At 38.6% G+C, this 57,671-nt stretch carries 48 protein-coding genes, 1 riboswitch and 2 other annotated features (1 of these 51 running past the window's edge); of the genes, 40 read left to right on the forward strand and 8 right to left on the reverse strand.

Annotated features, from left to right (window positions below; genetic code table 11):
* Positions 1-205: 205 nt before the first annotated feature.
* The 7 genes from M3206_RS12865 to M3206_RS12895 all read left to right on the forward strand — a co-directional run bounded on the left by M3206_RS12865 (position 206) and on the right by M3206_RS12895 (position 4,982).
* Positions 206-526 (forward strand): hypothetical protein, encoded by a 321-nt coding sequence (locus M3206_RS12865; protein WP_251312934.1) that lies wholly within the window; start codon positions 206-208, stop codon positions 524-526.
* Complete coding sequence (locus M3206_RS12870) at positions 513-890, forward strand: kinase-associated lipoprotein B (protein WP_251312935.1); 378 nt, start codon at positions 513-515, stop codon at positions 888-890. Before M3206_RS12865 ends, M3206_RS12870 begins: the two co-directional genes overlap by 14 nt.
* A gap of 61 nt (positions 891-951) precedes the next feature.
* Positions 952-1,767: an ammonia-dependent NAD(+) synthetase gene (gene nadE, locus M3206_RS12875; RefSeq protein WP_251313007.1), complete on the forward strand. Its 816-nt coding sequence runs from the start codon at positions 952-954 to the stop codon at positions 1,765-1,767.
* A 93-nt stretch (positions 1,768-1,860) separates the two neighbouring features.
* Entirely contained in the window at positions 1,861-2,112 is a 252-nt protein-coding gene (locus M3206_RS12880) for a hypothetical protein (RefSeq protein ID WP_251312936.1), read from the forward strand.
* Between the two features lie 115 nt (positions 2,113-2,227).
* The gene (gene dat, locus M3206_RS12885) at positions 2,228-3,097 is read left to right on the forward strand and encodes a D-amino-acid transaminase (protein ID WP_251312937.1); all 870 of its coding nucleotides are present in this window, start codon (positions 2,228-2,230) and stop codon (positions 3,095-3,097) included.
* Between the two features lie 12 nt (positions 3,098-3,109).
* Positions 3,110-3,682 (forward strand): DUF502 domain-containing protein, encoded by a 573-nt coding sequence (locus M3206_RS12890; RefSeq protein ID WP_251312938.1) that lies wholly within the window; start codon positions 3,110-3,112, stop codon positions 3,680-3,682.
* A 166-nt stretch (positions 3,683-3,848) separates the two neighbouring features.
* Positions 3,849-4,982, forward strand: a complete 1,134-nt coding sequence (locus M3206_RS12895) for a DUF2515 family protein (protein ID WP_251313008.1) — start codon at positions 3,849-3,851, stop codon at positions 4,980-4,982.
* A gap of 7 nt (positions 4,983-4,989) precedes the next feature.
* Here M3206_RS12895 and M3206_RS12900 read toward each other — a convergent pair whose 3' ends face one another.
* Complete coding sequence (locus tag M3206_RS12900) at positions 4,990-5,376, reverse strand: hypothetical protein (RefSeq protein ID WP_251312939.1); 387 nt, start codon at positions 5,374-5,376, stop codon at positions 4,990-4,992.
* Between the two features lie 304 nt (positions 5,377-5,680).
* The gene (proC, locus tag M3206_RS12905) at positions 5,681-6,520 is read right to left on the reverse strand and encodes a pyrroline-5-carboxylate reductase (protein ID WP_251312940.1); all 840 of its coding nucleotides are present in this window, start codon (positions 6,518-6,520) and stop codon (positions 5,681-5,683) included.
* Between the two features lie 141 nt (positions 6,521-6,661).
* On the opposite strand from proC, the gene M3206_RS12910 reads away from it, so the two are divergent.
* Both M3206_RS12910 and M3206_RS12915 read left to right on the forward strand, forming a co-directional pair.
* Complete coding sequence (locus tag M3206_RS12910; RefSeq protein WP_251312941.1) at positions 6,662-6,838, forward strand: hypothetical protein; 177 nt, start codon at positions 6,662-6,664, stop codon at positions 6,836-6,838.
* A gap of 9 nt (positions 6,839-6,847) precedes the next feature.
* Entirely contained in the window at positions 6,848-7,057 is a 210-nt protein-coding gene (locus M3206_RS12915; RefSeq protein WP_251312942.1) for a hypothetical protein, read from the forward strand.
* On the opposite strand, the gene M3206_RS12920 is transcribed toward M3206_RS12915, so the two are convergent.
* The gene (locus M3206_RS12920; protein WP_251312943.1) at positions 7,051-7,875 is read right to left on the reverse strand and encodes a GDSL-type esterase/lipase family protein; all 825 of its coding nucleotides are present in this window, start codon (positions 7,873-7,875) and stop codon (positions 7,051-7,053) included. The two genes, M3206_RS12915 and M3206_RS12920, sit on opposite strands and share 7 nt — an antisense overlap.
* A 77-nt stretch (positions 7,876-7,952) precedes the next feature.
* Between M3206_RS12920 and M3206_RS12925 the strand changes: the two genes are divergently transcribed.
* Together M3206_RS12925 and msrA are read left to right on the forward strand one after the other, a co-directional pair.
* Positions 7,953-8,897 (forward strand): DMT family transporter, encoded by a 945-nt coding sequence (locus M3206_RS12925; RefSeq protein WP_251312944.1) that lies wholly within the window; start codon positions 7,953-7,955, stop codon positions 8,895-8,897.
* Between the two features lie 76 nt (positions 8,898-8,973).
* Complete coding sequence (gene msrA / locus M3206_RS12930; RefSeq protein ID WP_251312945.1) at positions 8,974-9,936, forward strand: peptide-methionine (S)-S-oxide reductase MsrA; 963 nt, start codon at positions 8,974-8,976, stop codon at positions 9,934-9,936.
* 18 nt (positions 9,937-9,954) lie between these two features.
* Here the strand turns inward: msrA and M3206_RS12935 are convergent, their stop codons facing one another.
* A complete protein-coding gene (locus M3206_RS12935) occupies positions 9,955-11,316 on the reverse strand; it encodes an MATE family efflux transporter (RefSeq protein ID WP_251312946.1) in 1,362 nt (453 codons plus the stop codon).
* Between the two features lie 87 nt (positions 11,317-11,403).
* Between M3206_RS12935 and M3206_RS12940 the strand changes: the two genes are divergently transcribed.
* From M3206_RS12940 to M3206_RS12965, 6 genes are all read left to right on the forward strand, one after another.
* On the forward strand, positions 11,404-11,691 hold the full coding sequence (locus M3206_RS12940) for a hypothetical protein (RefSeq protein WP_251312947.1): 288 nt from the start codon (positions 11,404-11,406) through the stop codon (positions 11,689-11,691).
* A gap of 42 nt (positions 11,692-11,733) precedes the next feature.
* Positions 11,734-11,937 (forward strand) — a binding site (T-box leader).
* 42 nt (positions 11,938-11,979) lie between these two features.
* A complete protein-coding gene (gene argS / locus M3206_RS12945; protein WP_251312948.1) occupies positions 11,980-13,665 on the forward strand; it encodes an arginine--tRNA ligase in 1,686 nt (561 codons plus the stop codon).
* A 140-nt stretch (positions 13,666-13,805) separates the two neighbouring features.
* The gene (gene rarD / locus M3206_RS12950; protein WP_251312949.1) at positions 13,806-14,744 is read left to right on the forward strand and encodes an EamA family transporter RarD; all 939 of its coding nucleotides are present in this window, start codon (positions 13,806-13,808) and stop codon (positions 14,742-14,744) included.
* Positions 14,745-14,914: 170 nt separating this feature from the next.
* The gene (locus tag M3206_RS12955) at positions 14,915-17,773 is read left to right on the forward strand and encodes a 2-oxoglutarate dehydrogenase E1 component (protein WP_251312950.1); all 2,859 of its coding nucleotides are present in this window, start codon (positions 14,915-14,917) and stop codon (positions 17,771-17,773) included.
* A complete protein-coding gene (gene odhB / locus M3206_RS12960; protein WP_251312951.1) occupies positions 17,766-19,043 on the forward strand; it encodes a 2-oxoglutarate dehydrogenase complex dihydrolipoyllysine-residue succinyltransferase in 1,278 nt (425 codons plus the stop codon). The genes M3206_RS12955 and odhB overlap by 8 nt, the downstream gene beginning before the upstream one ends.
* 527 nt (positions 19,044-19,570) lie before the next feature.
* Positions 19,571-19,771 (forward strand): DUF6501 family protein, encoded by a 201-nt coding sequence (locus M3206_RS12965; RefSeq protein WP_251312952.1) that lies wholly within the window; start codon positions 19,571-19,573, stop codon positions 19,769-19,771.
* 57 nt (positions 19,772-19,828) lie between these two features.
* Here M3206_RS12965 and M3206_RS12970 read toward each other — a convergent pair whose 3' ends face one another.
* Positions 19,829-20,908 carry a bifunctional 3-deoxy-7-phosphoheptulonate synthase/chorismate mutase gene (locus M3206_RS12970; protein WP_251312953.1) on the reverse strand — a complete coding sequence of 360 codons (1,080 nt, stop codon included), beginning with the start codon at positions 20,906-20,908 and terminating at the stop codon, positions 19,829-19,831.
* Between the two features lie 316 nt (positions 20,909-21,224).
* Positions 21,225-21,424, forward strand: a binding site (T-box leader).
* 61 nt (positions 21,425-21,485) lie between these two features.
* Between M3206_RS12970 and aroC the strand changes: the two genes are divergently transcribed.
* The 5 genes from aroC (at position 21,486) to katA (ending at position 27,817) form a co-directional block, all read left to right on the forward strand.
* The gene (aroC, locus tag M3206_RS12975) at positions 21,486-22,655 is read left to right on the forward strand and encodes a chorismate synthase (protein WP_251312954.1); all 1,170 of its coding nucleotides are present in this window, start codon (positions 21,486-21,488) and stop codon (positions 22,653-22,655) included.
* A complete protein-coding gene (gene aroB, locus M3206_RS12980; RefSeq protein ID WP_251312955.1) occupies positions 22,656-23,729 on the forward strand; it encodes a 3-dehydroquinate synthase in 1,074 nt (357 codons plus the stop codon). It abuts the gene before it with no gap.
* An 18-nt stretch (positions 23,730-23,747) separates the two neighbouring features.
* The gene (locus tag M3206_RS12985; protein ID WP_251312956.1) at positions 23,748-24,845 is read left to right on the forward strand and encodes a prephenate dehydrogenase; all 1,098 of its coding nucleotides are present in this window, start codon (positions 23,748-23,750) and stop codon (positions 24,843-24,845) included.
* Between the two features lie 13 nt (positions 24,846-24,858).
* Positions 24,859-26,145 (forward strand): 3-phosphoshikimate 1-carboxyvinyltransferase, encoded by a 1,287-nt coding sequence (gene aroA / locus M3206_RS12990; RefSeq protein WP_251312957.1) that lies wholly within the window; start codon positions 24,859-24,861, stop codon positions 26,143-26,145.
* Between the two features lie 211 nt (positions 26,146-26,356).
* A complete protein-coding gene (katA, locus tag M3206_RS12995) occupies positions 26,357-27,817 on the forward strand; it encodes a catalase KatA (RefSeq protein ID WP_285876962.1) in 1,461 nt (486 codons plus the stop codon).
* Positions 27,818-27,871: 54 nt separating this feature from the next.
* Here katA and cbpA read toward each other — a convergent pair whose 3' ends face one another.
* Positions 27,872-28,519, reverse strand: coding sequence for a cyclic di-AMP binding protein CbpA (cbpA, locus tag M3206_RS13000; RefSeq protein ID WP_251312958.1), 648 nt, complete (start codon positions 28,517-28,519; stop codon positions 27,872-27,874).
* 428 nt (positions 28,520-28,947) lie between these two features.
* Here cbpA and abc-f point away from each other — a divergent pair, with 428 nt between their 5' ends.
* The 6 genes from abc-f (at position 28,948) to M3206_RS13030 (ending at position 37,344) form a co-directional block, all read left to right on the forward strand.
* Positions 28,948-30,567, forward strand: a complete 1,620-nt coding sequence (gene abc-f / locus M3206_RS13005) for a ribosomal protection-like ABC-F family protein (protein WP_251312959.1) — start codon at positions 28,948-28,950, stop codon at positions 30,565-30,567.
* Positions 30,568-30,675: 108 nt separating this feature from the next.
* A complete protein-coding gene (locus M3206_RS13010) occupies positions 30,676-32,217 on the forward strand; it encodes an FAD-dependent oxidoreductase (RefSeq protein WP_251312960.1) in 1,542 nt (513 codons plus the stop codon).
* A 260-nt stretch (positions 32,218-32,477) separates the two neighbouring features.
* Positions 32,478-34,217, forward strand: a complete 1,740-nt coding sequence (locus tag M3206_RS13015) for an ABC transporter ATP-binding protein (RefSeq protein ID WP_251312961.1) — start codon at positions 32,478-32,480, stop codon at positions 34,215-34,217.
* Positions 34,214-35,992 (forward strand): ABC transporter ATP-binding protein, encoded by a 1,779-nt coding sequence (locus M3206_RS13020; protein ID WP_251312962.1) that lies wholly within the window; start codon positions 34,214-34,216, stop codon positions 35,990-35,992. Before M3206_RS13015 ends, M3206_RS13020 begins: the two co-directional genes overlap by 4 nt.
* A 106-nt stretch (positions 35,993-36,098) precedes the next feature.
* Positions 36,099-36,857: a TspO/MBR family protein gene (locus M3206_RS13025; protein ID WP_251312963.1), complete on the forward strand. Its 759-nt coding sequence runs from the start codon at positions 36,099-36,101 to the stop codon at positions 36,855-36,857.
* A gap of 22 nt (positions 36,858-36,879) precedes the next feature.
* Complete coding sequence (locus M3206_RS13030; RefSeq protein WP_251312964.1) at positions 36,880-37,344, forward strand: hypothetical protein; 465 nt, start codon at positions 36,880-36,882, stop codon at positions 37,342-37,344.
* Positions 37,345-37,364: 20 nt separating this feature from the next.
* Here M3206_RS13030 and M3206_RS13035 read toward each other — a convergent pair whose 3' ends face one another.
* A complete protein-coding gene (locus M3206_RS13035; protein ID WP_251312965.1) occupies positions 37,365-38,693 on the reverse strand; it encodes an oligosaccharide flippase family protein in 1,329 nt (442 codons plus the stop codon).
* A gap of 132 nt (positions 38,694-38,825) precedes the next feature.
* Here M3206_RS13035 and M3206_RS19100 point away from each other — a divergent pair, with 132 nt between their 5' ends.
* The 6 genes from M3206_RS19100 (at position 38,826) to M3206_RS13065 (ending at position 46,500) form a co-directional block, all read left to right on the forward strand.
* The gene (locus M3206_RS19100) at positions 38,826-40,097 is read left to right on the forward strand and encodes a M24 family metallopeptidase (protein WP_251312966.1); all 1,272 of its coding nucleotides are present in this window, start codon (positions 38,826-38,828) and stop codon (positions 40,095-40,097) included.
* Between the two features lie 96 nt (positions 40,098-40,193).
* Entirely contained in the window at positions 40,194-40,691 is a 498-nt protein-coding gene (locus M3206_RS13045; protein WP_251312967.1) for a hypothetical protein, read from the forward strand.
* Between the two features lie 95 nt (positions 40,692-40,786).
* Positions 40,787-41,527 carry a CBS domain-containing protein gene (locus tag M3206_RS13050; protein WP_251312968.1) on the forward strand — a complete coding sequence of 247 codons (741 nt, stop codon included), beginning with the start codon at positions 40,787-40,789 and terminating at the stop codon, positions 41,525-41,527.
* 199 nt (positions 41,528-41,726) lie between these two features.
* Positions 41,727-44,681 carry a formate dehydrogenase subunit alpha gene (gene fdhF, locus M3206_RS13055; protein ID WP_285876964.1) on the forward strand — a complete coding sequence of 985 codons (2,955 nt, stop codon included), beginning with the start codon at positions 41,727-41,729 and terminating at the stop codon, positions 44,679-44,681.
* A complete protein-coding gene (locus M3206_RS13060) occupies positions 44,674-45,237 on the forward strand; it encodes a DUF1641 domain-containing protein (RefSeq protein WP_251312969.1) in 564 nt (187 codons plus the stop codon). Before fdhF ends, M3206_RS13060 begins: the two co-directional genes overlap by 8 nt.
* A 3-nt stretch (positions 45,238-45,240) precedes the next feature.
* The gene (locus M3206_RS13065) at positions 45,241-46,500 is read left to right on the forward strand and encodes an L-lactate MFS transporter (RefSeq protein ID WP_251312970.1); all 1,260 of its coding nucleotides are present in this window, start codon (positions 45,241-45,243) and stop codon (positions 46,498-46,500) included.
* Positions 46,501-46,770: 270 nt separating this feature from the next.
* On the opposite strand, the gene M3206_RS13070 is transcribed toward M3206_RS13065, so the two are convergent.
* Positions 46,771-47,673 carry a LysR family transcriptional regulator gene (locus M3206_RS13070; RefSeq protein ID WP_251312971.1) on the reverse strand — a complete coding sequence of 301 codons (903 nt, stop codon included), beginning with the start codon at positions 47,671-47,673 and terminating at the stop codon, positions 46,771-46,773.
* A gap of 138 nt (positions 47,674-47,811) precedes the next feature.
* Between M3206_RS13070 and gltB the strand changes: the two genes are divergently transcribed.
* The 6 genes from gltB to M3206_RS13100 form a co-directional block, all read left to right on the forward strand.
* Positions 47,812-52,368 (forward strand): glutamate synthase large subunit, encoded by a 4,557-nt coding sequence (gene gltB, locus M3206_RS13075; protein ID WP_251312972.1) that lies wholly within the window; start codon positions 47,812-47,814, stop codon positions 52,366-52,368.
* A 30-nt stretch (positions 52,369-52,398) separates the two neighbouring features.
* Positions 52,399-53,877: a glutamate synthase subunit beta gene (locus M3206_RS13080; protein WP_251312973.1), complete on the forward strand. Its 1,479-nt coding sequence runs from the start codon at positions 52,399-52,401 to the stop codon at positions 53,875-53,877.
* A gap of 106 nt (positions 53,878-53,983) precedes the next feature.
* Positions 53,984-54,913 (forward strand): manganese-dependent inorganic pyrophosphatase, encoded by a 930-nt coding sequence (locus tag M3206_RS13085; RefSeq protein WP_251312974.1) that lies wholly within the window; start codon positions 53,984-53,986, stop codon positions 54,911-54,913.
* Positions 54,914-55,020: 107 nt separating this feature from the next.
* A riboswitch (TPP riboswitch) is annotated at positions 55,021-55,127 on the forward strand.
* A 90-nt stretch (positions 55,128-55,217) separates the two neighbouring features.
* Complete coding sequence (tenA, locus tag M3206_RS13090) at positions 55,218-55,925, forward strand: thiaminase II (RefSeq protein ID WP_251312975.1); 708 nt, start codon at positions 55,218-55,220, stop codon at positions 55,923-55,925.
* Positions 55,918-56,499 carry an ECF transporter S component gene (locus tag M3206_RS13095; RefSeq protein WP_251312976.1) on the forward strand — a complete coding sequence of 194 codons (582 nt, stop codon included), beginning with the start codon at positions 55,918-55,920 and terminating at the stop codon, positions 56,497-56,499. The genes tenA and M3206_RS13095 overlap by 8 nt, the downstream gene beginning before the upstream one ends.
* Before the next feature lie 14 nt (positions 56,500-56,513).
* A protein-coding gene (locus tag M3206_RS13100; RefSeq protein WP_251312977.1) for an ABC transporter ATP-binding protein crosses the window boundary here: on the forward strand, positions 56,514-57,671 show its 5' portion. The gene runs 300 nt beyond the window's last position; the window shows 1,158 of its 1,458 coding nt (coding positions 1-1,158); its start codon is at positions 56,514-56,516; the stop codon falls past the right edge of the window.

Below are 57,671 nucleotides of genomic sequence, written 5' to 3' on the forward strand. Positions count from 1 at the left end.
ACTGGCAAACTGGACATGGCGAGGGCCATGTCCAGTTTAATCCAGGTGTGTTTATTCAAAAATAATACTTAAAAACAACACAAACCCCATTTTCAACAAAGTTGAAATGGGGTTTGTCTACGTTCTGGAGCCAGTATATATACTGGCTTTTTCTTTTTGCCTGTTTTAAAGTTAACAGTAACAACTCGTACTAGGGGGAACCACTATGGACCGTGCAAAAGAAATATCTGAAAAAGTAATCAGTAATTATCAAAAAGATGAGGGAATGATGATCCTTATTTATGCGCAGTGGTGTGTAAATAACGGACTCGATCCAAAAACTGTCTATCTAAAGACTTATCCTGACCAAGTTCATAATGAATACGTCATGCATATGCTTGAACAGACTGTCACAAAAGAAGAAGCACAAGATATTCCTAATGAAACAGTACTAGGCGTTTTATCTTTATTCGGAAACGAAGATCTCGCTTTCACGTTAACAGAAGAAATCCATGCAATGGAGGGGAATAAAAATGGCAGCGAATAAAAGACTAGTGCTTGCGAGTTATAAAACCGGGCAATATATAGGTGAAGCAGAAGATGAAAGAAATCAAATGGTCCTTATAAAAGTTATGGCAGTTGTCTCACACCCCTGGCAAGGTGATCTTCATCACCCTAAGCAAGCTGATGTCCCATTTTTTCAGGAACGAAGAGCATTAAGCAATGGGGAAAGAACGTGGGTGCCGATTCATACGATTAAAGACTATGAAGGAAACCTGCCGGAGTATAAACAATCATTAAGGAACGCTTTAGATGAATACATTGCAAAACTTAAAGAAGATGGCAGTGAATGGGCTAAACGTTCATTGGATTGTCTATTTCAATTAGAAAAAGATTATAAATTAGATTAAGAATCCTTAATGAGTGGAAATGAAATAATACATATTTAATAAGGTGGCGATAGAATTGGATTTGCAGCAGAAAATCATTAAAGAATTATTAGTACAACCTAACATTGATATTGAAAATGAAATGAATGAAAGAATTCAATTTCTTAAAGATTATGTAAAAAAAACAGGTGCGAAAGGTTATGTACTGGGTATTAGCGGAGGGCAAGATTCTACTTTGGCAGGTAAATTAGCTCAAATCGCTATGGAACAACTCAGGGAGGAAACGGGTGAAGAGTATACCTTTATTGCTGTAAGACTTCCATATGGGGAACAAAAAGATGAGGAAGATGCACAATTAGCATTGAAATTTATTAACCCCGATCTTTCATTAACAGTAAATATTAAAGCGGCAGTCGATGCATCTGTACAAAGTTTTAGTGATGCAACCGATAAAGAATTGAGCCACTTCCTTAAAGGGAATACAAAGGCACGAGAAAGAATGAAAGTGCAATATGATATAGCAGGTGCCTTTCATTGTCTTGTAATCGGTACAGACCACGCGGCTGAAGCGATTACTGGCTTTTTCACGAAACATGGTGATGGTGCATGTGATATCGTTCCATTATTCGGCCTTAACAAAAGACAAGGCAGAGCTTTATTAAAACACTTAGGTGCTGACAAAAGACTATATTCAAAAGTGCCAACAGCTGATTTAGAAGATGATAAACCCCTAATTCCGGATGAGACAGCATTAGGGGTAACCTATGAGGAGATCGATGATTATTTAGAAGGAAAAGAAATCTCATCATCTTCCAAAGATAAAATTGAAAAACGATTCATACAAACGATGCATAAGCGTAACCATCCAGCATCCGTTCATGATACATGGTGGAAATAGTGAGATATAACACTTGGTTCTATACCAGGTGTTTTTGTTTTCCCGTTTTTAGGTTATACTTATTTTTGGACAAATGGGAAGGGGATTCTAAAATTGAGTAAAACAGCAAAATTCATTATTATAGCAGGAGTTTTCTTTTTAATTTATTTTGTTTTCGATACAATTAATCGGGAAAATTTAAGAAAAGAGCGTTTGAATGTAATCGACAATCATTTTAATAAACCTTTTAAAATTGAAGAAGAACTTAAAGAGCAATATGATGAAGATTTTTTAATCGAAATGGACGATGAATTCTATATGGTAACTGTAAAAGACAATAAAGTAGTCAAAACCGTTAAACAATAAGAACCTATAAAACATACATTTAAAGTAAAGTGACTCTTGAAGGGAGTCACTTTTTCAATTACAGTAGATGAAAGCTTAATTACATACATATTATATTGATGAGGTGGTTTAAATTATGGAAAATTCATACGTTTTATATCATGATCAGATCATAAAAAGCGGTACAATACCTGTTGATCCTGAAGATAGAGGTTACTTATTCGGAGATGGTATTTACGAAGTTGTTTTTGTCTATGATAGAAAGCCTTTTGCAATTAATGAGCACTTCGAACGCTTTCTGCAAAGTGCAAACAAATTAGAACTTGCCATGCCTTACGATGTTTCAACTTTTAAACAGTTAACAGAAGAACTTATAACGAAAAACAATATCGTCAATGGAATGGTCTATGTGCAAATGACAAGAGGGGTAGCTCCTCGTAATCATTTGTACGAACGCAATATGCAGAGTGTAGTAACGGGTTTTGCTAAATCTGTTTCTCTAGATTCCATTGAAAAGTCTCAGTCACAAGGAATCCAAACTTATCTGACTGAGGATATCCGATGGTTGCGCTGTGATATTAAAAGCTTAAATTTGCTTGGAAACGTTATGGTAAAAAGAAGAGCTGCAGACTTCGACTGTCAGGAAGCTATTCAGCATAGAGATGGGACAGTCACGGAAGGGTCTTCTTCTAATGTATTTATCGTGAAAGATGGGAAGCTTAAAACCCATCCGGCTACAAACTTAATTTTAAATGGAATCACCAGACAAGTAGTTCTTAAACTTGCTGAAAAGATCCAAGTTCCAGTAACAGAAGAAGCATTTTCTGCGGAAGAACTGCTTGAAGCGGATGAAGTATTTATTACGAGTACGACTATGGAAGTAACCCCCGTTGTAAAATTAAAAGGGGACCAAGAACAAACGTACAAAATTGGACCTGTAACTAAAGAATTACAGAAGCAATTTAAACATCAAATTCAGCTTAATTCTTCTGCCATGAAATCATAAAAAGAGTAAACCATGAAGACATTACTAAAATATTTTCTAAACGGGTTGTTAACCATTCTTCCGATCGTGTTAGCGGTCTATATCATTTATAAGATTTTTGGGTTCTTAGATAGTATTCTCGGCAACTTGTTAAAGGATGTTTTAAAAGAAGATTATATTCCGGGAATTGGTCTAGTTACAACCTTAGTCTTAATAACTGTTTTAGGATGGATGTCAACTCAGTATGTATCAGGCAAGTTATTCAGACTGATCGATCGGGTTCTTGAAAAAACACCCTTCGTTAAAACCGTATATACTGTGATAAAGGATACCGTTCACTCACTCTTTGGTGAGAAGCGTTCATTCTCAACGGTAGTACTTATAGAATATCCTGAGCTCAATATGAAAAGTGTAGGATTTGTTACAACAGAGGACGTAAGCTATCTGGGTGACGAATTGGTAGACCATGTTGCAGTCTACATCCCTCAAACCTTTCAGATTGCAGGGTTCACATTTTTAGTGCCTAAGGAAAAAATTAAAATCTTGGATATCAAACCTGAAGAAGCAATGAAGTTTTTGCTCTCAGGTGGTGTTGCATCCAAATAGTTGAAGAAGCATCCTTGCTATGGTAAGGATGCTTTTTTGTGTTATCGTTCTTTTCCCTTCATACATTGTGAGTATAAGGAAGGTGTTAATCGTGAAGAACTCTATAAGAATTTATACAAAATTGACACTTATTCCACTCCAAATTATGATACGTACCCTTTTTATAATGAAAAGAAAAAAGGTGATTTGGAAGGTTAGTCCCGTTCAAGAACAAAAATTAAGGCATAAATGGAACAAAATATCGAAGTATTCAAAGAAAGTTTCAATTACTTTTCAGAAAGACAAGGAATTAATAGAACGGATTAAAAGAGAAACACTGCGCCATAACAAAAATAATGTTACGAGAACAGCAGCGTATCTCAATTTCTTCAACCAACATCCTGAAGTTCATTGGGCGTTTTTAGCACATATGGTCTCGAGGAACGCCGGCTATTTTATGACAGATCTTAAAGGAGAGTTCCTGCCTGATTTAATAGAACCTTCTGTGATCAAAGAGTTATACACTATGCTTGAAAAAGGAAACAGTCTAATTTTTCATGATGCCTATCCGCAATTGCTTTTATATGAAGAGAGTAAGAGGAGAAATAGTCCAGTGTTTAACCTATGTAAATTCTTTCATGTTTCATCTTTTATGGAGGGGGTTTGGGAAGTTTTTTTCGAAGGCGACCGTACGTCATTATTACCAGCCGCACAAATCATAAATGAACAAAACCATATTGATATGCACCTAATAAGAACTGAACCCTTTCAAAAGCTGCACAATCAATTATCATTTAAGTTGCAAGAGTGGCTTCACCTATCACAGATCCTCTTTCCAGTATTACCGTTACATCATTCGATTGGGGATACCATGCAAGGTTTCGAGAACTTAAACAAAAGACTAATGTTAGGGCAAAACTTATATGTCATGCTCTTTCACCCTGATCATCTTGATCCAGTTAAAAAATTCGCATGTCATCATCCTCATACTGGCTCTCGTTCCGATTATGATTCCGATGTATTTTCATTCTCTAAAAGTCATAACGGTCATGCACTAAAAGAAAAGTTATCACTTTTCAAAACCAAGAAAAGTCTAAAACTGTATAGTCCTAAGCTTGACGAAGCATGGGATACAAACTATCATGGACCTTTTCCTTCTACTGATTGGTTTACTCAGTCAAAAGATGTGATGTCTCAGCTCAGATTAATCTCAAAACCTTCACCTCAAATTAGAATGGCCTATTGGGCAGGACTTCACCAAATAGAAACCGCATATCTATTGAAACAATATTACCGATTAATAAAAAAAATAGAGGCCTAAAAGGGCTCTATTTAAATAAAGATAAGATGTTTCCCATTTGTTGAGCTAGACCCATAACTTGGTTCGCTCCACCCATCATCTTTCCAAAGCTAAATCCTGAATTTTGTGTGTTAGGGTACATCGACGAATTCTGCTGCTGACCTTGAAACGGCATACCCTGCGCCATAGGGTGAGGAGCCAATCCAGGCGGCATCATAGGCGGTATATAAGGCATATAAGGCTGTGTGAATCCTGGTGCAAATTGCTGCGGCATCACGGAAGCAGGAGCAGTAGCAGCCGGTGCAAATGGTGGTCTGTCAGGGTTATTTGGGCTCTGGGAGAATACTTTTGAAGAAGGAGTGGAAAAAGGATCATATCCCCCATAAGGGAACATTCTCGAAGACTTCTCTTTCAAAAAAAATCACCTCAAAATAGTTTCTATATATATATATTCAACTATATAAAAATGGACATAACCCTTTAAAGGAACTGATTAAAACGCCCTGTCCAAATTTATGTTCCAATTAGATTTAGTGTGAAAAAAAAGGGACGTAATATACACTTGCCGTTGTTGTTAAACACCTGAAAGAAACGACGATAAATCAACCATCCTTTTGGAAGCGAACACCTAGACTGGCAATCAACAACCTCCAAAAACGCCATGATAAAAAGCACAAAGCTTATTTTCAGCTTTGTGCTTTGGCTTATAGATATATATTTTAGTGCACAGGCACTTTTTCAAACTCTTTTCTCAATGTTTTCGAACGTTCAGCAGCATTTTCAACAGCTGCTTCAATCGCTTTACCGCCGCCATTTTGATCTAACGCATCCAAACCAGCTGCAGTCGTACCATTAGGCGATGTAACCTTTTTACGCAGCTCAGCTGGAGAATCATCTGATTCCATAACCATCTTGCTTGCTCCATAAAGCGTTTGAGCAGCAATATCTCTAGCCATTTCACGGTCAAGTCCATTTTCAACTGCAACATCTTCCATATGCTCTAACAGATAGTAAAAATACGCTGGACCACTTCCTGCGATTCCTGTGAAAACATCCATTTGTTTTTCGGAGATTATTTTTACCTTACCTATAGCTTCCGATAATTCTTGAGCTAAATCCAAATTTTCATTTTCTACATACTGGCCAGCACAGATTCCTGTTATTGATTCTCCAATCATACTGGATGTATTCGGCATGACACGGACGACAGGGAGGTGTTTCCCAATAATCTCTTCAATAAACGGTGTAGAGATTCCAGCAAGAACAGATAAAACGATATGGTGATCTTGTAAATATGGTTTTAACTGCTGAAGAACCTCTTCTGCTTGTTTTGGTTTTACCGCAAGAATAATCACATCTGTATTATTTAATGAAAGCTCATTAAAAGGAACAGCTTGAATGTCGTATTTGTTAATTAATTCAGATCTTCTCTCAACATTAGAATGATTTGCTGCAGTAATTCGTTCAGGTGAAATACCCGCGTTATTAATTAGACCTGAAATCATGGCTTCTGCCATTGATCCTGCACCAATAAAAGAAATGTTTCTGTATTTTAACATGCAACCCCTCTTTCAAATTTTAACTATTGTTTATAAAGTACTATGTTAACATGTTCACATTTAGTTTCAAGTTTTTCTGTTTATTATGGCGCATTTGTAATATGATTTTCACATAAAGCGTTTTCATTAAGGAGAGGGAGCATGAATTTTTATATCGCATCCGGCTTTACAAATAAAAAGCTTGTTCAAAAGTTGTCAAAGGAGATCCAGATCCAGCTAGGATGGAATGATACATATGATTGGACAGTTAACAACGAAAAAGCAGATGCAGTAGAGAAGCTGACAGAAATCGGAATAAAAGAAATGAAAGGGGTATAAGAAGCAGATGTGGTTATCGTGATTCTGCCTGGAGGTAAGGGATGCCATACAGAAACGGGGCTTGCATTAGGCAGTAACAAGCTACTATTTCTATACGACCCAGACAGAATCCTAAATAACCTAAAAGAGGCATGCTCGTTCTATTTTTTACCGCAGATTAACCATTGGAGCGGTACAATTAAAGAGCTGAATGAAATTTCTATTTCTTTAAGCTATTGAGCTTTTTTGTAAGAATGGTTTTTAAAGGTTGTAATTGTTTTTTCAGCAATTCTGTTATACCCCTCATCATTTGGATGAATGGAATCATATAGCCATTTATCAATATCTTCCGTTTGAAGTGCGTCACTTACAGGAACGACTACTGATGGAGGATGGGCAAGTGCAGTTTCATAAGCAATTAAATTCCAGTCATTTAATAATTTTTCTGTTGCAGGATAATAGTTCTGCTCAGACTTTACAACATTATATAATTCATTAAGCACCAATATGGCATCTGGGTTTTCATTACGAATTAATTTAAAAATATCTTCTAGATTCTGTTTATAATTGGTCTTAACTTCATCATAACTTTGTAAAGCTTTAAGTGGACCTTCTTCTTTTGCGATTTGAACAAGGTCATTGCCACCAATATTGATTGAAATAATATCTGCTTTTTTAACAGATTCCTGTACAGCGGGAATTTGAAGCTGGTTCTGCAAACCTTGGCTGGTAGCGCCAGAAACTCCTTGGTTTTCAAGTACAAAAGTTTTTCCCGTTAAACTCTGGAGACTTGAGTTTACTTTATGAGCAAATCCACCTTCTTCAGAACCTCTGCCTTGTGCAACGGAATCACCAAGCACTAAATGATTGAATGAGGATTTTGAATGATTTTTAAAGTAATCAAGATAAGTGATTTGATCCTCATCCTTATTTTCACTTGTACCAATAACGGATGCTTCTTTAATTTGATTTATTTTATATTGCGGATAATAGTACCACCCAGCTGTACAAATGATGATCAACAAAAGAAGCAAGGATACGATATATCTTTTTTTCACTTTTATCCCTCCTCCTTATAAGTTTTTATAGTAAAAGATATTAACATAAAGATGCCTAGAAAGTACAAGGTGACAAATTGAAAAACGATACATTAAGAATATCTGTTTCACTTCCATTAATCGTTGGCATTATTGCTATATCATTTTCATCTATTTTTGTAAAATGGTCAGAAGCGCCTGTTTCTGTACAAGGAATGTACCGGCTTTTATTCACAATGTTGCTTATGCTGCCATTCACGTTTAAACATATGCGTTTGCTTAAAACAATTTCGTTAAAAGAATGGATGCTTCTGCTTTTATCAGGGATATTTCTTGCTCTTCATTTTTTGTTTTGGATGGGTTCATTAAAGTTAACAACGGTTGCAAGTTCAACCATATTGCTATCCCTTCAGCCGGTTTTTGTAATGATTGGTGCCTATTTTGCTTTTCATGAAAAAACTACAAGACCCGCAGTCATTGGGATGTTTGTGGCCATAACCGGGGCTGTTATGATTGGCTGGGGAGACATTGGAATCTCGAAACAGCACATTCAAGGAGATATTCTGTCTGTATTAGGAACAATTGTTGTCGCTGTTCATATGTTAATCGGACAAAAGCTCCTTATAACGATTCCGGCCGTAATATATAGTTTTTCAGTATTTCTATCCGCCGTTCTCGTTTTTGCTGTATACAATACACTTTTACACATTCCCATGACAGGATATTCCGATAAAGATTGGGGAATATTTCTATTGCTAGCCATTGTACCGACCGTTTTTGGACATGTTCTTTTTAATTGGCTGCTAAAATACGTAACAGCAGTAACGATCTCAATGGCCATTCTAGGAGAACCACTAGGAGCCACTTTGCTTGCCTATTTATTCTTAAATGAAACTTTAACTTTTTTACAATGGTCAGGTGGAGCAATTGTGCTAATAGGTCTTTATTTGTTTTTAAAGAGTAATCGGAAGTTTAAAGAGGGTAAACCTCCTGCTCCAATTAAAAGCCCCATAACTGCAGGGCCATATATATATAAGAAGTAAGACTAAGGTCTTTTTCTATGCTTTTCAATCGCATTCTTATATGATGAAACAAATGGATAAAAAGGAGTTTGATTTCATGAAGAATTATGAAATAGCGACTTTTGCTGGAGGCTGCTTTTGGTGCATGGTCACACCTTTTGAAGAGTGGCCAGGAATTATTAAAGTTGAATCAGGCTATACAGGGGGACATAAGGAAAACCCTACCTATAAAGAAGTGTGCAGTGAAACGACAGGGCATTTTGAAGCGGTCCAAATCACTTTTGACCCATCGATCATCTCCTATGAAAAGATCGTATCTGTTTTCTGGAAGCAAATTGACCCTACAGATGTCGGTGGCCAATTCTACGATCGAGGAGACTCTTATCGAACAGCCATTTTCTATCATAATGAAGAGCAAAAAAGAACAGCCGAACAATCTAAAGCTGAATTAGAGAAGAGCGGCCGTTTTGATAAGCCTATCGCAACCTTAATTCTGCCTGCTCAAACATTTTATAAAGCGGAAGAGTATCACCAAGATTATCACAAGAAAAATCCGTTCCATTACAAAAGGTACAGACAGGGATCAGGACGTGATCGCTTTATAAATGAACATTGGGAAGATAAAGGAAAAAAAGAAGAAATTCTTAAAAGTCTGTCGCCTATTCAATATAACGTTACACAGAACGATGCTACAGAACCGCCTTTTCAGAATGAATTTTGGGACCACAAGGAAGAAGGACTTTATGTTGATATCGTTTCTGGTGAACCGCTTTTTACTTCTCTTGATAAATTTGATAGCGGCTGTGGATGGCCAAGCTTCACGAAACCTGTTCGTTCTTCGACGGTTGATGAAAAAGAAGATCTATCTCATGGGATGATCCGTACAGAAGTAAGAAGCAAAGAAGCGGATTCTCATCTCGGTCATGTTTTTACAGATGGACCTAAAGAAAAGGGTGGACTTCGTTATTGTATAAATTCTGCGGCTCTCCGTTTTATTCCTAAAGATCAATTAAAAGAAAAAGGTTACGGGGAATATTTAACACTTTTCGAAAACAAATAAACCAGCCGAATGGCTGGTTTATTTGTTTTCTAGTTTTGAATGATATGTTGATTGAACAGATTTAAGTCGGATGAACAACATGATCGCCCCTGCGGATAGACCTGAAATTAATCCGATCCAATAGCCATATGCTCCAAAATCCGTAAAGTTAGCTAAATAAAATCCTACAGGAAGTCCGAGTACCCAATAAGAGATGAATGATAAGATAAATGTCACATTTACATCTTTATATCCTCTTAACGCTCCTTGGATAGGAGCTCCAATCGCATCAGCTAACTGGAAAAACACAGCGTACCATAAAAAAGAAGTCGTAAGCTGGATTACCTCTGGCTCTTTTGAGTAAATGCGAGCCACTTGTTCATCAAAAGAAATTAGTAAAATAGATAAAACCAAGGCAAAGCCAACAGCAGTAAAAATTCCAATATACCCATACTTGGCTGCATCTTTATAACGTGAGGCACCTACTTCAAATCCGACCGCTATCGTTAGCGCAAAAGAAATACTCAACGGGAGCATATAAAGAAAAGAAGCAAAGTTCAATGCCGCCTGATGAGCAGCAATGGTTACTGTGTTAAAATCACTCATTAATAATGTAACGGCAGCAAAAATACTCACTTCAAAAAAGATCGCCAGCCCCATAGGTATTCCAATTTGTAATTGTTCCTTCCAAGCTGAAAGGGAAGGTTTATAAAATGTCTTGAATAGGTGATAACTTCTAAACTGATTTAACTTCATTACGATCCAAATCGTAATAAAGGCCGAAATCCAATAAGTAATCGAAGAAGCAACTCCTGCACCGATTCCTCCCAGTTCAGGGAACCCTGCTTTACCAAAGATAAACAGATAGTTGAAAAAGGCATTTACGGGTAATGCCAACAAGGTAACAAACATGGAGATTCTCGTTTGACCTAGCGCATCTATAAATGATCTTAAGGCACCTTGCAAAAATAAAGGAAATATTCCAAAGGACAAGGCGATCAGATATCCTTTTGCAACACGTTTTACTTCATCCTCTAATGACATCGCATGTAAGACAGGATCTATAATAAAGGAACCAAGAACAATAACTACTATTGAAATCACAACAGAAAGGTATACCGCCTGCATGACCGCATTAGGGACATTTTTCGTGTCTTTTGCACCTGTCAACTGAGAGACGATTGGAGTCAATGCCATTAAGATTCCGTTTAATCCTGTGAAAATTGGTACCCAAAGACTTGTACCGATCGCTACACCTGCTAGCTGGTCCGCACCTGCATGACCACTCATTACCGTATCGAAAAAGTTCATCGCATAGAGACCAAGCTGTGTGATGAGAACAGGGACAACTAAAATTAAAAATAGCTTATATTTTTCTTTTAATGTGTATGTTTGGAACATTTGCATACTTCCTTTGTGTTTATAACTGACAAACTGAGTTAATGCATTATATCATATAAATATCGACACAAACGTAAAGGAGCAGCTATGAGCGTTCAATTTTTATTCGAGGTTGAGTCAGTTAAACCTGGGAAACAACCAGATGAGAAATTAGTTTTAGTATCAACCGAACTTCTATACAAAACCAGCGGAGAAACACTCTTTACTGGGATCATACCAGTTCGTGTGAATGATCACGGTGTTTTCGTATCTATTCAAGCGATATCCACTGCATTCACATCTAAGTATTTACGAACCGAAACATTGTTCAGACTGAAAAGATACATTAAAAGGATGAGAGATTACTTAGATGTGGACGAAAATGGAATATGTTGACTTTTATGATTCTCCCTCATATAATATGAAAAAAATATAGAACCAACATTTATGAAAAAGAGAGTACTTTGTCTAGTTTGTTATAGAGAGCCGGGAATGGTGGAAGCCTGGCACAGCCGACACAGGAAGCGCACTTTGGAAATGTTTTTCTGAACTAAAGTAGGGAAAACCGGGACATCCCGTTAAAAGATCAAGCGGCCTTATAAAGGCAACGAGAGTGGTACCGCGGTCTAATCCGTCTCTTCTATTTAATAGAAGGGACGGATTTTTATTTTGGGAGGGAAAAAGATGAATGAGAAAAAAGAGTTTTCAGCATACCTGAAAAGCCAGATCGGTGAAGATTTATCGTTAGAACAAATCGAATTATTCATTGAAAAACCAAAACAGCTACAACAAGGTGATTTAGCTTTTCCTTGTTTTCAGCTAGGTAAAATCTTTAAAACTTCTCCCGTTGAAATTGCAAAAAGACTATCAGTTGGCGATGGCCTCCCTCAACTATTTTATAAGATAGAAGCAACTGGAGCTTACGTAAATGTTTTCATCGATAAAGAAGTACAGGGTCTGAAGTTATTAAAGACTATTTTAAAGGAAAAAGAAAATTATGGAAGTCATTCGTTCGGTGACGGCAAAACAATTGTGTTTGATCTGTCATCACCAAATATTGCGAAGCCTTTTTCAATGGGACACCTCCGTTCCACAGTTATCGGATCTTCGTTAGCTTCGATCAGTAAAAAATGCGGTTATGAAACGGTGAAGATCAACTATATTGGCGATTGGGGTACACAGTTTGGAAAATTAATCTATGCTTATTTACGATGGGGAGTTGAAGAGAAGGTAAAAGAAAATCCAATTCCAGAACTGACAAAGCTATATGTCCGTTTTCATGAAGAAGCAGAAAAAGATCCTGCTATCAACGATGAGGGCAGAAAGTGGTTTAAAAAGCTTGAAGACGGAGATCCGGAAGCAACAAATCTTTGGATCTGGTTTAAAGAGGTATCATTAAAAGCATTTCAAAAAATCTATGAGCTTCTTGGGATTCAATTTGATTCTTATAACGGTGAAGCCTTTTTCAATGGTAAAATGGACGCTTCAGTAAAAGAGTTGATGGAGAAGGGGCTTCTTGAACTTTCAGATGGTGCTCAAATCGTAAACGTTGGTGAAGACATGCCTCCGTGCTTAATCAAGAAAACGGATGGAGCAACTCTTTATGCTACACGTGACATCACTGCCGCGATCTATAGAAAAAACACGTATGATTTTGATCAAGCCTTTTATGTAGTTGGCCACGAACAATCCTTACATTTTGAACAAGTAAAAAGAGTCCTTCGTAAAATGGATTACACGTGGGCAGATCACATGCACCATGTTCCATTCGGACTTATTTTGCAAAATGGAAAAAAGATGAGTACGAGAAAAGGTAGAACTGTCTTACTGGATACTGTCCTTTTAGATGCCATTCAACTTGCTGAGAATAATATTCGAGAAAAAAACCCGTCACTGTCCGAGGTAGAAGAAGTAGCTCGTCAAGTTGGAGTTGGCGCGGTAATCTTTCACGACTTGAAAAATGAGAAAGGTAATGATGTTGAGTTTTCACTTGAACAGATGCTAAAATTCGAAGGTGATACGGGTCCTTATGTGCAATATACATCAGCTAGAATCCAAACATTATTAAATAAAGGTCATTATAACGGAAAATTACCTGATAAGTTGTCCATTGCAGAAGAGGGCTGGGAACTTATCTCTGTATTAAATGAGTTCCCATCTATCGTACAACAGTCTTTTTTCCGAAAAGAACCTTCGATCATCTCAAAATACGTCCTAAAACTATCTCACAAGTTTAACCATTATTATGGGAGTGTGAAAATACTTAACAGCGATCAAACAGGAGAGAGACTTGCATTATGTGCTAGTATTCAGATCGTTCTAAAAGAAGGATTACAATTATTAGGAATTCAGACCCCAAAACAAATGTAACAGGGTGGTAACGATTGAGATTTGTTTACAATATTATATAGAAGAAATAAATTTTGTTTTTGAGTTTACTTGCTAGCAAATTCTTTCGATTCCGTTATATAATCTTATAGCCTTAATCTAACGGAATCGAGGAATGATAGATGAAAACATACAGTGAACAAACGAAAGGCGCCTGGTATGCTGCAACAGCTTATTTGATCTGGGGAGTCCTTCCTTTATATTGGAAACCTTTAGATCAAGCGGGTTCAGGTGAAATCCTAGCACATCGTATCTTTTGGTCATTTGTGCTTATGTTAGCCGTTATGTTCATTTTAAAAAGAAGTAAGGATCTTAAGAGGGATTTGAAGATTCTTTTCTCAAGTAAAAAACAATTATTTTCTGTTTTTATAGCTTCAATATTAATTAGCGGTAACTGGTTAATGTATATTTGGGCAGTGAATAACGATCATGTACTAGAAGCTAGCTTAGGCTATTACATCAATCCTCTTGTAAACGTCATTTTAGGTATGGCGGTTTTAAAAGAAAAGTTAAATAGCTGGCAGCTTGTATCTTTTGTTATTGCAGCTTGTGGTGTATTTCTATTAACTTGGGAATATGGGAAGTTTCCTTGGATAGCCCTGTCACTAGCTTTATCCTTTGGACTCTATGGGCTCGCAAAAAAACGGGGAAGCTTTGATTCCTTAACGGGACTGACGCTTGAAACCATGTTTGTTGTTCCAGCTGCCTTTGCTTATCTTGTATTCCTTCAATGGAACGGAACAGGCACTTTTATAACAGCTGGTATTACAACAACTGTCCTTCTTTGGGGAGCAGGCGTTGTAACTGCATTGCCGCTTGTATTATTCGCACTAGGTGTTAAGCGGATTACAATGACGATGACAGGATTCTTGCAATATATTGCACCAACTCTTATGCTTTTGCTGGGAGTGTTTTTATTTCACGAAACATTTACTGGAATTCACCTCGTTTCTTTTACCTTGATCTGGCTGGCACTCCTAATTTTTACTATAAGTAAAACGAAATGGGCAAATTATCTTATAAATCGCAAAAACAAAAATTCACTTTCTGCGAAAATATAGTATAATGGCAATGACCAATTGTTACAGTTGAAACCTTATCAATGATAAGGTTCTTTTCATTCATTGTTTGAGAGCGCTTTATATAGGGAAAATTAATGGCGAGAAATGATGAATCACCTGTTAACAGCAACAGCACAATACTTACAAAGGGAAGCAGGAGGGAACAAAAGATGAGTCATCAACGTTCCAAATCAGAAAATCCTTGGCAAGGACTAAGTGGACCTAACTTAGCTTATGTCCTTGAACTATATGATCAATATAGTGTGGATCCGGAATCTGTTGACAGTTCTTTCAAAGAAAAATTTGAGACTTGGGGGCCACCAAGCGAGGTACCTGAACCAAGTGAGCGTACTGGACAGAGTTTTGATGGAATGGATTTAGAGAAATTAGCAGCTGCACTTAAACTTGCGGAGAATATTCGCACATACGGTCACTTAGCAGCTAACTTATATCCAGTTGGCGAATTTCCTAAAGACAACCACCATATTGACCCGAAAGAATTTAATTTATCAATTGAAGATTTGAAAGCGATACCACCTTCCTTCATCTGGAAAGAGGCGCCGGCATCTGTTAAAGACGGCTGGGAAGCGATCCAAATGCTGCAGGAAGTGTATACGAAAAACATCGCTTATGAATTTAGTCATGTACATGCTACAGAAGAACGTCAATGGCTGAATACGATGGTAGAAACAAGCCAGCATTATCCTAAGTTTTCAGCTGAAGATAAGAAAAATCTTTTATATCGCCTATCAGAGGTAGAAGGTTTTGAAAAATTCCTTCATAAAACTTTTGTGGGTCAAAAGCGTTTTTCTATCGAAGGCGTAGATATGCTTGTTCCTATGTTGGATGAAGCTGCTAAAGAAGGCTGCCGTGATGGAGCAGAACATGCATTAATCGGAATGGCACATAGAGGACGTCTCAATGTTCTTGCACATGTTCTTGGTAAACCATACGAATTAATATTCTCTGAATTTCATCATTCGCCAAACAAGGAGCTAATTCCTTCTGAAGGTTCTAGAGGAATCAATTTCGGCTGGACAGGTGACGTAAAGTACCATTTAGGTGCAAGTCGCACAGTTGAAACAGATAAAGAACACAAGATCAAAATCTCATTAGCAAATAACCCGAGTCACTTGGAATATGTAGATCCAGTTGTAGAAGGATACACGCGTGCTGCACAGGAATCACGTGACAGCAAAGGGTATCCTGTACAAGATACATCTAAAGCATTTGCTATTCTTATTCATGGTGACGCTGCATTCCCGGGTGAAGGAATCGTAGCAGAAACATTGAACTTAAGCCGTTTAAGAGGCTACCAAACTGGTGGAACACTTCATATCATCGCGAATAACCTTGTAGGATTTACTACGGATAGCAATGATTCACGTTCTACAAAATATGCGAGTGACCTTGCTAAAGGGTTCGAGATTCCAATTATTCACGTCAATGCAGATGATCCAGAAGCGTGTATCGCAGCTGTTCATTTAGCTTATGAATATCGTAAAAAGTTCCAAAAAGACGTTCTGATCGATTTGATTGGATACCGCCGTTTTGGGCATAACGAGATGGATGATCCTTCTGCAACACAGCCTAGACTTTACAAGCAAGTAAACAGTCACCCAACAGTTCGTGACGTTTATGCGAAGCAGCTAGTGAAGGAAGGCGTTCTTTCAGAAGATGATGTGAAAGGAATCGAAGAGGAAATTCTTAAAAAGCATCAAACGGAGTACGAAAAAGTACATGGCCGAAAAGAAAAATTCAAACTGGAAGACACTCGACTTCCGGATCCGTTATCGAAAGCACTTCCTGATATCGATACCACAATTTCGGTAACAGAGTTGCAAGAGCTAACGGAAAACATGCTAAAATGGCCAGAGAATTTTAATGTATATCCTAAGATCAAGCGAATCTTAGAACGCAGACGCAAATCGTTCCAAGGAGAGAAGATTGATTGGGGTATGGCTGAATCTCTAGCATTTGCATCAATCTTAAAAGATGGTACACCAATCCGTATTACTGGACAGGATTCAGAGCGCGGTACATTCGCACAAAGACATCTTGTTCTTAACGACAGGGAAACAGGAAAGAAATTTTCACCATTACACGGAATAGATGATATTGATGTTTCATTCGCTATTCATAATAGTCCACTATCTGAATCTTCAGTAGTAGGCTTTGAATATGGCTATAACGTATTTGCACCAGAAACTCTGGTTATCTGGGAAGCACAATACGGAGACTTCGCAAACGTAGCACAAGTCCTGTTCGATCAGTTCCTTTCTGCTGGCCGAGCGAAGTGGGGACAAAAATCCGGTATGGTCATGCTTCTTCCTCATGGTTATGAAGGGCAAGGACCTGAGCACTCAAGTGCACGTTTAGAACGTTTCTTACAACTAGGAGCAGAAAACAACTGGACAGTTGCGAACGTATCAACAGCTGCTCAATACTTCCATTTGTTAAGACGCCAAGCAAAACTTCTGTCTATGGATGAAGTCCGTCCATTAGTGGTAATGACGCCTAAGAGCTTACTTCGTGATGCGAAAGTTGCGTCTCTGCCGGAAGCTTTCGAAAGTGATCACTTTATGCCATTGCTTGAACAGCCTGGCCTTGGTAAAGAGAAAGACAAAGTTAAGAAAATTTTGCTATGCTCTGGTAAAATTGCGATCGATCTCGAAAAAGCACTCGAGCAAGATCAGGTGGCTAGAACGGAAATGCATATCGTTCGAGTTGAACAAATATATCCGTTCCCAGAGGAAGAGATGACCGCTCTATTAAATGAGTATCCAAATGTTGAAGATTTAATCTGGGTTCAAGAAGAGCCTAAGAATATGGGTTCATGGCTATATATCGAACCAAAACTCCGTGCTGTAGCACCGAATGGGGCACATGTTTCTTATATCGGAAGACAAGAACGCTCAAGTACAGCTGGTGGGGAGCCAGACATCTACAAAAAAGAACAAGAACAAATTATCCAAACATCATTAGCACTAGACATTCAATCGCGAGAGGGAGGCCGTGAACATGTTTGATGTAAAAGTTCCGGAGTTAGCCGAATCAATTTCAGAAGGTACAGTTGCACAATGGCTTAAAAAAGAAGGCGAAAAAGTTGTAAAAGGTGAAGACATCGTTGAGTTAGAAACTGATAAAGTTAACATTGAAATCAGTGCTGAACGTGATGGTATCTTAAAAAATATTAAAGTTGAGCCTGGCGACACAGTGGCCGTTGGGGATGTTATCGCTTCAATCGTTGAAGGTGATGGAACAGAAGCTGAAACGAAACCAGAAGCTGAATCAAAACCAGCTACGGAAGAAAAAGCTGAGTCTGCTAAAAAACAAGAGACATCTTCTGAAAAAGAAGAAGTACAGGAAGAAGACTCTAAAGCGGCTGATCGTCCAATCGCATCTCCAGCAGCTCGTAAGCTTGCACGTGAAAAAGGCATTGACCTTTCTGAAGTAAGTGCACGTGATCCACTTGGACGCGTTCGTACAGAAGATGTTAAGCGTCATGCTGAAGGCGGAAGCATCGAAAAGACTTCTTCTAAAACGGCGGATAGCACTTCTCAACAACAACCAAAGGCTGAAACTGTAAATCCTGAAAAACCAGTTGAACGTGTGAAGATGTCTCGCAGACGTCAAACTATCGCAAAACGTCTTGTTGAAGCACAGCAAACAGCTGCTATGCTTACTACTTTTAACGAAGTAGACATGACTGCGATCAACGAAGTCCGCGCTCGTCGCAAGGACAAGTTCTATGAGCAGAACGGCGTAAAACTTGGCTACATGTCATTCTTCACGAAAGCAGTAGTTGGCGCATTGAAAAAGTTCCCTGCGATCAACGCTGAAATCCAAGGTGACGAAATGGTTCTTAAAAAGTACTACGATATCGGTATTGCCGTAGGTGCTGAAGAAGGACTCGTTGTACCAGTTGTACGTAACGCTGATCGTCTAAGCTTTGCTGGCATCGAGAAAGAAATCGGAAACTTGGCTGAGAAGGCTCGAACAAAGAAATTATCTCTAGAGGATCTTCAAGGCGGTTCATTTACAATCACTAACGGCGGTATCTTCGGTTCTATGCTTTCTACACCGATCTTAAATGCACCACAAGTAGGTATCCTGGGTATGCACACAATCCAATGGAGACCTGTAGCGATCGATAAAGAGCGCATGGAGAACCGTCCGATGATGTACATCGCACTTTCTTACGATCACCGTATCGTAGACGGAAAAGAAGCCGTAAGCTTCTTAACAACAGTTAAATCACTTTTAGAAGATCCAGAATCATTGCTTTTAGAAGGTTAATTTAAAGATCTTTGAGGCAACCCTCAGCTGCTAGCTGAGGGTTGTTTTTTGTTTGTAATTGAGGGTCTGTGAGGTGTGTCGTGTCAAAAATGACGAGAATCATGGATAATGTCAACTCACTTTTTTAAACACAAAAAGCTGTTCAACTTTTAATAATAAATAATTGCATATTACAAATGTACATACTTGCGTTTTACAAGTATGTAAAAATATGATATTTGCATTTTGCAAATATCATAGAAGAGGCTTTAGGACACTGACTGTTGCCTTTATTTCTCGTTATAACCTTTAAAGGAAGGCACGATCCTATGAACAATTCGAAATTGATTCAACTCTAAAGAATAATTGGATCTCTTTTTATAATTAGCTTTATATTTAGCAGAGATGATATACAAATATTTTTAGCTATATAATTCCAAGGACAATGAGAAGCTATTAGGGGATCAATTTGACATAATTCAGCATTCACCAGTATCATTTAAGGAAGAAAAATATTGTCTTATCCATATTTAAAGGAGAGAATGTGAATGATCCACTTAGACTGGGCTACTAGACCAACTATTCGTGAAATCAAATGTGTGCACACTGACGCTAAAAAATATATGGTAGATCGTGCTTTGACAAGCGGGAAGATGTACGAGTTGAAAAACGAAACAGAGGAATTTTATTTTGTCATTGATAACACGGGGAAAATAGGCGGGTATTATAAAGAATACTTTGAAGGCTAAACCTCAACAAATGCATAAAGAAAGCCTGACTCATTGAGCCAGGCTTTTATTACTATATTAAGAATGTAATTTCACTTTCTCCTTATTTAAAAGGGCATCCATGAATTCATGGAATTCTGGAATGTTCATTTGTTGAGCGGAATCAGATAGAGCAACAGCTGGATCCGGGTGTACTTCAGCCATTACCGCATCTGCACCGATCGCCATCGCTGCTTTTGCAGCAGGCAATAGAAGGTCCTTACGACCCGTAGAATGCGTCACATCCACTACTACCGGTAAATGTGTTTCTTTCTTCAAGATTGGTACAGCAGAGATGTCAAGCGTGTTACGTGTTGCACGCTCGTAAGTACGGATTCCACGCTCACATAGGATAACTTGGCTGTTTCCTTGAGCTAGAATGTATTCAGCAGCGTACATGAACTCTTCGATCGTAGCTGATAATCCACGTTTCAAGAGAACGGGTTTGTTTACTGAACCAGCAGCTTTTAATAAGTCAAAGTTTTGCATGTTACGTGCACCGATTTGGATAACATCAACATAATCAAGTGCCATTTCAATGTCATTCGGATTTAAGATCTCACTTACTACAGCAAGTTGATGTTCATCCGCAACTTTACGGAGAATCTTTAGACCTTCAAGACCAAGACCTTGGAAATCGTAAGGGGAGGTACGCGGCTTAAATGCACCGCCTCGAATTAAGGTCAATCCTTTTCCAGCAATGACTTCAGCAACTTGTTTCACTTGCTCGTAGCTTTCAACCGCACAAGGTCCCATGATGAAGTGAGGATTTCCATCACCAATCTTTTCACCTTTTACATTTACTACTGTATCTTCCGGTTTCTTTTTACGAGAAACGAGTAATGCTTTTCGATTATCATCTTTTTGTAGTTCAAGACTTGCTTTGAAAATTTGTTTGAAGATATGCTGAACAGTAGATGTTTCGAATGGTCCATCATTTTGTGAAGCAATCAAATCTAATAGAGCTCTCTCTCTCACTGGATCAAAACGCTTTACACCTTGCGTTTCTTTTAATTTTCCAATCTTCTGCGCGACATGGCCACGCTCGTTTAATAGTTCCAAAATTTTTAAAGAAATCTCATCAACTTGTTTGCGTAACACTTCTAATTCGTTTGACATCGGCGGTTCCTCCCAATTTGTTTTACTTCTTTTTCATATCCTATATCGCGGCCGCTAATAGGCGATTTGACAGTTTTTATTACACAGGACACTTTCGCGCTTTAAAGCGTGTGTCTCATAAAGTATTGCTTGTTACTTTAAAGGGATTTGAAAAGAAAGTCAAGTACTTATCCAAAAAAAGTTTTATTAAATTTCAGAATGTTCATTTTGCTTAAGTTGACTCTTAGATGTAGGTAGTGTAAATTTTATGAAAAATGAAAGAATTCCCTTTACAACAGCGCTTCAACGTGTTAAAACTGTCTATAACTTTATAAAATAAATTGCTATGAAAGAATGCGAGTAGTGAGAAGGTTCCCTGTTAAAGAGAGCTGATGGTGGTGAAAATCAGTACAAAGCCTTTCGCGAATTACAGTTCTTGAGCACGCTTTTTAAAAGCCGGACTTTCCGTTATGACAATGAAGGTGGCAAAGTTTATCTTTGCTGTCAGGGTGGTATCGCGATTTATTCGTCCCTGCTTATAAGCAGGGATTTTTTTGTACAAAAAAATTAGACAAAACAGCACATTGGAGGAATGGAAATGAGATATTTAACAGCTGGTGAGTCACACGGACCGCAGCTTACAACGATTATAGAGGGTGTGCCAGCTGGTCTTCCTCTCTTAGCTGAAGACATAAATGAAGAGCTGGCTAGAAGACAAAAAGGACATGGCAGAGGTCGCCGTATGCAGATCGAGAAAGACCAAGTCCAGATTCTTAGCGGTGTAAGACATGGTATAACACTCGGTTCACCGATCACCTTAGCAGTTGAAAACAAGGATTTTACTCATTGGACAAAAATCATGGGTGCAGAACCACTTGAAGATGAAAATGCAGAAATAAAACGTGTTATTTCCAGACCGCGCCCTGGACACGCTGATCTAAACGGAGCGATAAAATACAACCATCGTGATATGAGAAATGTATTGGAAAGATCATCAGCACGAGAGACCACCGTACGTGTTGCAGCGGGTGCTGTGGCTAAGAAAATTCTAAAAGAGTTAGGTATAGAAGTAGGGGGCCATGTGCTGGAAATCGGCGGTGTGCGAGCTGAACATACCACTTATGAAACACTTAGCGAACTTCGTGAAAAAACAGAAGCATCTCCTGTTAGATGCCTAGATGAAACAGCCGAAAAAGAAATGATGAATGCCATTGACCGTGCGAAAGAAAACGGTGATTCAATCGGGGGTATCGTAGAAGTTATCGCGGAAGGTATGCCAGTAGCTGTAGGAAGCTATACGCACTATGACAACAAGCTCGATGCAAAACTTGCTGCAGCAATCATGAGCATTAATGCATTTAAAGGCGCTGAGATCGGCATTGGTTTTGAAGCAGCAAGAAAACCAGGCAGTGTAGTTCATGACGAGATTCAATGGGACATCGAAAATGGATACACACGAAAAACGAACAATGCAGGTGGTTTCGAAGGTGGAATGACAACAGGGATGCCAGTTGTCGTCCGTGGCGTAATGAAGCCGATTCCGACATTATACAAACCTCTTCAAAGTGTTGATATTGAAACAAAAGAAGCATTTGCAGCAAGTATCGAAAGATCTGACAGCTGTGCTGTTCCTGCAGCAAGTGTCGTTGCAGAATCTGTAGTAGCATGGGAACTGGCTAGCGCACTCATACAGCAATTTGGTCAGGACAATATGGAAGTGATTAAAAAGAACATTGTTCAGCATCAAGAGCGTGCGAGGGCGTTTTAAATGGAGCAGATCACTATCAAGACACCTTCTAAAACGTATCCCGTTTATTTAGGGGAAAAAGTGATTCCGAAGCTAGGTGAGGTTTTACAATCATTAGATCCTGCACCAAAAAATGTGCTGATCATCACCGATCATCATGTAGGAGAGTTATACCTTAATGATATTCAATCAGAGCTTGATGAAAAGGTATCCTATGAAACTTTTCAGATCGAGCCGGGAGATAGTCAGAAATCTTTTGATAACTATTATGCGTGCCAAAGTTTCGCATTAGAGATAGGGCTTGATCGGTCTTCTGTAATCTTAGCGCTAGGCGGTGGAATGATCGGTGACATCGCCGGTTTTGTTGCCGGTACGTATATGAGAGGAATACGGTTTATTCAAATTCCAACGACCATCCTTGCTCATGATAGTGCCGTAGGAGGGAAGACAGGGATCAATCACCCTGAAGGCAAAAATATGATCGGTGTTTTTCACCAACCAGAAGCTGTTATCTATTCAACAGATTTTCTATCTACTTTACCTGAAAATGAAATAAGGTCTGGATTTGCGGAAGTAATCAAGCATGCATTAATAGCTGACCCCAGCTTCTATGATTATTTGAACAACAACATCAAATCACTTACTGATCTAAAAGGTGAGCACCTGTTAAACTGCCTTACAAGAGGAATTGAAATAAAGAACGAAGTCGTCTCTCAAGATGAGAGAGAAAAGGGCATCAGAGCATTCTTAAACTTTGGCCACACACTCGGGCACGCTATTGAAGGTGAACGTCAATACAAAGGAATTACGCATGGTGAGGCTGTGGCTCGTGGGATGGTTTTTGCTTTATCCCTTAACAAAAAAACGGTTCAGCTTGGAAATGATCTTAAAAGTTGGTTAAATGACCTAGGATTCGCTCCTATACCGAAGAATCTTTCGGTACCCTCTCTTATTAACAGAATGAAAAAGGATAAGAAAGCAGCAGGAGGGACGATTAATATGGTGCTCTTAGAACAAATAGGACAACCCACTATCACACCTTACCAAGCTAACGACCTAGAGAAGAAATTAACTCAATTCTTAGAAGAGAATTAACATCAAAGGAGCCTGCACATGAGGAACGTCTTGCTGATAGGAGTTGGATTGATTGGCGGATCAATCGCTTTAACAATAAAAAAAGAACATGATGTGGCTATCGCAGGATATGACGTCCAGGCTGCCAATTGTGAGAAAGCAGTAAGTTTAGGAGTCATTGACAAAGTCGCAACTGATTTGCAACAAGAAGCAGCTAAAGCTGACCTTATTATAATTGCTACACCCGTTGAAGCCACATTGAACATTATGGATCAACTCTCTTCCATTAGACCAGCTATTAAAGCACTTGTCATGGATGTCGGAAGTACGAAGAAAACCATAATGGAAAAGGCCGAAAAGCTCGCTGAACAAAATATTGTTTTTATTGGCGGGCACCCAATGGCAGGATCGCATAAAACAGGAGTAGAAAGTGCTCGACCACACTTACTAGAAAATGCTTATTATATTCTCACACCTAGTTCTATTGCTTCTGCATCGGAAATAGAAGAAGCGAAAGACTGGTTAAAAGGGACGCGTGCGAAGTTTATCGTGGCTGAGCCGGATGAACATGATTTTCTAACGGGTATCGTCAGTCATTTTCCTCATCTGATTGCATCGAGCCTTGTGAGACTTGCTCAAAAACATGCGAATGAGAATCCACTCGTCCAACAGCTGGCGGCGGGCGGTTTTCGGGATATCACACGGATTGCTTCAAGTTCTCCAAAAATGTGGAGTGATATCGTCAGCCAGAACAAGGACCATCTATTAACTCTTTTATCCGATTGGAAAGAAGAGATGGAACAAGTGATAAGCTATGTTGAAATTGGTGATCCAAAACAATTATTTGATTATTTCCATGGCGCAAAATTGTTCCGAGACGGACTCCCTGTTCGTTCAAAAGGAGCGATTCAGCCGTTTTCTGATTTATATGTAGATATTTTAGATACAACGGGTGCTCTATCTAAAGTAACTACACTATTAGCAGAATTTGAAATCAGCATTATCAACATTACCATTCTTGAAGTGAGAGAAGACCTCAATGGTGTGCTGAGATTAAGTTTCCAAAATGATAACGACCGTGATAAGGCACAAAAAGTATTACACCAAGAAAATTATTTAACTCATATCACGGAATAAGGAGGCACTTTTTATGAAAAAACAATTAACGCCTATTCATCGCTTAAATGGAACCATTAAAGTGCCAGGAGACAAATCGATTTCTCATCGATCAGTCATGTTTGGCTCCATAGCAGAAGGAAAGACCACCATAAACGGTTTCTTAACTGGTGAAGATTGTCTGAGTACTATTTCTTGTTTTAAAAAACTTGGAGTAAACATTGTTCAGGATGGTGAGCATGTAACGGTTGAAGGAAGCGGAATCTCAGGTTTAAAACAGTCTTCTGATGACCTGTATGTTGGCAATTCTGGTACGACCATTCGTTTGATGCTTGGAATCCTTGCCAATACTTCTTTTTCTTCTGTGTTAACAGGAGACGAGTCTATTGCAAAAAGACCGATGAATCGGGTTACAAAGCCATTAAGGGAGATGGGTGCAGAGATTGAAGGCAACGAGGAAGGAAACAAAGTTCCTCTTCACATAAAAGGGGGAAATGTGAAAGGCATTCACTACCATTCTCCAATTGCAAGTGCTCAAGTAAAATCAGCCATTCTCCTTGCTGGATTACAAGGTGAAGGAACAACATCTGTTACAGAACCTCTTAAATCGAGAGATCATACAGAACGGATGCTGGAAGCTTTTGGAGTAGAGCTGAAGTCCGATAACTTAACAGTTTCGATTGACGGCGGACAACAGCTGAAAGGTACTCATATTGAAGTTCCTGGTGATATATCTTCTGCAGCCTTTTTCTTAGTGGCTGGAGCTATTGTTCCTGAAAGCACGATTACTCTCCAAAAAGTGGGTCTTAACCCGACCCGTACCGGTATTTTAGATGTTCTTCACGATATGGGTGCAGAGATCTCGTATGAAAATGTGAATGAGGAAGCATCTGAACCTTATGGAGACCTAGTAGTTAAAACCTCGTCCCTTAAAGGAACGGTCATCGAAGGAGATGTTATTCCGAGATTGATCGATGAGATTCCGATTATTGCATTGGCAGCTACACAAGCTGAAGGTGAAACGATTATAAAAGATGCACAGGAATTACGTGTTAAAGAAACCGATCGTATCGAAACGGTGGTAAACGAGCTTCAGAAGATGGGAGCGCAAATCGAAGCTACCGAAGATGGAATGATCATTCATGGGAAATCTCCTTTAAAAGGAGCGTCTGTTCAAAGTTACGGCGATCACCGCATCGGAATGATGTTAAGTATTGCCGCTTGCCTTGCAGAAGGCGAGACAACACTAGACCAAAGCGAAGCCGTTGCTGTTTCGTATCCTTCATTCTTTGATCAGCTTCAACGTTTATCAAATCCATAATAAAAAATAGTTTGAGCCAGTATCCAATAGGATACTGGCTTTTTTATGATCTAATTAGAAGACTAGTTCCTTATGAAATGTCCCATATTTCTATCATTCGACAGATTATAACATTTTTCATATTAGAATTATTATAAAAAAGTATTGATTATCCGTTGAGAGGTGATATCATTAGAGTGTACAAACTATTCCAATAATGAGGTGATTAAGTTTGAGTAATAGTAACAAACACTTAACTACTAGTTGGGGAGCTCCTGTAGGGGACAATCAGAATTCGATGACTGCAGGATCTAGAGGCCCTACTTTAATTCAAGACGTTCATCTTTTAGAGAAGTTGGCTCATTTTAACCGCGAACGCGTACCAGAACGAGTTGTACATGCAAAAGGTGCAGGCGCTCATGGCTATTTTGAAGTAACAAACGACATGAGAAAATACACAAAAGCACATTTCTTATCTGAAGTTGGAAAAAGAACACCACTGTTTGTCCGTTTTTCTACAGTGGCAGGGGAAAATGGCTCTGCTGATACTGTTAGAGATCCCCGTGGATTTGCAGTTAAATTTTATACAGAAGAAGGAAATTATGATCTTGTAGGTAACAACACACCAGTATTCTTTATTCGAGATGCTATCAAGTTTCCTGATTTTATTCATACTCAAAAACGTCATCCTCAAACACACTTGAAAAATCCGAACGCGATCTGGGATTTTTGGTCATTATCACCGGAATCCCTTCACCAGGTAACCATCCTTATGTCTGACAGAGGAATTCCTGCCACATTCCGCCACATGCATGGCTTTGGAAGTCATACATTTAAATGGGTAAATAGAGAAGGCGATGGGGTATGGGTGAAGTATCACTTTAAAACAGAACAGGGTATAAAAAATCTCTCAAACGAAGTTGCCGCTAAAATCGCTGGAGAAAACCCTGATTATCATACAGAAGATCTATTCAACGCGATTGAAAAAGGTGAATTCCCTTCTTGGAAGCTCTATGTACAAATAATGCCACTTGAAGATGCAAATACTTACCGTTTTGATCCATTTGATGTTACTAAAGTTTGGTCACAAAAAGATTATCCACTCATTGAAGTTGGCCGTATGGTTTTAAATAAAAATCCTGAAAATTATTTTGCAGAGGTAGAACAAGCTACTTTTTCACCTGGAACATTAGTACCGGGGATTGATGTATCTCCTGATAAGATGCTTCAGGGCCGTCTGTTTGCTTACCATGATGCACATCGCTACCGGGTAGGAGCGAACCATCAAGCACTTCCGATCAATCGTCCGCGAAATGAAGTGAACAATTATCAAAGAGATGGCCAAATGCGTTTTGATAATAATGGTGGTGGATCCATATATTACGAGCCTAATAGTTTTGGCGGACCCAAAGAATCTCATGAAAATAAACAAACTGCTTTTCCAGTGTCAGGTGTAGCAGATAGTGTAGGCTATGATCACCATGATCACTATACTCAGCCTGGAGATTTATATCGCTTAATTAGTGAAGAAGAACGTTCGAGACTAATCGAGACAATTGTTGGAGCCATGAAACCAGTTGAATCCGATGCAATCAAATTACGGCAGATCCAGCATTTCTACAAAGCAGATCCAGATTACGGTACGCGTGTAGCGAAAGGACTGGGATTAGAGGTTCCGCAAGAAGTTAAATAAAAGGCAAAAAATACGTTCCCCAAGTTGTGGGAACGTATTTTTCGTTTACACTCATTAAACCTTAGCAGTAGTTCTAAGATCTTCAATATCCGCTACTTTAAATCCATTTGCCTCAACACGATGAACCAATTCATCAATTTCTTCACGTGAAACACTTTTATTAAATGTGATAACAACTCTGCGTAAAAACTGTTTTCCGGCATCTTGTGTAAAGACACCTTCAATATTGTAATCTTCATGGATAGCAGTAAATAATTTTCTTAGCGATCCTTTTCCCTCTGTAGTTGAAACAGTTAAAGAGTAACCGCCATTTTTAATACCATACGAATCTTGCAAAATATCCATAACTTTTGAATGAGTAATAATTCCTAAGAAGTTATGATCATCATCAACTACCGCCATGAAAGGAAGACGTCGGATCGAGAACAATACTTTAAAATAGGATGTATTCTCATGGATAAAGGCATCTTTTTCCTCTGCAATTCTGCTAACGTTTTCTTTGACAGAACCTAAATTATCAATAATATAATCGGATGTTGTCTCCTTAAAAAGTAAACCCACAAATTTTTCACCTTTTTTGTCTAATACCGGAATACAACGGTACCCTGACTGAATGATGGTATAACGGGCTTCACTAATTGACATATCTTCTGTTACATATGTTACTTTTGTTCTGGAAAGATAATTTGATTTTACCTTCATAAGACACACCCTTTTCAGAATTATATAAATATTTAAAACTAATTCGATATAATTTTCAATATCCCTGCTTTATTAATTTTTTTCTCCAACTTTTTACCTGTTTGCAGTTTTGAAAATTCTGTCATATAATGAAATAGTAACAATTAATGGATACACGGTGAAGGAGGTGTAAGGAATGCTTAAAGGTTTGCAATTGTTTAGCTGGCTCGTAGTTTCTCGTTCAATTACTTATGTGATTTTTCGAAATTGGTGGAGTCTGTCCAAATTCAGCTATTCAAATATTGTAAACCGATAAGTAACCTTACCCTTTCCTTTTTCTATGTTATCAGTAAAACCATGGGCAGGTGTTATTTGCTCATGGCTTTTTTAATGAACCTTTGGAAAAGGTGAGGACAGTGGTATAACTTTTTTTGAAGGAGAAATGTAACATGATTATATGCACTGTTCAGAACCTAAAAAAAATGTACGGCGGAAATGAAATCCTTAAGAATATATCATTTGAAATTCGCGAACACGATCGAATTGGAATTGTCGGTCAAAATGGATCAGGAAAGACAACATTATTTAAGCTGTTAAGTAACCTGGAATCGAGTGACTCAGGTTCAATTTTTCTTAAAAAGGATGCAGCTGTTGGATACCTCGCCCAAATGCCTGAGCATGATGTTCATTCCACAGTTTACGAGGTTGTTTTAGCCACATTTCAAGAGATTATAGAGATTGAAAAGAAGATAGGAGAAGTTAACCTTCTATTAAGTGATCCATCTGAAGGAGATCGGCTTGAAAAGAACTTAAACAAATTAAACAAGCTTTATGAACAATATGAGAATTTAAATGGCTATTCAATAGAATCAAAAATAAATGGTGTTTTAGCTGGTCTTGATTTATCACATCATACAAACCAACTTTTTAGTCAATTAAGTGGCGGTGAACAAACAAAAGTCGGTCTAGCATGTCTGCTTCTTCAAGAACCCGAACTTCTTTTGCTAGATGAGCCCACTAACCATTTAGACATTGACACGATAAACTGGCTGGAAAATTACTTGCTCAAATATAAAGGGGCATTCGCGATTATTAGTCATGATAGGTACTTTTTAGATAAAGTTACGACGAAGACGATTGATATAGAAGATGGTGAATGTACGGTATATAACCAACCATACTCTGGGTTTGTGAAAGAAAAAGAAAACAATCTATTGACCGAATATGAAAACTATCAGGAACAACAAAAGAAAGTAAGAAAAATGAAAGAATCCATAAAACAATTGAAAGATTGGGGAGCGCGTTCCGGAAATGAAAAGTTCTTCAAACGGGCTAGAAGTATGGAAAAGGCACTCGAACGTATGCAAACGATGAAAAGACCCCCACTTGAAAGTAGAAAGGCAGCTTTCGAATTTAGTTCCAATAAAAGAAGCGGTCAGGATGTTGTTGTTCTGGAAAGAGTAAGTAAATTAATTGAAGATCGCATTATTCTTGATGATGTCGATCTTCAAATTAGACAGGGAGAAAAGATTGCTCTTGTAGGTAAAAACGGCTCCGGAAAAACTACTTTGATCAATGGCCTGTTAAATCATGATTTTGATGATGGTGTTGTTAACCTTGGTTCATCAGTGTCCATTGGTTATTTATCACAAAATGGTTTAGAAACAGACGGAGATCTAAATGTCTTGGACATTTTTAGAGATCGTGTCCCGATGGAGGAAGGTAAGGCGAGACATCACCTGGCAAAGTTCTTGTTCTTTGGCCCTTCCGTTTATAAAAAAGCTAGTGATCTAAGTGGTGGAGAAAGAACAAGGTTAAGGCTTGCCCAACTCGTCTATGAAGGATTCAACTTTCTCATACTAGATGAACCTACGAATCATTTAGATATCGATTCACGCGAAGCGTTAGAAATTGCTCTAGAAGAATTCAACGGAACGATTTTGACAGTCACACATGACCGTTATTTAATGAATAAACTTTTTAACAGAACTTTATGGTTGGATAACGGCAAAATGATTAGTTATCCAGGAAATTACGACTATGCTCTTCATAAAAGAATCAGCAAGTAAATTTTAGAACAGGCTAAATTTAAGCCTGTTTTTTTATTTTTTGTGGTTGCTACTGTTATAGATGGGGAATAATGGTTAAAAATATTGTTTACATATAGGAGGTACTCCGTGAATAGTTTTGATAAGAATTTACCGCAATATCCGAAATCACTTTGGCGAGAAAACGTGGATATTCCTACTTACCCTGCATTAAATGAGAATACACAATCAGATGTAGTTGTGGTTGGTGGTGGAATTGCAGGTATCACAACTGCTTATCTTCTTGCTAAAGAAGGCTTACAGGTCATATTGCTTGAAGCAGGAAAAGTCCTGAATGGAACAACGGGGCATACTACGGCAAAAATCACATCTCAGCATAATGTTATTTATGACCGCCTGATCTCTCATCTAGGAGAAGAACGGGCAAAAATGTATTATAAATCTAACGAAGCGGCAGGAGAGTTCATTCGTCATTTTATCAAAGAAAATGGCATCCATTGTAACTATGAAACTCATGATGCGTTTCTTTATGCGAATACTGAACAAGGTATAAATAAACTTGAGAAAGAAGCAAGTGCATATGAGCAGCTTGGGATTAATGGTAAATTGGTTGATAAGATGCCGTTTGACATCCCACATAAAAAAGCACTTGTGATGAAAAATCAAGCACATTTCCATCCTGTTAAATACTTAATTGCCTTATTAAATGAAATGGATGCATTAGGTGTTAAGATCTATGAAAACACAACAGCTACAGATATACAGGAAGATAAGGATGACCAAAAAGCAACGGTAATCACAGAAAACGGGCATAAAGTGAGAGGGAATTTTGTAGCTTGCTGTACCCATTTTCCTTTTTTCGATGGAATGGGTTTTTATTTCACAAGGATGATGGCAGAACGCTCTTATGTTTTAGCAGTTAAAACAAAAGATAAGTTCCCTCAAGGAATGTTTCTAGGTGTAGATGATCCTGCAAGATCCTATAGATCCATACTGCAAGATGGAGAACATATCGTTCTAATAGGAGGAGAAAGCCATCAAACGGGACAAGGAATCCCCACCCATCAGCATTATGAAGCACTAATAAAGGAAGCTAATAAATCGCTTAATTTAGAAAGAGTATTATACCGCTGGTCAGCTCAAGATCTAATCACGCTGGATAAAGTACCTTTCATCGGTAAATTAACACACAAGCATGATCGTATCTTTGTAGCTACGGGATTCAGAAAATGGGGAATGACAACAGGTACATTAGCCGCCCATATCATTCGGGATCATATTATGGGTAAAGAGAATGAATTTGCAGAAGTGTACAAACCTCAGCGATTCCAAGCTGATCCTTCCGATATTAAGCAATTTATTAAAGAAAATGCTGATGTAGCTAAGCATTTTGTCTCAGGAAAGTTAGAGAGACCGTCTAAAAACCCTCGCAGCCTTAAAAAAGATGAAGGCGGGGCAGTAACAGTTGACGGAAAAAGATGCGGTGCTTATCGAGACCCTAATGGTGAATTGTTTGTTGTGGATACAGCTTGTACACATTTAGGCTGTGATGTTGAATGGAACAGCGGTGAACGAACATGGGATTGTCCGTGTCACGGATCTCGTTTTACGTATCAAGGTGATGTTGTAGAAGGCCCTGCCACTAAACCTTTAAAACGGGTAAATCCTTAATTTTTTATATGCGCATAAAAGACTAATATCAATCAGTTGCTTGCCGCGACGTTTGGTATTGGTCTTTTTTATGTCTGTCCGTATAGACTATTTCAGATGAAATCCCTTAAAAGATTTACACTAGAACATACTTTATAATTGATCAATCTCCCGCTTTATATATTTTTCTTATTATTGAAAAAAATAACAAGTGAAAATAATGATAATTTTTAGAAAATGGTTTAAAATAAAGTGCTGGGAGCGAGAGGGGGGAATTAAATATGAAGCTTTTAAAGGAGACACTTAAGCATTTTAAGCCATATTGGAGGGGGCTTCTCCTTGCTTTTGGATGTTCACTAATAGGAGGGGCGTTTACCGTTATACCTCCTATATTAGCCGGGAAGCTCGTGGACGAAGTACTACCTAATAAAATGACAGACATGATCGGCTGGCTTGTAGCAGGGGTATTGTTTGCCTTTTTATTTAAAGTGGTTTTCGAGTCGCTTCAGGAATATATTCAGGTTCAAATTGGACTGGATGTCATTACTGATATGCAGTTGAGAGCTTTTGGACGGTTGCATCGAACACCTATGTCATTCTTTACGACGACGCCACGTGGGGATATGCTTTATCGTCTAACTCACGATGTAGAGGCGGTACAAAACTTGAATAATACGGTCATTCCACGATTCATTCAGCAAGTGGTGAGTGCAATAGCTGCATTCATCGCCGTATTTGCTTTATATTGGCCCGTAGCGATCGTTATGTTCTGTGTATTTGCAATTTATTTATATCCATCATTCAAACTTGGAAATACCATGCGTAAAATGAGTGCCGTCCAGCGTGATATGCGTGCAGATATCTATCATCATCTTCAAGAGAGCATCGAATCTACAAGACTAGTTCGTACATTCCAAACACAAGAAAGAGAAATACATACACAAGATCAGAAACTTACGGACTGGAAGAACTATTCGATTCGTGCTGCTTTGATCGGTAAAGTAAACTGGCGTCTAGGTAATTTGTTCAATATCGCAACACCTGGTGTTGTTATGCTAGTTGGAGGATTGGCTGTTTGGAATAACACGATATCCGTCGGGACACTGGTTGCTTGTTTAGGTTTTATTCCTACTATGTTTTTTCCAATCCGTTCACTTGCAGAGAACGCCTTGATCATCCAGCAGGCAATTCCAGCTCTTCAACGAATCTATGAATATTTTGATCTTCCCGTTGAACATGAAGAAAACCTGCCAAAAATGAATGACATACGCGGCGATATTGACGTTAAAAATGTATGGTTCCGGTACCCAGGGAATGAAGAATATGTTCTTAAAGGTGTATCTCTTAGTATGAAATCTGGCCAGCACATCGGAATAGTAGGAACGAGCGGCGGCGGAAAGTCAACGCTTATTCAATTACTGCTCGGTCTATATGAACCGGAAGCTGGCATGATAGAAATCGATCAGCAAAATCTACTGAATTACAATCGTAATTCTTTTCGGCAGCAGGTAGGTGTCGTTTCACAAGAAACCTTTCTATTAAACCATACACTTCGAATGAACTTATTATATGGAAGAAAAAATGCAACTCAGGAAGATCTAGAAGCAGCATGTGCTGCCGCAGGACTTACAGACTTTATAGCTGGGTTGCCTGATGGTTATGAAACCATTGTTGGGGAACGCGGCCTTAAATTGTCAGGTGGTCAGAGGCAACGTGTCGCTTTAGCAAGGGCCATTTTAAGACATCCTGCTCTATTAATCTTTGATGAAGCAACTTCTTCACTTGATGGTGAAACAGAAGAACGTGTTCAAGCTGCTCTAGAGACACTTATTCCAGGTCGAACAACAATCACAATCGCTCACCGTCTAATAACGGTTAGAGATGCGGACAAAATTTTACTTCTAGATAAAGGAATCGTTGCTGAAGAAGGAACACACGAGGAACTGCTTGCTCAAAAAGGTCAGTACTATAAACTTTATATGGCCCAATACAGTGAATTAGAAAAGGAGAGAGCGATATGAGCCAATTAGCGGCCAAATCAAAAAACCGTGACGGCAGACGCGTTCTTGCCTTTTTAAGACCACATAAAAAATGGGTTTTCGCAGACGCTTTTGTCATTGCAGTCAGCCAAGTTTTCTCTGCGCTTATTCCAACACTAGCTTTAGGATGGTTAGTTGATACCATCCTGCCAGGAGAATCAAATAAGTTATTATGGGGGTTAATGTGGCTGCTCGTTTTTGCAGCGGTTGCTGACTTAATCCTGATGGTTATCGATGAATATTTTTGTCATCATGTTGCAAAATCCGTAACCAATTGGCAAAAGCTTCGTTTGTTCAAACATCTGCAGGTCTTGCCGTTTTCTTTTTATCAGAACAATCAATCAGGAGAGATGATGGCAAGGGTATCTGATGATCCAGATACGTTGCACAACTTTCTCGCATGGGAAGGTTCAACCTTCATGGCTTCTGTTCAAGGCGTGGTCCTATATAGTGCTGTTTTGCTTTGGATTCATCCTTTCTTGATGATAACGAGCGTAGTGTTAGGAGTCATCTTCTATTTAACATCTAACGCAGTGGGACGAAGAACACGACAAGCATCAGCAAACGCCAGAAAAGAAGCCTCTCGTTATCTTGAAAGACTTCGCGAATCTGTTACAGGCATCCACTTATCGAGGGTGTTAGGAGTCTCTGACGGAGAAGTGCAAAGTGTGGCTGAGATTCGTAAATTGTTCATAAAAGAATCTCGTAAGGAATTAAAAGCACGTATGCAATCGATTGTTGTAATAGGGAGTTATAACGGACTCGCTCTAGCGGTCGTTTATGGGCTTAGTGCGTATCTAATCTGGAATGATAAATTAACAGCCGGTGAAATGCTTACAGCAGCTGGACTGGTTGCCATTGCTGCAAACGAAATGCAGAAGATGCTCAGAAACTGGCTATCTGTAAGAAGGACCGGTCCAGCTCTAGATCGATCTGAAATTTTATTAAGTGAAAAGACATCACGCGCTGAAACTGAAAAAGGTATGACATTGCCTCTAGTAGAGGGAGCTATTAAATTAAAGGACGTTGTATTTAGCTATCCAGAAAAAGAAGAACAAGTGCTTAAGGGGTTATCGTTTGAAGTTCAACCTGGTGAAGCGATCGCACTAGTCGGTCCGAGCGGTTCCGGAAAATCCACAATCGTCGATTTATTACTCCGTCTTTACGAACCAGAAAGCGGTTCTATCTATTTAGACGGGAAGGATATTTCAACGGTTGATGCGGGGTGGCTGCGCTCACAGATTGCTATTGTTTCACAGGATGTTCAGCTGCGGAATGGTTCAATTGCTGATAACCTGCGAATCGCAAAGCAAGATGCTACGGATGAAGAGTTAATAAGTGCCCTTAAGGATAGCGGTTTAGGAGATTTTCTTCAAACCTTGCCAGAAGGCATAAATACAGTAGTTGGCGAGCGGGGAAGTTTGTTGTCTGGCGGTCAAAAACAAAGATTATCTCTTGCTAGGGCTCTTGTTAAGGATGCTGCTATTCTTATTTTAGATGAAGCAAGCTCTGCATTAGATCCCATCACAGAGGTTCAAGTTAATGAAGCCATCAATAAAAGAAAATCGAAACAAACCGTTCTCATCATCTCACACCGATTGTCGACGGTATTAGCCGCAAATCGTATCATTGTAATGGAAAACGGCAAGGTGATTGAAATTGGGAAACATGAATCATTGCTTAATTCCGACCACGGCGTTTATAGCCGTTTATTCAAACGTGAAGCAGAAATTGGTACTCAAGCATTTAGTAAGTAACCATCAAAAAAGGCAGTCCAATGTTGGATTGCCTTTTAGCTTCACATAAACATCCTCATAATAGGGTATACATGGAGTAAAGAAATCCTATGAGGAGGTACTACATATGTCTGAAAAGTTAAGAGCGTATATGAATATGGCGGCCCTAGGAATTGTTATTTTAGTTAATTATCTGGCAAATGCATTACCTATCAACGGAAATACAACCGGAGCATTGTCAGAGAAGTATAATGTCCTTATTACTCCTTCTGGATATGCGTTTTCCATTTGGGGACTTATTTATACACTGCTCGCGATTTGGGTCATTTACCAAGCCATGCCTAAACAAATAAATCACCCTGCTTTCAAAAGTATAGGTTATTGGTTTGTTATTAACTGTTTCTTTAACACTCTCTGGGTTTTTGTGTGGCATAATGAACAGTTGATCCTCTCACTTGTTGTAATGATCGGATTACTTCTATCCTTAATGATGATCTATTCTCGAATTAAAGGGGTTGAAGATCGGCCAAAATTTATTCTAATTCCTTTTTCCTTCTATTTAGGCTGGGTGAGTGTTGCTACTATTGTTAATACTTCTATCGTACTAAAATATTCGGGATGGGATGGTTTCGGAGTTTCATCAGAAACATGGACAATTACAATGCTTATTGTCGGTATGGTTTTAGCTTTTGCTTTTATTTTCAAAAACAATGATCTCATATATCCGCTTGTATTCGTTTGGGCATTTATCGGGATTGGTATAAGGCATATGGGAGATTTAGATTCTATTGCTAACACGAGTTTCTCTCTAGCTGTATCGCTCTTATTATTCATTATCTGGAGAACAATAAAACGGACAAAGAGTTTGAGACCAGTACGCACTTAACTTTTAATAATGGGGGATTAGTATGGTGAAATTATCAATGCCAGCTGGTTTAATGATTGAAGCCGCAATAGCTGGTGGGGTTGAAGGAGATCATTTGATTGAGGTTATCAGAGAGAAAAAAATCAGTGCTCTAAGTCATATAGGCAAATCAGAAGAGAGCTGGCAAAGCTTCTTCAAATATGCAGAAGAGCATTGGGAGGATATCGTACTCGCTATTAAAAATGGTTTTACGTTTAAATTTATAACCATTAAAGGATTACAAAACTTGCTCCTTACAAGGATTTCTTTCAAGGAAGAAAACCTTAAAATTGGTGACTCATGGCTTGAACTAAAGTTGAATGAATCACAGCTTACCTTCTTACTGTCTCGAATTCCTCATCAATGGTTGTTCATCAAACAAGAAGATAGCGAAAGTCCATATAACTATCGTGCAGTACTTGCTCAAAGGCATAAGGTTACTTGTAAGAAGGCATCTCGTAAGGAATGAACCTTATAGAGATGCCTTTTCTATTCCTGAAAATTATTGCGTGGACTTAACCAAAAGGTAATTCCAATCGCTTTACAAACTGAGAAATAATGCAGCAGCATAAGAAGAACAGAACCCGTATTCATTCCAATGATTACACCGTGCATACCAAATGAAGGTTGGGAGCCGAGTAAATACATAAGAAAAAAAGAAATACCCGTTGACCAGATCGACTGAATAAATGCAGTAGTAATCAATCCTAAGCCAATTAAATAAGCCTGAAGCGGTATTAGGAAGAATGTGAATAAAAAGCAAGGCCACAAGAGTTCTAAATAGGCCGCAGCAGAAACGGAATGAAAGAACGTTACCGTCAATTTCTCTGAAAATAAAAGATATATGGCTACAGCAGGAAAACCATATGCTGCCGTGATTTTCATAACCCGAACTAATAGCATTTTCAAGGTATCCACATCTTTTTTAGCAGTTGCTTCTGAAACAGTCGGTATTAATACGACAAGTAAAGAATGTGCAATAAATGAAGGGAAAAATCCAATCGTTATAGCTACCCCTGCAAGAAGGCCGAACTGTTCAGTAGCTGCCACATCAGATAGTCCGGTCAAAGTGAGTGAGTATTTAATAAGAAAAGGCTGAACCGCATTAGTAAATGCGTGAAAAAGGCGTAATCCTGTTGTTGGAATCGTCACAGCCATTAAACTTTTTGTTACTTCTTGAGATGTTAATTGTTGATACGAATGGTATTTCATTTTCCTATATTGTAGAAGATAAGCAGTAAATAAATAGACAAAAACAACAAATTCACTTCCGACAAACGTTGCTAATGCGATTAAGATAGCCGTTTCTTGATCAAAAGAGAACAACTGATAAACACCTGCAAGCAATATGAGCTGTACAAATTTACGGAACAAATTTGAAAAAGCGATTTTCCCCATCTGCTGTTTTCCCATAAAATAACCTCTAGCGATTGAGGTCAGCGAGATAAGAGGAATTAATAAAACCATTAACCATCTCACCAGCGGATGATAACTATTAAAGACCGGAATAAAAGGAAGTAAAAATACAGAAATGATGATCATAGCTGCCGTTAAAATTAAGGTTAGCTTCGTTGCATGCTTTAACATACTGTAATGCATTTTTTCTTCTTTTTCTGCTACAAACTTAGATATGGAAATGGGAAGCTCTAGACTGGCGATGATTATAACTAAAATCACAGTTGGGAATATAGACATGTAATGTCCTAATCCCAATTCTCCTAATTGCCGTGCAAGTATCATATTTACAACAAATTCAATGCTTTCTCCTACTAAAGCTGCAGCTGCAAGCAAAAGAACTCCTCGAAAAAAGATATTCATATCATGGTGCATCTCCTTGTACACTTTGTCCTCCTATTCATATGCACGAACTTATAAAACAAGACCATGAAGGACTTCATATAGAGAAAGGAGAACAATGTAAACACACATTGTGCGAGGGGAATGAAATTCGTGAAAAATCAAGTTGACCAAATAAAGAATAAAACAATAACACTTATTGAAAGGGACAAAATTAGAGATGAATGGCTATTCGAAAGATTAGAGAACCTGTTGCCTGTTCTTATGGTGAAACATAATTTTGATATGTGGGTTACTTTAGGCAGAGAATATCATGAAGACCCTGTAGCCATTACTCTTTTTCCTTCATCAATAGACAGTTCAAGGCGTTTAACGATCTTTGTTTTTATTAGGGAAAAAGATTCTGGTCATGTAAATAGATTTGTCATCTCATCAAACAAAGAATATGAACCTTACTACACCTGCTGCTTTGGAAAGAAAGGTGAAGGCCCTTTTGAAGTACTCCGTAAACTAATGGATATGTATCAGCCAGATCAAATTGCGATCAATCAATCTCCTCATTATTCTTTTTGCGATGGTCTTAGTCACACCTTTTATCAGATCCTGCAAGATACGATTGGAATGGAGCATTCATCTAAATTGGTATCTTCAGCACCATTGGCCATTGATTGGTTACAACTTCGAATTGAACCTGAATTGGAAACCTATAAAGATATTGCGTTAATTACGCGTGATCTAGCCAAACTTGCTTTATCTGAACAAGTGATCAAGGCAAAACATACTACCACCCGAGAAGTCGTTAATTGGATTCGTCAAAAAACATTTGACCTTGGATTAAAAACATCTTTCTACCCTACAGTGGATATTCAAAGACAGGGTTCTTCTGCTGACAGGATTGAAGGAATAATTCAGCATGGCGATATCGTACACCTAGATTTTGGCATTGAATATTTAGGTCTTTGTTCAGATACACAACAGGTAGCTTATGTCTTGTATCCAGGAGAACATGAAGTGCCAAAAGGTCTCAGAAAAGCATTTGCTACAGCAAATCAATTTGAAGATATTGTAATGGATACGTTCCAACTAGGAATGTCAGGGAATGAAGTTTTTGAAAAAGTTATGATGATAGCTTCAGAAAAAGGCATTTCTGCTATGCTTTATTCCCATCCAATTGGTTATCATTGTCACGCTGCTGGTCCATTAATAGGGTTATTTGATAAGCAAGAATCCATTCCTGTTCGAGGAGAACTGGAGATATTGAATCATACCTGCTATGCGCTAGAATTCAATATTAGAGCATTTATACCAGAATGGAACAAAGATGTACCGATATACCTTGAGGAATCTGTCTGCTTTAAACATCATAAATTGCAGTATTTAACCAAGAGACAAACCGAATTTTATGTTATTCCGTCCTCATCTTAAGTTCTTTACAAGAATTAACAATTGAAATCCGTTAAAACCTTTTGTACAATGGGAAACTGTGTGTTCCTGCAAATGTAATCTAAAGGTGGGATGTAAATGTTATTGGTAGGACTTGAAAAAGAAACGGAAAATAAACTCGATCGAAACGAACTTGAATTTCAACTTCTTCGATTACAAAACGATATGAAACAAATTGCAAAAGACTATGATGTCATCGGTGTAGACCAAACGAAAGATGATAATTTGGTGATCGTATATAAGACTGAAGAATTAGATCAATGCAAAATCATGCTAAATGATTGTGAATCTAGATATGATGGTTGGGATTTTTCTATCGATGCTGTTTATGAAGACGATCAAACCCTTCATATCGGTGATATTAAAGGACCAGCAAATAAAGGGTATGGATCGATCTGTATGGAGTATCTAAAAGAAACGGCATCAGATCAAAACATCCCTTATATCAAGGGTGACATTGCTAAAAGAGATTGGGATCATGTAGACCGTTTACTTCACTTTTATGAAAAACATGATTTTGAAGTCGAACTAGACGTAGAAAACAAATGTGGAAAAATAGAATGGAAAGACTTTTAAAAAGGAGAGTATCGGAGGATACCCTTCTTTTTTTGTTTATAAAGTATCCGTAAATGGGTAGAAGGAGTGTAGTGGATAAATAAGGAGAGATAAACATGAGCGTGACTCATTTAAAACCAAATAAAGAAAATACGTTATCAGAACGATTTGAGGTCGCATTTAATCAAATTCATAAATGTCTTATGGAAAAAGTAAATGATATATCAGATGATCGGTTTAAAAATTTAGTTGAGGTAGGTATGAAAAAGCATTCTCTGATCAGGTCGTTTTATAATGAGCTTTGTCAGTTTGCTAAGCTACGAAATGCAATTGTCCACGAAAAAGTGGATCATGATTATTATATTGCAGAACCTCATCTTGATATTGTGGAACGTATCGAAAAAATAGCAGGATATTTTCAAAAACCCGAAACAGCGTTAAGTATTGCAACCAAAGAAGTTCACCATTTTAAAGAAAGTGACAAGTTAGCTGATGTACTAAGCTGCATTAAAAAAACGTCGTATTCACGATTTCCTGTATACAATGAAAAAGGTGAATTCCTATGGCTATTAACGGCAACCTATATACTAAACTGGCTCAGCGATCGACTTGCGGATCAAGTTATTGATCTAAGTAATGCTAAAATATCAGATATCAAAAGAAAAAAGGGTAATCAGCTAGTGGCGTTTATCTCAAAGACATCAAGTATTTTTAAGGCAGAAGAAATATTTGAAACGTTTCATAAAGAAGATAAAAAACTTGAAGCAATTATTATTACTCTTAATGGAAGTGAAAATGAAAAGCCCCTTGGGATCGTTACTTCCTACGACTTAATCGAAATTGATTTAGACAGCTGATTTAAAAGGCACTTTTAAAGTGTCTTTTTTTTGTTTCAAAGTTGTATTTGAAAAACAACCATTTGTATCTGCTGCAGCTTGTCAACTCACACAGTAATTGAATATCTGAATTTGTTTAAGGAGATAACGATTAGGGAATCGGCATTGTTAGATGACTGAATTTTTTGTAAGTAACTAATATTGAAAGGGTGAGATCATTTTGTCGGATTTTTCGATTAAAATTAACGGTTCTGAAGTTAAAGCTAACAAAGATCAAACCATATTAAATCTTCTTACGGATCGTCCTGATCAAGTTCCTCATGTTTGTTATCACCCCAGCCTGGGGCCGATTGAAACGTGTGACACGTGTATCGTTAAAGTAAATGGTGAATTCGTCAGAGCTTGTTCCACAATATTAAATGATGGAGACGAGGTGGATACAAACTCTGATGAGGTGAAAGAAGCACAAGTGATCGGAATGGACAGAATCCTGTTAAATCATGAATTATATTGTACCGTTTGTGATTATAACAATGGGGGTTGCGAAATACATAATACCGTTAAAGAGATGAAGATCAACCACCAAAGCATTCCTTTTGATCACAAACCTTATGAAGTCGATCATTCAAATCCTTTCTACAGGTATGATCCAGATCAATGTATTTTGTGCGGAAGATGTGTAGAAGCCTGTCAGGATGTTCAAGTAACAGAAACGCTATCGATTGACTGGGACCGAGAAAGACCTCGTGTAATTTGGGATAAAGATGTGCCGATTAACGAGTCTTCATGTGTTTCATGTGGACATTGCTCTACGGTATGCCCTTGTAATGCCATGATGGAAAAGGGCATGGAAGGCGAAGCAGGTTATATGACAGGTATCAATCGGGAAACCTTACGTCCTATGATTGAAATTACGAAAAATGTAGAAACCGGATATGGCTCTATTTTAGCTATTTCAGATATGGAAGCTGCCATGCGTGAACAGCGTATTAAAAAAACAAAGACGGTTTGTACGTATTGTGGAGTTGGTTGTAGTTTTGATGTATGGACAAAGGGAAGGGAAATTTTAAAAGTTGAGCCTCAGATTGATGCGCCTGCTAACGGTATTTCTACATGTGTAAAAGGTAAGTTCGGCTGGGATTTTGTAAACAGTGAAGAGCGTCTAACAAAACCGCTTATCCGTGAAGGTGATTCGTTTAGAGAAGCTTCATGGGAGGAAGCGTTAAACCTGATTGCGTCCAAGTTTACAGAAATCAAACAAAAACATGGCTCACAAGCATTATCATTCATCAGTTCATCTAAATGTACAAATGAAGAATCCTATTTAATGCAAAAGCTGGCAAGGGGAGTTATAGGAACAAACAATATTGATAACTGTTCACGTTATTGCCAGACACCGGCTACAATGGGCTTGTTCCGTACGGTAGGGCATGGCGGAGATTCAGGTTCTATTAAGGATATTGAAAAATCAGAGCTCATTATTATTATCGGTTCCAATACAGCCGAATCCCACCCTGTACTAGCTACAAGAGTAAAGCGTTCTCACAAATTACGTGGTCAAAAACTAATTGTCGCAGACCTTCGTAAACACGAGATGGCTGACCGTGCGGATCTTTTTATCCAACCTAAAGCAGGTTCTGATCTCGTATGGCTTTCAGCAGTAACAAAATATATTCTAGACCAAGGCTGGGCAGATCAAGAGTTTTTAAATAATCATGTGAATGGTCTTGAAGAATTTAAACAAAATCTTGAAAAGTTTACGCTAGAATATGCTGTAGAAGCTACAGGACTTTCTCAGGAAACCTTAATCCATATTGCAGAAACCATTCATCAATCGAAAAGCGCTTGTGTGCTTTGGGCAATGGGTGTAACACAGCATAGGGGCGGAAGTGATACAAGTACTGCTATTTCAAACCTGCTCCTTGTAACCGGAAATTATGGACGTCCTGGTGTAGGGTCATATCCGCTTCGCGGCCATAATAACGTTCAAGGTGCGAGTGATTTTGGAAGTATGCCTGATCGTCTTCCATCATACGAGAAAGTAACGGATGAAAAAGTACGAGCTAAATACGAGCAAGCTTGGGGCGTAAAGATCCCGGAAGAACCTGGACTGAACAATCATGAAATGGTCGCAGGTATACATGATGGACACGTTAAAGCCATGTATTTAAAGGGAGAAGACATGGGAATCGTGGATTCGAACATCAACTATGTTCATGATGCCTATGAGAAGTTGGATTTCTTTGTAGTACAAGACCTCTTTTTAACAATAACCGCCCAGTTTGCTGATGTCGTACTGCCAGCAAGTCCGAGCTTAGAAAAAGAAGGTACTTTTACAAATACTGAACGAAGAATCCAACGGCTTTATCAAGTAATGGAGCCGTTAGGAGATTCAAAGCCGGATTGGCAAATCATTCAAGATATCGCTAACCGTTTGGGAGGCAATTGGAACTATACCCACCCTAGTGACATTATGGATGAAGCTGCTCAATTAGCTCCTCTCTTTGCTGGTGTTTCTTATGAAAGACTAGAAGGGTATAAGAGTCTCCAATGGCCGGTAGCTCCAGACGGGACAGATACTCCCATTTTATTTACTGATGGATTCCCGTTTGAGGACAGAAAAGCTAAATTATATCCTGTGGATTGGACGGAACCTATAGAATTTGGAGAAGAGTACGATATCCATGTTAATAATGGAAGACTCTTAGAACATTTCCACGAAGGGAATATGACCTATAAATCAGAGGGGATTACATCAAAGACGCCTAATACTTTTCTTGAAATCTCACATGAACTAGCTGAAGAGAGAGGAATTAAAGATGGTACTCTCGTTCGTTTAACTTCCCCATATGGAAGTGTTAAAGTTCATTGTTTAATCACAGATCGAGTGAAAGGCAAAGAAGTATATTTACCGATGAATGACAGTGGAGAAGCTGCGATCAATCTATTAACCAGCAGCTATGCAGATAAAGATACAGATACACCTGCATATAAAGAAACAAGTGCCAAATTAGAGATTCTTCAAGAAGAAGGGGCTAACCCACTGCCAAAAACAAATTTCAGATACGGGAACCCTCAGCCGCAGATCGGAGTAGCCGTTGAAAAAAAATGGGCCAGAAAAGATTATATTTTCCCTGGAGATGCTGTGAAAAAGGAGCGAAACCAACATGGCTAAGGCGATTAAGAATGTCCACAAGTTATCTGTGTCGGAAGAAGAACAAAGAACCAAAGATTTAAGGGAAGTGGAAGATGCCTTAATAAAAAATAAACAAGCGATTATGCAAACACTTGAGATCATGAATCATATGCAAGACAAAGGTATCCTTTCGTTGTTAAACGGATTGTTCGGGCAAGGGGATAAAGTCCTAGATATTGCCGTTAAAGCCATGGACAAACCTGAAAACACGAATACGATTAAAAATCTTCTGCTTCTCTTAGGTACACTAGGGATGATTAACGTTAAACAACTCGAGCCATTTTTGCTGAAAATTGATGCCGGAATCGCTAGAGTAGCAGAGTATAAAGATACAGACGAAAAAACAGGGTATTTTGATCTTGTAAAATCATTAAAGGACCCAGAAATCAATAGAGCCATCACCATACTGATGCAATTTTTAAAAGGAATGGGACAAGATACAGAACCTTTCGAAAAAACCGTTCAAGATACACCTAAAAAACGAACAAATCAAACAAAAGATAAAACCTTAGAAAATAATGAGAAAAGGAGCTAAATAATGGCGACCAAAGTGAAGAACCGCTGGTTAATTGCTGCAGCTGCAGTTGGAATTCACATATCAATTGGTTCCGTTTATTCCTGGAGTGTATTTACGAATCCACTCCGGGATAAACATCAATGGGGACTCAGCGAAATTTCGTTAACATTCAGCATCGCAATCTTGTTTTTAGGTTTATCTGCCGCTTTTATGGGCCACTTTGTAGAAAGATACGGACCTCGTATCTCAGGTATGATCGCTTCAGCATGTTTTGGAGCTGGCCTGATTGGTGCAGGTTTTGCAGACAGTATCGGATCATTGTATCTTCTCTATTTCTTTTATGGGGCACTAGGCGGAATCGGACTTGGAATTGGATATATCACACCTGTTTCATCTCTCGTTAAATGGTTTCCGGATCGGAGAGGACTTGCCACAGGATTAGCTATTATGGGATTCGGTTTCGCCTCGCTTATCGCGAGCCCTGTTATCGCCAAACTGATAAATGGAATCGGTATTTCAAATACGTTCTACCTATTAGGTGCCATTTATTTTGGTCTAATGTTTTTATCTTCACTATATCTTGCCCCGCCGCCAAAGGATTGGCAGCCTAAAGGCATGAAAGATCAAGATCAAAAAGAAGAAAAGAAAACAAAAGACCTCTCACAATTAACTGCCAACGAAGCAGTGAAAACCGTTCGTTTTTGGGCACTTTGGTCCATGCTCTTTATTAATGTGACTTGTGGAATAGCCGTAATTTCAGTAGCATCACCTATGGCTCAGGACATTGCAGGCTTAAGTGCTGGAGCAGCAGCTACTATGGTAGGAATTATGGGATTGTTTAATGGTTTTGGTAGAATTGGATGGGCTGCAGTTTCAGACTATATTGGACGTCCAAATGTGTATACGACTTTCTTTGCACTTCAAACTGTTGCATTTTTACTTTTACCAAACGTGACGAACGCCTTTTTATTTCAGGTATTGGTCTATTTGATCCTAACTTGTTATGGCGGAGGTTTCGCTTCTATACCTGCTTATATTGGAGATCTGTTTGGAACAAAACAGCTTGGTGCTATCCACGGTTATATATTAACAGCATGGGCAGCGGCAGGTCTCGTAGGTCCATTAGTCGTTTCATGGATACGGGAAACAACGAGCAGCTACTCGCTGACACTCTACATCTTCACAGGTGCTTTTGTAGTAGCTCTAGCAATATCTCTATTAATTCGTATTAATATAAGAAACATTAGAAAAGAAAATAAGCAAACTCAAGCAACAGGTTGACATATAGAAGAAGGGGCATGAACTCAAAACTTATGAGTTCATGCCCCTTCTTCTATGAAAAAAGAGAAAAAAGTAGTTTTTATAATCAAAACCAGATTAAGTTACAAACTCTAAGCCGTATGACTGCATAGGAAGGTGTATTTTATTGCTAAGTAAGTCTTAAATTTATAAGTTTGCGCGAACGTGTAACGGTATAAAAAATCACGTACCGTAAGGAATCTTGAATCAGAATCGTATACTGAATCGGTTAAAGATATAAATCCCCTAAGTTTATTGATATTGTTCGAGCACAGAGAAGAATTTAATAACAAATTCATAAAACACTTGCTCAGCAGGGGCAAGCTCCCGGCCACGAGGTATAATGATTCCAACCGTTCTTTTTACATCTGGTAGTTCTATAGGAATCTTAACCGTAAAGCGTGGCTTAGTTTCATGGAAGGAACTATCGGGTAAAAGTGTTACACCCATACCTGCTGTGACTAAGCCTTTTATCGCATCAAGATCTTCACCTTCACAAGCAATTTTAGGTATATAGCCTGATTGCTTGCAAGCGTTCACCACAACTTCTCGTAAAATATATCCATTAGGAAATAGAACAAAATCTTCATTTCTCAAATCATTCAATAAAAGAGTCTTTTTTTCTGCTAAAGGATGCTGTTCCGGCAATAACGCAGAAATTTTCTCAGTAAATAAAATAAATCCTTCTAAATCAGGATCATTTGTTGGTACAGGTCCTAAAAAAGCTAAATCAATGTCACCGCTCTTCACACTTTCCGTTAAAAAACGATAAGAACCTTGGCGTAGATTAAAAGCAATATTCGGATGTTCTCTTTTAAATGCAGAAACTACAGTAGGAAGAAGATGTCCAGCTAAACTAGTCGGAAATCCAATCTTAATCGTACCTCTTTCAGGATCTAAGTATTCATCAATTTGCTTTTTGGCATGCTCGATCGCTTTCATAGCAGTCTTTGCATGTGTTAAGAAAAGACGACCAACAGGTGACAGCTTGATGTTTCTTCCTTCTCGCTCAAACAGTTCTACACCTAATTCCGATTCTAAATTTGCTATTTGGCGACTTACTGCTGATTGTGCAACATGTAAGGCCAGTGCAGCTTCAGAGACGTGCTCACGTTCAGCAACTTCAATAAAATAGGCTAATTGACGAATCTCCATAACATTCCCACAACCAATCGTTCTCAATTTGAGATTATTTTAATCTAAATTATATATTGTTTCGATTAATTATAACCCTTAAACTAATTGAAAGAAAGTTTTGAACATTAAGTTGAAAACGTGAAGGGGGAGTAACCGATGACCTACAGTCAACTTCCAGAACCACAAGGGTTATATAGTCCGAACTTTGAACATGATGCTTGTGGAATTGGTCTATACGCTCATCTGAAAGGGCATGCTACCCATCATATAGTGAAAAAAGGACTTCATATGCTATGCCAACTTGATCATCGTGGAGGGCAGGGAAGTGACCCGTTAACAGGTGATGGAGCAGGTTTGATGACTAAATTGCCACATCAATTCTTTAAAAAAGTAACTGACTTTGATTTGCCGGAACAAGGCAAATACGGTGTGGGAATGATTTTTTTCCCAAATGATGAAGAAGCTCAAATGAAACTTGAAAAACAAATTAATCGTTTTATTGAACAAGAAGGACAAAAACTTTTAGGGTGGAGAACCGTTCCGACTGATCGTTTTTCAATTGGTGAAAAAGCACAAAATACTTGTCCGATTGTTAAGCAAGTGTTTGTTGCTTGCGATGAATCCATAACAGATGAACTTGTTTTCGAACGTAAACTTTTTGTAATCAGAAAACAAGCTGAACACTGGGCAAGACAAAACGGACTGCAAACCTATTTTGCAAGTCTTTCTACGCAAACGATCGTCTACAAAGGATTGTTAACACCTGAGCAAGTCGATACGTTTTATTTAGACTTACAAGATGAGGATTTTGTGTCTCCATTCGCTTTAGTGCATTCCCGTTTTAGCACAAATACATTTCCTACCTGGGAACGTGCACACCCTAACCGTTATATCATCCATAATGGCGAGATCAACACGCTTCAAGGCAATATGAACTGGATGAAAGCTCGTGAAAAACAGTTCGTATCAGAAGCGTTCGGTGACGACATTCATAAGCTTCTGCCAATCTTAGATGCAGATGGTAGTGACTCGTCCATTTTAGATCAGGCGTTCGAATTTTTTGTACTAGCAGGAAGAAAGCCTTCGCATACCGCGATGATGCTGATTCCTGAACCTTGGAGTGAGAATCCACATCTCGAACATGAGAGACGCGCCTTTTATGAATACCACAGCTGTCTCATGGAACCATGGGATGGACCTACTGCCATTTCTTTCACCAATGGTAAACAAATTGGTGCAATTCTAGATCGAAATGGATTACGTCCAGCTAGATATTACGTAACAAAAGATGATTATATTATCTTCTCATCAGAAGTCGGTGTCATCGATGTTGAAGAAGAAAACATCCTATATAAAGAGCGTTTAAGCCCTGGACGTATGCTTCTAATCGACATTGAAGAAGGACGCATTATTACAGATAATGAAATTAAAAAAGAGATGGCTACTGAACATCCTTATGAAGAATGGCTTACAAACGGATTGCTTCAATTAGAAGAGGATGACAAGGAGCCAGTTGTCAATCTAGAGGATATTAGAAGAAAACAAAAAGCTTTCGGATACACGTATGAAGATATTCACAAATATTTAATACCTGTCATTACAGAAGGAAAAGACCCAATCGGCTCGATGGGAAATGATACACCTCTTGCTGTGTTATCAGACAGGCCACAATCTTTATTTAACTATTTCAAACAATTATTCGCACAAGTAACAAACCCGCCGATCGATGCTATTCGAGAAAAAGTGGTAACTTCTACAATGACATTGTTGGGTGGAGAAGGTAACCTGCTGCATCCCGGACCGCAGAATGCTCGTAGAATTCGATTAGATTCTCCAGTTCTAACAACAAGTGAATTTAATCAAATCAAAGAGAATGATATCACTGACTTTAAACCAGAGATTCTGCATACTTTGTTTTCGGAAGATTTGGAAAAAGGGTTGGATTCTCTTCATCAAAAAGCTGAAAAAGCGATCTTAGATGGAGGGAGTATCCTAATATTATCTGACAGAGAAATGAATGCTTCTCAAGTTCCGATGCCAATTCTTCTCGCTGTGAGTTCTTTACATCACTTTCTTGTTCAGAAAGGTTTACGTACAAAAGTAAGCCTGATTGTTGAAGCAGGTGAAGTAAGAGAAGTTCATCATTTCGCTGCGTTAATCGGATACGGGGCAGACGCAATCTATCCATATCTCACTTATAAAACATTTGAAGAAGCTATTATGGAAGGTCATATCGACCTCTCGCTTAAAGAGACTGTAAAGAAATATAAAAAAGGTGTAACGGACGGTATTGTAAAAGTGATGTCAAAAATGGGTATTTCCACAGTCCAAAGTTATCGAGGTGCTCAAATTTTTGAAGCAGTAGGGATTGGGAAAGAAGTTATCGATCGTTACTTCCCTGCAACTGCCTCTCAAATCGATGGCATCACCTTAGATGAGATCCAAAAAGAAGCAGAACTTAGACATCAAGAGGGATTTCTTGAAACAATCGAAGACACTTTAGATTCAGGAAGTGACTTCCAATGGAGAAACACAGGTGAGCATCATGCCTTTAACCCGAAAACGATTCATACTTTACAATGGGCTTGCCGAAAGAATGATTACTCATTGTTTAAGACTTTTACTAAATTAGCGGATGATGAGCGTACCACATTCTTAAGAAACCTATTTACGTTTAAACCTGAATTGAAAAGCGTACCTCTTGAAGAAGTTGAACCTGTTGAATCCATCGTTAAACGATTTAAGACAGGGGCAATGTCATTCGGATCATTAAGTGCAGAAGCCCACGAATCGCTAGCGATTGCCATGAATCGTTTAGGCGGAAAAAGCAACAGTGGTGAAGGTGGAGAAAATCCAGCAAGATTCATTCCGGATGAGAATGGAAATAACAGAAGAAGCAGCATCAAACAAGTAGCATCTGGAAGATTTGGTGTAAAGAGTCATTACTTGGTGAACGCAGATGAACTGCAAATCAAAATGGCACAAGGTGCTAAGCCAGGTGAAGGAGGTCAGCTGCCTGGTAACAAAGTCTACCCTTGGGTAGCTGATGTTCGAGGATCAACTCCTGGTGTCGGTCTGATTTCACCGCCTCCGCACCATGATATCTATTCGATCGAAGATATGGCTCAGCTCATACACGACCTGAAAAATGCAAACCGTTCTGCAAGAATAAGTGTGAAACTAGTAGCGAAATCAGGAGTAGGTACGATTGCTGCAGGTGTAGCAAAAGGAGCTGCAGATGTGATCGTAATCAGCGGTTATGACGGAGGAACGGGAGCATCACCAAAAACGAGTATTAAACATACTGGACTTCCATGGGAGCTTGGCCTTGCTGAGACTCACCAAACCCTCATGCTGAACGGCCTTCGTGACCGTGTTACGCTTGAAACAGACGGTAAACTAATGACCGGTAAAGATGTAGTACTTGCCGCTCTATTAGGTGCTGAAGAGTATGGATTCGCAACTGCCCCTTTAGTTGTTCTAGGTTGTGTCATGATGCGTGCTTGTCATTTAGATACATGTCCTGTCGGAGTCGCTACACAAAATCCAGAACTTCGAAAGAAATTCATGGGAGACCCTGATCATGTTGTGAATTACATGAAGTTTGTTGCAGAAGAGATCCGTGAGATCATGGCTCAACTTGGATTTAGAACAATGGATGAGATGGTTGGCCGTACAGATGTGTTAACAGTCGGTGAACGTGCAACCAATCATTGGAAGGCTAAACATTTAGATCTTGCAAAACTCCTTTATCAGCCTGGTGGAGAAAGAACGTGTAAGACTTCTCAAAATCACAAGATTGACCAATCTATAGATATGCAAGAAATACTTCCTAAACTAGTACCAGCACTTGAACAGCAAAAAGCAGTATCTATCAACCTTCCGATCAAAAACACAAACCGTGTTGTGGGTACGATTGCAGGAAGTGAGATTACTAGACGCTATGGGGAAGAAGGTTTACCTGAAGATACAGTCACCCTTAACTTTACAGGTTCTGCGGGACAAAGCTTTGGAGCATTCATTCCACGAGGTATGAGCCTATATCTGAACGGAGATAGCAATGACTATTTCGGAAAAGGCCTCTCAGGTGGAAAAATGATCGTTGCTCCTCCAAAAACAGCAGAATACCTTGCAGATGATAATGTGATTGTTGGAAACGTAGCGTTCTATGGCGCAACCAGTGGAGAAGCTTATATCAATGGTCTTGCTGGTGAAAGATTTGCTGTCAGAAACAGTGGAGCAAACATTGTAGTCGAAGGAATCGGCGACCATGGCTGTGAGTATATGACAGGTGGAAGTGTCGTCGTACTAGGAGATGTTGGTAAAAACTTTGCAGCTGGGATGAGTGGAGGAACCGCTTATATCTACACTGAACAGCCACTTCTGTTTAAAAGACTCTGTAATAAAGAAGGAATTGAGTTTGAAAGATTAGTTGATGTGGATGAAACAGAATCCGTTAAACAATTAATCTTAAATCATTTTTCTTATACCCAAAGTAGAAAAGCTGCGACAATTCTAGAAAACTGGAAATCAGCTCATTCACACTTTGTAAAAGTGATTCCGAAAGATTACAAAGAAATGATTAAGAGAATCGATGATGAAAAGCAAGCAGGTCTATCTGATCAAGAAGCAATGATGAATGCATTTGAAGCTAGGTCTGCAGTTAAGAAACCAACCGGGAGCCCTGGACCAACGAAATTGATTCTTAGGTAAGACAGCCACGAGATGAAAGGAGAGATAATCATGGGTAAACCAACTGGATTTTTGGACTTCCCGCGAGAAGATACAATAGAGAGAAAACCTCTCCACCGTCTGAGGGATTGGAAAGAATATACGGAAAAACAGCCGGAAAGTATGCTTAAGAGGCATGCCTCAAGATGTATGGATTGCGGCACACCATTTTGCCATATCGGTATTGAAATCAACGGGGCAGCTTCAGGCTGTCCCATCCATAATTTAATACCTGAATGGAACGACCTTGTGTACCGAGGAAAATGGAAAGAAGCACTTGATCGTTTATTAAAAACGAATAACTTCCCTGAGTTCACTGGACGTGTTTGCCCTGCTCCCTGTGAAGGATCATGTACGGTTGAATTAGCAGGGCCAGCTGTTACGATTAAAAATATCGAAAAAGCGATTATTGATAAAGGTTTTGAAAATGGATGGATTAAACCGAGAATTCCGAGCAAGCGTACAGGAAAAAAAGTTGCAATCGTTGGTTCTGGACCTGCTGGACTTGCAGCTGCGGATCAATTGAATCAAGCAGGACATTCTGTGACTGTTTTTGAAAGAGATGACCGTGCTGGAGGACTTCTCACTTACGGTATTCCAAACATGAAACTTGATAAGGATATTGTCAATCGAAGAATCACACTTTTAAGACAAGAAGGCATTGATTTTGTTCTTAATACAGAAATCGGAAAAGATATTATGCCTGAAGATCTAAAAAAAGATTTCGATTCAGTTATCCTATGTACTGGCGCACAAAAACAAAGGGATTTAATCCTTGAAGGAAGAGAAGCAAAAGGCGTACACCTCGCGATGAAATATTTAACTCAATCTACTAAGCGTTTATTAGGGGATCAGATCAATGAACCGCTAATTGATGCGAAAGATAAAAATGTTATCGTAATCGGTGGTGGTGATACAGGAGCAGACTGTGTCGCAACTGCTTTACGCCAAAAATGCAAAAGTGTTGTTCAGTTTGGAAAGCACCCTAAGCTCCCTGATGTAAGAAGCAAAGCTAACATGTGGCCAGAACAACCTTATATTTTCACAATGGATTATGCTTATGAAGAGGCAACTGCTCAATTCGGAAAAGATCCACGAGAATTTTCTATTCAAACAAAGAAATTGGTCGCAGATGGAAAGGGTAATTTAAAAGAACTTCATACGGTTCAGATGAAAAGAACAGCAGATGAAAAGGGTAATCTTTCATTTGAAGAAATCCCAGGTACTGAAAAAGTATGGCCAGTAGACCTTGTTTTTGTTGCAATCGGTTTTGAAGGAACAGAACACCCCGTTTTAAAACAATTTGGTGTTGAAACAAAGAACAATAAGATTGATGCGAAACATGGTGATTATAAAACAAACATAGATGGCGTTTTTGCGGCTGGTGATTCTAGACGCGGACAAAGTTTAATCGTTTGGGCTATACAAGAAGGACGAGACTGTGCCAAACAAGTAGATAAACATCTGATGGGTAGCACGGTTTTGCCTTAAAGGTTTTTTCCATGCTACAATTAACTCTAAAAGCCAAAAGCCCCTATTCTATGATAGAATAAGGGCTGGCTAAGAAAATTCTATTTTATTAATAAGGAGTAGAAGCATGGAAAAAGTACTTATTTTTGGTCATAAGAATCCCGACACTGACACAATTACATCTGCGATTGTTTATGCAGACTTAAAAACAAAACTTGGACAAAATGTTGAACCTGTTCGCCTTGGTGAAATTAATGGTGAAACGAAATATGCGCTTGATTACTTCAAAGCAGAACTACCTCGTATAGTGGAAACTGTTTCAAACGAAACGAATGCTGTTATTTTAGTCGATCATAATGAACGTCAGCAAAGTGCTAGTGACATTGATCAAGTACGTGTTTTAGAAGTTATCGATCACCATAGAATCGCGAACTTTGAAACAAGTGATCCATTGTACTACCGTGCTGAACCTGTTGGATGTACAGCTACGATCCTAAACAAGATCTATAAAGAAAAAGGAATTAAAATTGAAAAGAACATTGCTGGTTTAATGCTTTCTGCCATTATTTCTGATTCACTTTTATTCAAATCACCAACTTGTACAGAAGAAGATGTTGAAGCCGCTCGTGAACTGGCTGAAATTGCTGGTGTTGACGCAGAGGCTTACGGTCTTGAGATGTTGAAAGCTGGAGCAGACTTAAGCGATAAGTCCGTAGAAGAGTTAATCTCTCTAGATGCGAAAGAGTTTAACATTGGAGCAAGTAAAGTAGAAGTAGCTCAAGTGAATACAGTCGATGCTAGTGATGTATTAAAACAACAAGACGAGTTAGAATCTGCCATTTCAAAAGTAATCGATGAAAAAGGATTAGACCTTTTCATGTTTGTAGTAACGGACATTTTAACAAATGATTCAACCGTACTAGCACTAGGGAACAGAGCTCAATCTGTTGAAGAAGCCTATCATGTAAAACTTGAAAACAACACAGCCGTTTTAAAAGGTGTAGTATCACGTAAAAAGCAGATAGTTCCTGTGTTAACTGAAGCAATGAGCAAGTAATAGATACGTAAAAGATGGAGAAATCCATCTTTTTTGATTGCCATTTTAGTTGACAATTTACAAGACCCTGTTATGATTTAAAACATAATACCAACTGAATCATTTTACGAAACCACTAGGGGTGCCTTTAAAAGGCTGAGATCGAGGTTTAACTTCGAGACTCTTAGAACCTGATCTGGATTATACCAGCGGAGGGAAGTGGCTGTTACGGAAACTCTATCTTTTATATTGTTTTCTACTCAACCACTTTCTCATGCTGAAAGTGGTTTTTTTGTTGGTAAAAAACTATTTTAGGAGGATTCATATGTCAATATTTACTGAAGAACTGCGCAAACAAGCTGAGCCAATCTGGGAAGCCAATCTTACCCATCCATTTGTAAGAGGAATCGCCGAGGGAACTTTGCCTTTAGAGAACTTTAAATATTATGTGCTGCAAGACTCTTATTACTTATCTCATTTTGCGAGAATTCAAGCATATGGTGCTGCAAGAGCGGAAGATCTATATACTACTTCAAGAATGGCAGCACATGCTCAAGGAACAAATGAGGCTGAGTTAACTTTGCATGAAAAGTTCATCAAACAGCTTCATATCTCAGAAGAAGAGTTAGCTGAATTTGAACCTGCACCAACTGCTTATAATTACACATCCCACTTGTATCGAGTTGCTGAATCAGGAAGTTTAGGAGAAATTATCGCGGCGATTCTACCATGCTATTGGATTTATCATGAAATCGGAGAGAGATTTGAAGGGGCTAACCCAACAGAACCTATTTATCAAGAATGGATCACGGCTTATGGAGGAGAGTGGTTCAGCCAGCTGGTTCAGGAACAAATCAGCCGATTAGATGAATTAGCCGATAAAGTAAGTCATGATGAAAGAAATAAAATGATTAAGCACTTTCTCCTCAGCTGCCAATATGAATATTTGTTTTGGGAGATGGCTTTCTCACTTGAAACATGGCCGGTTCCAACCCAGCAACTAAAATTGAAGGGAAGAAAGGAAAATGTCTAAAGGATTAAAATTGACCGATATATTAGTCACCATTGTCATTTCGGTCGGGTTTGGAATTCTTTATAAAATTTGGGGACCCCTTTATTATGCGGTTAAACCACTAGGTATACATATGGATCAATTAATCTATGGAATGTGGTTTATGACTGCAACAGTGGCTTTTTTGATCATTCGTAAACCTGGAGTGGCTTTCCTAGCAGAAGTTGCAGCTTCTTCAGGAGAATTTTTAATGGGATCAGAATTCGGGTTAGAAGTTTTATTTTATGGGATTATCCAAGGTCTTTTTGCTGAACTCCTACTTATGGCATTTAGGTACAAACGTTATGATTTGTTAGTCGTTTCTGTAGCAGGATTAAGTTCTTGCCTAGGTTCCTTACTTCTCGACTTTTATAAAGGGTATATTGGAGATTTATCCACATGGAATCTAATCCTCTATGTAGCATTTAGATTCATCGGAACGATTCTTTTTACTGGAGTTCTGGCCATTTCTATCGTCAACTCTCTTGAAGCTACGGGTGTTACCAACCTTGTCCGGTCATCTTCCAAAAAAGATTTCGACACATTGAATCAATAAGGAGGTGATTGTGTTTGGAATATATAACATCCATCAAAAATCTAAATTTGAAGTTTCCAAAAGAGGAAGGTCTGCTGTTTAATGATTTATCTATCTCTATCCGAAAAGGAGAAAAAGTATTATTACTAGGTCCTTCAGGTTGCGGGAAATCTACACTGTTACAAGTCTTAACTGGACTTATCCCTCGATCGATGGATGTTCCATTGAAGAGTGAGAGCATACAAATCCCTGATTCTTGGGGATTTGTATTTCAGGATCCGGATTCACAGTTTTGTATGCCCTATGTTGATGAAGAAATTGCATTTGTATTAGAAAATCTCCGAATACCTAGAGAAGAGATGACAGATAGGATCAAAAAGCTCCTTACCACTGTGGGCCTCCAATTAGATAATATTCATAATAAAATTCAAGCCCTTTCTGGAGGAATGAAACAGCGTTTAGCATTAGCATCGGTCTTAGCATTAGATCCTGAAGTGATCTTTTTAGATGAACCTACTGCATTAATCGATGATGACGGGACTGCCCAAGTCTGGGATACAGTTAAAAGCATTGCAGATGATAAAACATTGATTATCGTTGAACATAAAATTGATCAGATCATAGATATTATTGATCGGATAATAGTGTTTACAGATGACGGCACGATCATGGCAGATGGTGAACCCGCATACGTCTTCTCTCATTTTAAAGCCGAAATAAAAAGGTTTGGAATTTGGTATCCCAATGCATGGGGTGAATATATAAAAGAGAAGGCTAACATAACTTATAATAATTACTCGGATACCGTGTTGAATTTGGATAACTTTCGAGGATATAGAGGAAAAGTACCAGCGATTACATTAGAAAAAGCTACTGTTCAATCAGGTGAATGGATTGCTGTCACAGGAGCTAATGGTGCAGGGAAAAGTACACTAATATTATCACTGATGCAATTATTAAGAACAACTGGTGAATACAAAATAGAAGGGCGGCCAATTAGAAGTTTTTCAGACTTGGAGAAAAAAACGTATTTTGTTTTTCAGAATCCGGAATATCAGTTTTTAACTAACCGTGTAATCGATGAGCTTACTTATGACATAAGGCAAAGAGTAAGTCCTGATGTAATGAAACAAGCAAATGATCTCTTATCTCTTTTTGGTTTGAAAGATAAACAAAATCAACATCCTTATCAT

The organism is Fictibacillus phosphorivorans (assembly GCF_023715845.1).
Classification (GTDB): Bacteria; Bacillota; Bacilli; order Bacillales; family Fictibacillaceae; genus Fictibacillus; species Fictibacillus phosphorivorans_D.

Excerpts from the sequence above, each read along its gene's own strand:
- M3206_RS12895 (WP_251313008.1), top strand. The coding sequence starts at position 3,849 with ATGAAAAGAAAAAAGGTGATTTGGAAGGTTAGTCCCGTTCAAGAACAA.
- aroB (WP_251312955.1), top strand. The coding sequence starts at position 22,656 with ATGGAGCAGATCACTATCAAGACACCTTCTAAAACGTATCCCGTTTAT.
- M3206_RS13095 (WP_251312976.1), top strand. The coding sequence starts at position 55,918 with ATGTCTAAAGGATTAAAATTGACCGATATATTAGTCACCATTGTCATT.
- odhB (WP_251312951.1), top strand. The coding sequence starts at position 17,766 with ATGTTTGATGTAAAAGTTCCGGAGTTAGCCGAATCAATTTCAGAAGGT.
- M3206_RS13070 (WP_251312971.1), bottom strand. The coding sequence starts at position 47,673 with ATGGAGATTCGTCAATTAGCCTATTTTATTGAAGTTGCTGAACGTGAG.
- M3206_RS13065 (WP_251312970.1), top strand. The coding sequence starts at position 45,241 with ATGGCGACCAAAGTGAAGAACCGCTGGTTAATTGCTGCAGCTGCAGTT.
- M3206_RS13080 (WP_251312973.1), top strand. The coding sequence starts at position 52,399 with ATGGGTAAACCAACTGGATTTTTGGACTTCCCGCGAGAAGATACAATA.
- M3206_RS12965 (WP_251312952.1), top strand. The coding sequence starts at position 19,571 with ATGATCCACTTAGACTGGGCTACTAGACCAACTATTCGTGAAATCAAA.
- msrA (WP_251312945.1), top strand. The coding sequence starts at position 8,974 with ATGAAGAATTATGAAATAGCGACTTTTGCTGGAGGCTGCTTTTGGTGC.
- M3206_RS12865 (WP_251312934.1), top strand. The coding sequence starts at position 206 with ATGGACCGTGCAAAAGAAATATCTGAAAAAGTAATCAGTAATTATCAA.
- proC (WP_251312940.1), bottom strand. The coding sequence starts at position 6,520 with ATGTTAAAATACAGAAACATTTCTTTTATTGGTGCAGGATCAATGGCA.
- aroC (WP_251312954.1), top strand. The coding sequence starts at position 21,486 with ATGAGATATTTAACAGCTGGTGAGTCACACGGACCGCAGCTTACAACG.
- aroA (WP_251312957.1), top strand. The coding sequence starts at position 24,859 with ATGAAAAAACAATTAACGCCTATTCATCGCTTAAATGGAACCATTAAA.
- M3206_RS13030 (WP_251312964.1), top strand. The coding sequence starts at position 36,880 with ATGGTGAAATTATCAATGCCAGCTGGTTTAATGATTGAAGCCGCAATA.
- argS (WP_251312948.1), top strand. The coding sequence starts at position 11,980 with ATGAATGAGAAAAAAGAGTTTTCAGCATACCTGAAAAGCCAGATCGGT.
- M3206_RS12955 (WP_251312950.1), top strand. The coding sequence starts at position 14,915 with ATGAGTCATCAACGTTCCAAATCAGAAAATCCTTGGCAAGGACTAAGT.
- M3206_RS12910 (WP_251312941.1), top strand. The coding sequence starts at position 6,662 with ATGAATTTTTATATCGCATCCGGCTTTACAAATAAAAAGCTTGTTCAA.
- M3206_RS12935 (WP_251312946.1), bottom strand. The coding sequence starts at position 11,316 with ATGTTCCAAACATACACATTAAAAGAAAAATATAAGCTATTTTTAATT.
- gltB (WP_251312972.1), top strand. The coding sequence starts at position 47,812 with ATGACCTACAGTCAACTTCCAGAACCACAAGGGTTATATAGTCCGAAC.
- M3206_RS13015 (WP_251312961.1), top strand. The coding sequence starts at position 32,478 with ATGAAGCTTTTAAAGGAGACACTTAAGCATTTTAAGCCATATTGGAGG.
- M3206_RS13060 (WP_251312969.1), top strand. The coding sequence starts at position 44,674 with ATGGCTAAGGCGATTAAGAATGTCCACAAGTTATCTGTGTCGGAAGAA.
- M3206_RS13035 (WP_251312965.1), bottom strand. The coding sequence starts at position 38,693 with ATGAATATCTTTTTTCGAGGAGTTCTTTTGCTTGCAGCTGCAGCTTTA.
- M3206_RS13020 (WP_251312962.1), top strand. The coding sequence starts at position 34,214 with ATGAGCCAATTAGCGGCCAAATCAAAAAACCGTGACGGCAGACGCGTT.
- M3206_RS12985 (WP_251312956.1), top strand. The coding sequence starts at position 23,748 with ATGAGGAACGTCTTGCTGATAGGAGTTGGATTGATTGGCGGATCAATC.
- dat (WP_251312937.1), top strand. The coding sequence starts at position 2,228 with ATGGAAAATTCATACGTTTTATATCATGATCAGATCATAAAAAGCGGT.
- rarD (WP_251312949.1), top strand. The coding sequence starts at position 13,806 with ATGAAAACATACAGTGAACAAACGAAAGGCGCCTGGTATGCTGCAACA.
- M3206_RS13045 (WP_251312967.1), top strand. The coding sequence starts at position 40,194 with ATGTTATTGGTAGGACTTGAAAAAGAAACGGAAAATAAACTCGATCGA.
- cbpA (WP_251312958.1), bottom strand. The coding sequence starts at position 28,519 with ATGAAGGTAAAATCAAATTATCTTTCCAGAACAAAAGTAACATATGTA.
- tenA (WP_251312975.1), top strand. The coding sequence starts at position 55,218 with ATGTCAATATTTACTGAAGAACTGCGCAAACAAGCTGAGCCAATCTGG.
- M3206_RS12890 (WP_251312938.1), top strand. The coding sequence starts at position 3,110 with ATGAAGACATTACTAAAATATTTTCTAAACGGGTTGTTAACCATTCTT.
- M3206_RS12940 (WP_251312947.1), top strand. The coding sequence starts at position 11,404 with ATGAGCGTTCAATTTTTATTCGAGGTTGAGTCAGTTAAACCTGGGAAA.
- abc-f (WP_251312959.1), top strand. The coding sequence starts at position 28,948 with ATGATTATATGCACTGTTCAGAACCTAAAAAAAATGTACGGCGGAAAT.
- M3206_RS12870 (WP_251312935.1), top strand. The coding sequence starts at position 513 with ATGGCAGCGAATAAAAGACTAGTGCTTGCGAGTTATAAAACCGGGCAA.
- M3206_RS13050 (WP_251312968.1), top strand. The coding sequence starts at position 40,787 with ATGAGCGTGACTCATTTAAAACCAAATAAAGAAAATACGTTATCAGAA.
- M3206_RS13085 (WP_251312974.1), top strand. The coding sequence starts at position 53,984 with ATGGAAAAAGTACTTATTTTTGGTCATAAGAATCCCGACACTGACACA.
- M3206_RS12970 (WP_251312953.1), bottom strand. The coding sequence starts at position 20,908 with ATGTCAAACGAATTAGAAGTGTTACGCAAACAAGTTGATGAGATTTCT.
- M3206_RS13025 (WP_251312963.1), top strand. The coding sequence starts at position 36,099 with ATGTCTGAAAAGTTAAGAGCGTATATGAATATGGCGGCCCTAGGAATT.